Source organism: Nisaea sp. (genome assembly GCF_039990255.1).
In the GTDB taxonomy this organism is placed as follows: Bacteria; Pseudomonadota; Alphaproteobacteria; order Thalassobaculales; family Thalassobaculaceae; genus Nisaea.
Genome location: NZ_JBDXGG010000018.1, coordinates 113322 through 170261, shown reverse-complemented (window position 1 = coordinate 170261; position 56940 = coordinate 113322). Strand labels below are relative to the sequence as shown.

52 protein-coding genes (2 of these 52 running past the window's edge) are annotated in these 56940 nt (G+C 59.4%); 11 read left to right on the top strand and 41 right to left on the bottom strand.

Annotation, left to right across the window (positions count from 1 at the left end; translation table 11 throughout):
- The 4 genes in view from ABJ076_RS11035 to ABJ076_RS11020 are tightly spaced (at most 11 nt apart) and all read left to right on the top strand, a layout consistent with a single transcriptional unit that may run on beyond the window.
- Window positions 1-772, top strand: the 3' portion of a protein-coding gene (locus ABJ076_RS11035) for an ABC transporter substrate-binding protein (RefSeq protein ID WP_348202599.1). Its footprint begins 416 nt before the window's first position; only the last 772 of its 1188 coding nucleotides appear in the window; its start codon lies off the left edge, out of view; it ends in the stop codon at window positions 770-772.
- Window positions 765-1871 carry a siderophore-interacting protein gene (locus ABJ076_RS11030; RefSeq protein WP_348190094.1) on the top strand — a complete coding sequence of 369 codons (1107 nt, stop codon included), beginning with the start codon at window positions 765-767 and terminating at the stop codon, window positions 1869-1871. Before ABJ076_RS11035 ends, ABJ076_RS11030 begins: the two co-directional genes overlap by 8 nt.
- Before the next feature lie 11 nt (window positions 1872-1882).
- Window positions 1883-2974, top strand: a complete 1092-nt coding sequence (locus ABJ076_RS11025) for an iron ABC transporter permease (RefSeq protein ID WP_348190093.1) — start codon at window positions 1883-1885, stop codon at window positions 2972-2974.
- The gene (locus ABJ076_RS11020; protein ID WP_348190092.1) at window positions 2971-3756 is read left to right on the top strand and encodes an ABC transporter ATP-binding protein; all 786 of its coding nucleotides are present in this window, start codon (window positions 2971-2973) and stop codon (window positions 3754-3756) included. The genes ABJ076_RS11025 and ABJ076_RS11020 overlap by 4 nt, the downstream gene beginning before the upstream one ends.
- Window positions 3757-4261: 505 nt before the next feature.
- Here the strand turns inward: ABJ076_RS11020 and ABJ076_RS11015 are convergent.
- From ABJ076_RS11015 to ABJ076_RS11005, 3 genes are all read right to left on the bottom strand, one after another.
- Complete coding sequence (locus ABJ076_RS11015) at window positions 4262-4678, bottom strand: VOC family protein (RefSeq protein ID WP_348190090.1); 417 nt, start codon at window positions 4676-4678, stop codon at window positions 4262-4264.
- A 419-nt stretch (window positions 4679-5097) separates the two neighbouring features.
- Complete coding sequence (locus ABJ076_RS11010) at window positions 5098-5982, bottom strand: hypothetical protein (protein ID WP_348190088.1); 885 nt, start codon at window positions 5980-5982, stop codon at window positions 5098-5100.
- A gap of 547 nt (window positions 5983-6529) precedes the next feature.
- The gene (locus tag ABJ076_RS11005; RefSeq protein WP_348190086.1) at window positions 6530-7834 is read right to left on the bottom strand and encodes an NtaA/DmoA family FMN-dependent monooxygenase; all 1305 of its coding nucleotides are present in this window, start codon (window positions 7832-7834) and stop codon (window positions 6530-6532) included.
- Window positions 7835-8026: 192 nt separating this feature from the next.
- Between ABJ076_RS11005 and ABJ076_RS11000 the strand changes: the two genes are divergently transcribed.
- The 4 genes from ABJ076_RS11000 to ABJ076_RS10985 are packed head-to-tail and all read left to right on the top strand — an operon-like array spanning window position 8027 to window position 11857.
- Window positions 8027-8815: an ABC transporter ATP-binding protein gene (locus ABJ076_RS11000; RefSeq protein ID WP_348190084.1), complete on the top strand. Its 789-nt coding sequence runs from the start codon at window positions 8027-8029 to the stop codon at window positions 8813-8815.
- Complete coding sequence (locus tag ABJ076_RS10995; RefSeq protein ID WP_348190082.1) at window positions 8812-9825, top strand: iron ABC transporter permease; 1014 nt, start codon at window positions 8812-8814, stop codon at window positions 9823-9825. The genes ABJ076_RS11000 and ABJ076_RS10995 overlap by 4 nt, the downstream gene beginning before the upstream one ends.
- On the top strand, window positions 9822-10886 hold the full coding sequence (locus ABJ076_RS10990; protein WP_348190080.1) for an iron ABC transporter permease: 1065 nt from the start codon (window positions 9822-9824) through the stop codon (window positions 10884-10886). The genes ABJ076_RS10995 and ABJ076_RS10990 overlap by 4 nt, the downstream gene beginning before the upstream one ends.
- An 11-nt stretch (window positions 10887-10897) precedes the next feature.
- Window positions 10898-11857 carry an ABC transporter substrate-binding protein gene (locus tag ABJ076_RS10985; protein WP_348190078.1) on the top strand — a complete coding sequence of 320 codons (960 nt, stop codon included), beginning with the start codon at window positions 10898-10900 and terminating at the stop codon, window positions 11855-11857.
- A gap of 69 nt (window positions 11858-11926) precedes the next feature.
- On the opposite strand, the gene ABJ076_RS10980 is transcribed toward ABJ076_RS10985, so the two are convergent.
- The gene (locus tag ABJ076_RS10980; protein ID WP_348198862.1) at window positions 11927-13924 is read right to left on the bottom strand and encodes a TonB-dependent receptor; all 1998 of its coding nucleotides are present in this window, start codon (window positions 13922-13924) and stop codon (window positions 11927-11929) included.
- 392 nt (window positions 13925-14316) lie between these two features.
- Between ABJ076_RS10980 and ABJ076_RS10975 the strand changes: the two genes are divergently transcribed.
- Complete coding sequence (locus tag ABJ076_RS10975) at window positions 14317-15105, top strand: IclR family transcriptional regulator (protein ID WP_348190074.1); 789 nt, start codon at window positions 14317-14319, stop codon at window positions 15103-15105.
- Between the two features lie 282 nt (window positions 15106-15387).
- Here the strand turns inward: ABJ076_RS10975 and ABJ076_RS10970 are convergent, their stop codons facing one another.
- From ABJ076_RS10970 to ABJ076_RS10905, 14 genes are all read right to left on the bottom strand, one after another.
- Window positions 15388-16341, bottom strand: a complete 954-nt coding sequence (locus tag ABJ076_RS10970; RefSeq protein ID WP_348190072.1) for a FecR family protein — start codon at window positions 16339-16341, stop codon at window positions 15388-15390.
- Between the two features lie 68 nt (window positions 16342-16409).
- Window positions 16410-16964, bottom strand: a complete 555-nt coding sequence (locus tag ABJ076_RS10965; protein WP_348190070.1) for a sigma-70 family RNA polymerase sigma factor — start codon at window positions 16962-16964, stop codon at window positions 16410-16412.
- 245 nt (window positions 16965-17209) lie between these two features.
- Window positions 17210-18013 (bottom strand): ABC transporter ATP-binding protein, encoded by an 804-nt coding sequence (locus ABJ076_RS10960; protein WP_348190068.1) that lies wholly within the window; start codon window positions 18011-18013, stop codon window positions 17210-17212.
- Entirely contained in the window at window positions 18006-18989 is a 984-nt protein-coding gene (locus ABJ076_RS10955) for an iron ABC transporter permease (protein ID WP_348198864.1), read from the bottom strand. Before ABJ076_RS10955 ends, ABJ076_RS10960 begins: the two co-directional genes overlap by 8 nt.
- On the bottom strand, window positions 18986-20008 hold the full coding sequence (locus ABJ076_RS10950) for an iron ABC transporter permease (RefSeq protein ID WP_348190064.1): 1023 nt from the start codon (window positions 20006-20008) through the stop codon (window positions 18986-18988). The genes ABJ076_RS10955 and ABJ076_RS10950 overlap by 4 nt, the downstream gene beginning before the upstream one ends.
- Window positions 20005-20925 (bottom strand): iron-siderophore ABC transporter substrate-binding protein, encoded by a 921-nt coding sequence (locus ABJ076_RS10945; RefSeq protein WP_348198865.1) that lies wholly within the window; start codon window positions 20923-20925, stop codon window positions 20005-20007. The genes ABJ076_RS10950 and ABJ076_RS10945 overlap by 4 nt, the downstream gene beginning before the upstream one ends.
- 70 nt (window positions 20926-20995) lie before the next feature.
- Window positions 20996-23416, bottom strand: a complete 2421-nt coding sequence (locus tag ABJ076_RS10940; protein ID WP_348190060.1) for a TonB-dependent receptor — start codon at window positions 23414-23416, stop codon at window positions 20996-20998.
- 695 nt (window positions 23417-24111) lie between these two features.
- Window positions 24112-25095, bottom strand: a complete 984-nt coding sequence (locus ABJ076_RS10935) for a siderophore ABC transporter substrate-binding protein (RefSeq protein WP_348190058.1) — start codon at window positions 25093-25095, stop codon at window positions 24112-24114.
- Window positions 25092-25865, bottom strand: a complete 774-nt coding sequence (locus ABJ076_RS10930) for an ATP-binding cassette domain-containing protein (protein ID WP_348190056.1) — start codon at window positions 25863-25865, stop codon at window positions 25092-25094. Before ABJ076_RS10930 ends, ABJ076_RS10935 begins: the two co-directional genes overlap by 4 nt.
- Window positions 25862-26812 carry an iron chelate uptake ABC transporter family permease subunit gene (locus tag ABJ076_RS10925; protein ID WP_348176567.1) on the bottom strand — a complete coding sequence of 317 codons (951 nt, stop codon included), beginning with the start codon at window positions 26810-26812 and terminating at the stop codon, window positions 25862-25864. Before ABJ076_RS10925 ends, ABJ076_RS10930 begins: the two co-directional genes overlap by 4 nt.
- Window positions 26809-27783, bottom strand: coding sequence for an iron chelate uptake ABC transporter family permease subunit (locus tag ABJ076_RS10920; protein WP_348190054.1), 975 nt, complete (start codon window positions 27781-27783; stop codon window positions 26809-26811). The genes ABJ076_RS10925 and ABJ076_RS10920 overlap by 4 nt, the downstream gene beginning before the upstream one ends.
- Complete coding sequence (locus tag ABJ076_RS10915) at window positions 27780-29516, bottom strand: ABC transporter ATP-binding protein (RefSeq protein ID WP_348190052.1); 1737 nt, start codon at window positions 29514-29516, stop codon at window positions 27780-27782. The genes ABJ076_RS10920 and ABJ076_RS10915 overlap by 4 nt, the downstream gene beginning before the upstream one ends.
- The gene (locus tag ABJ076_RS10910; RefSeq protein ID WP_348190050.1) at window positions 29513-31285 is read right to left on the bottom strand and encodes an ABC transporter ATP-binding protein; all 1773 of its coding nucleotides are present in this window, start codon (window positions 31283-31285) and stop codon (window positions 29513-29515) included. Before ABJ076_RS10910 ends, ABJ076_RS10915 begins: the two co-directional genes overlap by 4 nt.
- Window positions 31286-31384: 99 nt before the next feature.
- Complete coding sequence (locus ABJ076_RS10905) at window positions 31385-33445, bottom strand: TonB-dependent receptor (RefSeq protein ID WP_348190048.1); 2061 nt, start codon at window positions 33443-33445, stop codon at window positions 31385-31387.
- 282 nt (window positions 33446-33727) lie between these two features.
- Here ABJ076_RS10905 and ABJ076_RS10900 point away from each other — a divergent pair, with 282 nt between their 5' ends.
- The gene (locus ABJ076_RS10900) at window positions 33728-34351 is read left to right on the top strand and encodes a TetR/AcrR family transcriptional regulator (protein WP_348190046.1); all 624 of its coding nucleotides are present in this window, start codon (window positions 33728-33730) and stop codon (window positions 34349-34351) included.
- 584 nt (window positions 34352-34935) lie between these two features.
- Here ABJ076_RS10900 and ABJ076_RS10895 read toward each other — a convergent pair.
- The 21 genes from ABJ076_RS10895 to ABJ076_RS10795 form a co-directional block, all read right to left on the bottom strand.
- The gene (locus ABJ076_RS10895) at window positions 34936-35505 is read right to left on the bottom strand and encodes a hypothetical protein (protein WP_348190044.1); all 570 of its coding nucleotides are present in this window, start codon (window positions 35503-35505) and stop codon (window positions 34936-34938) included.
- A complete protein-coding gene (locus tag ABJ076_RS10890; RefSeq protein WP_348190042.1) occupies window positions 35502-37085 on the bottom strand; it encodes a PepSY-associated TM helix domain-containing protein in 1584 nt (527 codons plus the stop codon). The genes ABJ076_RS10895 and ABJ076_RS10890 overlap by 4 nt, the downstream gene beginning before the upstream one ends.
- 3 nt (window positions 37086-37088) lie before the next feature.
- Window positions 37089-37430, bottom strand: a complete 342-nt coding sequence (locus ABJ076_RS10885) for a hypothetical protein (protein WP_348190041.1) — start codon at window positions 37428-37430, stop codon at window positions 37089-37091.
- A 129-nt stretch (window positions 37431-37559) separates the two neighbouring features.
- Window positions 37560-39941, bottom strand: coding sequence for a TonB-dependent receptor (locus ABJ076_RS10880; protein WP_348190039.1), 2382 nt, complete (start codon window positions 39939-39941; stop codon window positions 37560-37562).
- A gap of 91 nt (window positions 39942-40032) precedes the next feature.
- Entirely contained in the window at window positions 40033-40953 is a 921-nt protein-coding gene (locus ABJ076_RS10875; RefSeq protein ID WP_348190037.1) for a FecR domain-containing protein, read from the bottom strand.
- A gap of 53 nt (window positions 40954-41006) precedes the next feature.
- Window positions 41007-41513, bottom strand: coding sequence for a sigma-70 family RNA polymerase sigma factor (locus tag ABJ076_RS10870; protein ID WP_348190035.1), 507 nt, complete (start codon window positions 41511-41513; stop codon window positions 41007-41009).
- A 589-nt stretch (window positions 41514-42102) separates the two neighbouring features.
- Complete coding sequence (locus tag ABJ076_RS10865; RefSeq protein ID WP_348190033.1) at window positions 42103-42417, bottom strand: antibiotic biosynthesis monooxygenase; 315 nt, start codon at window positions 42415-42417, stop codon at window positions 42103-42105.
- 35 nt (window positions 42418-42452) lie between these two features.
- Window positions 42453-43253 carry a heme ABC transporter ATP-binding protein gene (locus ABJ076_RS10860; protein WP_348190031.1) on the bottom strand — a complete coding sequence of 267 codons (801 nt, stop codon included), beginning with the start codon at window positions 43251-43253 and terminating at the stop codon, window positions 42453-42455.
- A complete protein-coding gene (locus ABJ076_RS10855; protein ID WP_348190029.1) occupies window positions 43246-44310 on the bottom strand; it encodes an iron ABC transporter permease in 1065 nt (354 codons plus the stop codon). The genes ABJ076_RS10860 and ABJ076_RS10855 overlap by 8 nt, the downstream gene beginning before the upstream one ends.
- Before the next feature lie 3 nt (window positions 44311-44313).
- Window positions 44314-45162: an ABC transporter substrate-binding protein gene (locus tag ABJ076_RS10850; RefSeq protein ID WP_348190027.1), complete on the bottom strand. Its 849-nt coding sequence runs from the start codon at window positions 45160-45162 to the stop codon at window positions 44314-44316.
- Window positions 45159-46226, bottom strand: coding sequence for a ChuX/HutX family heme-like substrate-binding protein (locus tag ABJ076_RS10845; RefSeq protein WP_348190025.1), 1068 nt, complete (start codon window positions 46224-46226; stop codon window positions 45159-45161). The genes ABJ076_RS10850 and ABJ076_RS10845 overlap by 4 nt, the downstream gene beginning before the upstream one ends.
- 10 nt (window positions 46227-46236) lie before the next feature.
- Window positions 46237-48252 carry a TonB-dependent receptor gene (locus tag ABJ076_RS10840; protein ID WP_348190023.1) on the bottom strand — a complete coding sequence of 672 codons (2016 nt, stop codon included), beginning with the start codon at window positions 48250-48252 and terminating at the stop codon, window positions 46237-46239.
- A 98-nt stretch (window positions 48253-48350) separates the two neighbouring features.
- Window positions 48351-48542 (bottom strand): hemin uptake protein HemP, encoded by a 192-nt coding sequence (locus tag ABJ076_RS10835; RefSeq protein ID WP_348190021.1) that lies wholly within the window; start codon window positions 48540-48542, stop codon window positions 48351-48353.
- A gap of 158 nt (window positions 48543-48700) precedes the next feature.
- The gene (locus ABJ076_RS10830) at window positions 48701-49792 is read right to left on the bottom strand and encodes a TonB family protein (RefSeq protein ID WP_348190019.1); all 1092 of its coding nucleotides are present in this window, start codon (window positions 49790-49792) and stop codon (window positions 48701-48703) included.
- Window positions 49789-50190, bottom strand: a complete 402-nt coding sequence (locus tag ABJ076_RS10825; RefSeq protein WP_348190017.1) for a biopolymer transporter ExbD — start codon at window positions 50188-50190, stop codon at window positions 49789-49791. The genes ABJ076_RS10830 and ABJ076_RS10825 overlap by 4 nt, the downstream gene beginning before the upstream one ends.
- Before the next feature lie 5 nt (window positions 50191-50195).
- Window positions 50196-50603 (bottom strand): biopolymer transporter ExbD, encoded by a 408-nt coding sequence (locus tag ABJ076_RS10820; RefSeq protein WP_348190015.1) that lies wholly within the window; start codon window positions 50601-50603, stop codon window positions 50196-50198.
- Window positions 50604-50610: 7 nt separating this feature from the next.
- The gene (locus tag ABJ076_RS10815) at window positions 50611-51303 is read right to left on the bottom strand and encodes a MotA/TolQ/ExbB proton channel family protein (RefSeq protein ID WP_348190013.1); all 693 of its coding nucleotides are present in this window, start codon (window positions 51301-51303) and stop codon (window positions 50611-50613) included.
- Window positions 51304-51354: 51 nt separating this feature from the next.
- Window positions 51355-51798, bottom strand: a complete 444-nt coding sequence (locus ABJ076_RS10810; protein WP_348190011.1) for a hypothetical protein — start codon at window positions 51796-51798, stop codon at window positions 51355-51357.
- Window positions 51799-51951: 153 nt separating this feature from the next.
- The gene (locus ABJ076_RS10805; RefSeq protein WP_348190009.1) at window positions 51952-52515 is read right to left on the bottom strand and encodes a maleylpyruvate isomerase N-terminal domain-containing protein; all 564 of its coding nucleotides are present in this window, start codon (window positions 52513-52515) and stop codon (window positions 51952-51954) included.
- A 23-nt stretch (window positions 52516-52538) separates the two neighbouring features.
- A complete protein-coding gene (locus tag ABJ076_RS10800; RefSeq protein ID WP_348190008.1) occupies window positions 52539-53645 on the bottom strand; it encodes a cupin domain-containing protein in 1107 nt (368 codons plus the stop codon).
- Window positions 53646-53681: 36 nt separating this feature from the next.
- Window positions 53682-54866 (bottom strand): 3-hydroxybenzoate 6-monooxygenase, encoded by a 1185-nt coding sequence (locus ABJ076_RS10795; protein ID WP_348190006.1) that lies wholly within the window; start codon window positions 54864-54866, stop codon window positions 53682-53684.
- A gap of 139 nt (window positions 54867-55005) precedes the next feature.
- On the opposite strand from ABJ076_RS10795, the gene ABJ076_RS10790 reads away from it, so the two are divergent.
- Window positions 55006-55470: a MarR family transcriptional regulator gene (locus ABJ076_RS10790; RefSeq protein ID WP_348190004.1), complete on the top strand. Its 465-nt coding sequence runs from the start codon at window positions 55006-55008 to the stop codon at window positions 55468-55470.
- Between the two features lie 12 nt (window positions 55471-55482).
- On the opposite strand, the gene ABJ076_RS10785 is transcribed toward ABJ076_RS10790, so the two are convergent.
- Window positions 55483-56790: a TRAP transporter large permease subunit gene (locus tag ABJ076_RS10785; RefSeq protein ID WP_348190002.1), complete on the bottom strand. Its 1308-nt coding sequence runs from the start codon at window positions 56788-56790 to the stop codon at window positions 55483-55485.
- Window positions 56790-56940, bottom strand: partial view of a TRAP transporter small permease gene (locus ABJ076_RS10780; RefSeq protein WP_348190000.1) — the final stretch only. Its footprint extends 374 nt past the window's final position; the window shows 151 of its 525 coding nt (coding positions 375-525); the start codon falls outside the window, past its right edge; its stop codon occupies window positions 56790-56792. The genes ABJ076_RS10785 and ABJ076_RS10780 overlap by 1 nt, the downstream gene beginning before the upstream one ends.

Here is a 56940-nt window from a genome sequence, read left to right as displayed (position 1 = left end):
CGAGCCGGATCTGGATGAAGGTGTCCTCACCCGACGACTGACCGCGGCCGGAATTCCGGTCATCTTCAGCAATGCTGCCTCGAACCGCGCAAGCCCGGAGGATGTCGGGCAGAATCCGATCAAAACTCTCGGGCATGTCATGCGCATGTGGGGTGCAATTTTGAATCGGGAGGCGGAAGCGGCGGCTTTCACCGCATTCGTCGAACAGCGCCTCGCTTTCATTCGCCAGCGGCTCGACGGATTCTCGCCCCTCAAGACCTATCTCGAACTTCAGTCGACCTACGATGATTGCTGCTGGGCGGCGGGCACACGTATCTGGGGCGACCTTCTCGGGCTTGCCGGAGGGCGCAATCTCACAGCCGTTGATGCGCCGTGGTTTGCAAAACTCTCCATCGAGCAGCTCATCGTCGAGGCGCCGGAGGTCTACATGGCCTGCGGTGGCGCCTTCGCCAGCGACATCAGACCGGCAATTGGCCCGGGCCTGGCTCCGGGCATAGGCCGGGAGGGCCTGCACAGGCTTTGCCAGCGCACCGGCTTTCAGACCCTGCCTGCCGTCCGGGATGGCAGGGTGCATGGCATCTGGAGCGGGCTCGTCTCTATCCAGCCGCTCAACATCCTGTTTGTCGAGATCGCAGCAAAATGGCTGCATCCGGAGGTTTTCCGGGATCTGAAGCCTGAAGAAACGCTATCAGAAATCAACCGGCGTTTTCTGCCCCATCCCATCGATGCTCCCTGCTGGCTGAGCCTCCAAGAAAAGAGACACAATGGCTGACCTCAAGGCTGAAGCCGTTATTCCATTTGAGAATATCGGCTCCTATCTAGAGCAAATCCTCGCCTCCCTTGCCGCGCATAGCCTTATGCTGCGCCCTGATGGCGACGGCTATATCATCACCTCGTCCTTCGGCGGCACCGCATGGCTGCACGCGTCCGATACGGATCTGCGCCTGAAGGTCGAAGCGGAAAATCCAGCCTCCTTCAACCGGTTCAAGCACGCCCTGACCAGTCTGGTCGATTTCGTTGCCCGCGGCGAGAACCTCACCATCGACTGGCAGGGAGACAGTCCGGGCGCGGCACTTCCTCCAGACCTGCATACCCTCAACGTCCATACTGTCCGTGACGTTACGCCCTTCATACGCCGGATTGCCTTCGAGGGAAGCGGCCTTGGCGCCTTCGACGTGCCGGACCAGCTGCATTGCCGCCTGCTTTTCCCGCAGAAAGAAGCCGGCACCCCGGAATGGCCGCGCCTGGGCGATAACGGGCGCTTAATCTGGCCGGACGCCGGAACGCTCGCGAGCCGGATTTACACGATCCGCCGGATTGATCCCGTGGCAGATGTTCTTGAGGTGGACTTCTTCATGCATGGCGGAACCGGGCCGGGTGTCCAGTGGGCCGCTGGCGCCAGGAAAGGCGATGTCGCAGGCATATTGGGCCCCGCTGCGCATGGCCCGAAGCCGGCGGCCTGGTACCTTCTGGCAGGCGACGAGACAGGCCTACCCGGCATCGCCCGTATCCTTGAAGACCTGCCTGCCTCCGCCGAGGGTATCGCCCTCATAGAAACTTCCGATACAGGCGAGAAGCAGGATATCGACGGCCCTCCAGGCATCGAGATACGCTGGCTATACCGGGATGGCGCCGCACCGGGAAGCACCCGCCTGTTGGCCGACGCCGCGCGCGACATCGCTCTGCCTGTACCGTACGATGACATCTTCCTTTGGCTGGGCACGGAATACGCAACATTCAGGGAGCTTCGCCTCTATTGGCGCAAGGAACTAGGCGTTCCGGCGGCCCGCATGGTCACTTACTCACATTGGCGGCGCGGCATGAGCGAGGATGACATCGCCGAAGCCGGTGCCCAGGCCGTCACGGCCTGATAGTGAAAACCATGGAAAAACCTGCATCATCACCCGCCATGCATGAGGAAGGCAGCGACCACTCAGCGCGTGTCCGGCGCACTGGCCGGTATCTGGACATGGTCCGCCGCCGTCAGCTTCTCGTCATGGCACTGGGCAGCGTTCTCATCGTCTCCTTTCTGCTGGATATTGTCACCGGGCCGGCCGGTCTGAATGCCGAGCAATTGACCCGGGCGCTGTTCGGCTTTGACGGGGCAACCGACGCGGAGAAAATCATTCTCTGGCAGGTCCGGCTTCCCCAGGCCCTGACCGCGATCCTGGTCGGCGCCGCACTGGCGCTGGCTGGTGCCGAGATGCAGACGATCCTGGACAATCCCCTGGCCAGCCCCTTTACCCTTGGCGTCTCCTCCGCTGGCTCTTTCGGTGCCGCGCTCGCGGTGATCCTCGGCGCGGGGCTCCCCGGCCTGCCGCCGGTCTGGCTGGTTCCAGCCAACGCTTTTATCTTCGCTTTCGGATCGGTGCTGTTGCTGAACGCGCTGGCGTCACGGCAGGGAACAAGCCCCGACAGGTTGATCCTTTTCGGTATCGCTATCGTCTTTACGTTCAATGCGCTGGTGGCCCTTGTGCAGTTTCTGGCTTCGGAAAGGGCGCTGCAGCAATTCGTCTTCTGGACCATGGGATCGATCTCACGCACGGGCTGGACGGAAGTGACCTTGCTCGTGGTGGCGGTCGCGATCAGCTTTCCCGCAGCCTTCTCCGTGCGCTGGCAACTCACCGCTCTCCGGTTCGGCGAGGACAAGGCGCGAAGCTTTGGCGTTCCCGTCGCGCGGTTACGTTTCATGGCACTCCTCCGGGTCAGCCTGCTCGCGGCACTCTCTGTTGCCTTCGCCGGAACCATCGGCTTCATCGGCCTCGTCGCACCACACATCGCCCGGCTTTTTGTCGGCGAGGATCACCGCTTCTTCCTTCCGGCAAGCCTGCTTGTCGGCGCCGCTGTGATGTCGATCGCTTCCATCATCGGCAAAATGCTGGTCCCGGGCATGCTGCTGCCGATCGGGGTCGTCACCTCGCTGGTCGGCATCCCGGTCTTCCTGCTGCTCATCGCCCGGCAGAAGCCCTTATGAGCGATAAGACACTGACAATCAGCCATCTGTCCGCAGGCTATAAAAACCGGGAGATCATCCACGACCTCTCGCTGCCTCCACTGGAAGCGGGTACGATCACGGCAGTGATCGGACCGAACGGCGCTGGCAAAACCACTCTGCTCCGCGCCCTTGGAGGTCTGCTGCCTGGGCGAGGTGAAGTTCTCTACGGCGGACGCAATCTTCTGCTCTGCAAGCCGGCGGAACGCGCACACCTTGTCACTTATATGCCGCAAACCTTGCCCCAGGGTGTCGCCCTGACAGTGATCGAAGCCGTCATCACGGCCCTGCGCGCCGCGCCCGGAAACAATGTGGAAACCGAAGCAGGCCTGCACGCCCAAGCCGATGCGGCTCTGGAGCATCTCGGGATCGGTCAGCTCGCCCTTTCAGGAATTGACGAACTGTCGGGCGGGCAACGCCAGCTCGTCAGCCTTGCCCAGTCAATCGTCCGTCGCCCGAAAATCCTGCTGCTCGACGAGCCGACAAGCGCCCTCGACCCGCACCATCAGTTGAGCGTGATGGGCGCCGTCAGGGACCACGTCAGATCACGCGAGGCAATTGCCATCATCGTCCTCCACGACCTCAATCTGGCTCTGCAATGGGCGGACAATGCCATGCTGCTCAAAGACGGCATACTGATGGCCGCTGGCCGACCAAATGAGGCTGTCACAGCCAACTCTCTTGCCGATGCTTACGGTGTCGCCGCGCGTGTCGAGCATTGCTCGCAAGGGCGGCCTCACATTCTGTTCGACGGGCTGCTGTAACCTTCAGAAATGATAAGACTCGATCATAGTCTTTGAGGCTTGTTCTTCTTAGGAGATGAAGAATCGATCAAACAGGCGCCCCACCTCGCCTTTTTACACCAACTGTCCCGCGCTGACCTGAGCCCCGAGCTTCCTCAGGCGATTGATTCAGCCGTTGTGCAAATTGAAGTGCTCGCGACCGTCCGCTTTGGGGTCGCTGCCGGCCTAATGGGCCATCCGGCTCAGCTGGGTGGAGAGTGGTCGTTAGAATTTAGCTCTCGGCGGTAGTTTTACGTTCTGATCTTCCGAACTATGGTTTTAGTGCGTGCTGTTTTTTAATCATGCTGTTCTCCCTGAATCCAGCTCCTCGAATCGAGACTGGCGCCGCTCTCGCTTTCTTTTGGCCTCGCCCATTGGCACCTCCTTTCTCCTTCGTTGCTAGCACATACAGCTAACGCGCGGCGGTGTGCTGTATGGCGCGTTGGATGCTACAAAGAGACCGGCACTAGCGATTATCAGAGACAGCTCAATCGTCTCGTCCAGGTTCGTTCGGGTTGCTGGAAAACAACGCAATTTTGTTGCCTTGGGGATCGCGTAGGTAGCCAACATAAAAGTTTGGTCCGTATGCGTCCCGAAATCCGGGTTGCCCGTCGTCAACCCCACCTGCGACAAGTGCGGCGGCATGCAAGTCGCGCACCTGCTGTTGATTTTGCGCCTCAAACGCAATCATAGTCCCATTCCCAGCCGAGGCAGCCCCCCCATCGAAAGGTGACTTCACATAGAACTCGGGTGAGGCCGTTGATTGACCGGGTTCGACAAGCAGCGCATAGCTCAAGTCGCCGTGGTATTTCTCTAGCTGGTAACCGAGAGCGGGAAGAAATGCGGTGTAAAAAAGCTCTGCGCGTTCGATATCGTCAACACCAACTGTAACATATGCAATCATCCTTAGATCTTTCCGCTTGATCTCAAAAACGTCACCGTGCGCAATGTTACAAAGCGCAGCACTTCGCCACCTTGCGCTATTATCGACTAAGCCACATCTGGCAGGAGAAAAATCAAACGCGCTTCGTCTGAGTTAAGCCGTTCGCTATCATACCATTTCATCAAAACATCCTTCGAGATAATGCCGGGTGATTGGTGGAAAACTGATCTCACCATGAAATATGACAGGTTCATTGAGGTTCAGCTCTGGGATGATGGACCTGTCAGAGAGCGAATCCGGGGCCTCTGAGCGATAGCTTTGGGTCGTTTGTTTCCACTTGGCGCCAGCCGTCAGGACCGGAGCGCCGTGCCGCCGCTTCGAGCCCCATCGGTTCAATACTGCGACAAACGAATATCAGCTTCTCACAATACGCCGACCGGTTAGAAGCCGATGGTCTCGTCGCCCAGGCAGTATTCCATGCCGGCATTCTGAGAGTGGAGCAGGAACGCTTTGGCTTCTTTCGACCGAAGGTTCGGGTGGCTCATTGCGTCGGCAGAAACTTCTTGCCCCCTAGTTACGGGAGGGCAAGGGACGAACAGAACGTCAGGCCGGCAGCGATCAAGCAAGGCAGCATCAACACGCAGCCTGGCGAAAACCGATTTCGCCTCATCGTCCAGATCATCCGGCCAACAATCGGTGACGATAAGATCGGCGTCTTCTAGCGCGCGCGGGTCATCGCTGGTCATAACACGATCAGGCAGTGCATCAGGCGTGAAGCCGAATTCAGGGGGCGTCACATGAACGAGTTCGATAGGCAGCATCCCGGTGGCTTCGATCCAGGACTGGGCGATGTTGCCTCGCGGCCCAACCATCGCGACACGTAATCCGTCCCAGGAACCGCGTTCGTGAAGAACAAACGAGAGGTCCCCGAGTATTTCGCACGGATGATCATCGTTTGTGCGGAGGTTCACGACGGATGCTTCGACCGCTCCGGCGAACACGCGAAGGCTGCTGAGATGCGGTGTGCGTATACCGAGGAGGTCAAACCAGTTGTCCACATAGCCGGCCAAATCTTCGACCGTTTCTGGGCCTTCCAGCTTCGCATTGATAGGCACGCACGTTGCGCCCATCGCGGCTGCACCGAGAGAAAGAGCGGATGGATTGCGCCAACCGGGCAATTCCTCGATCAGCCCCACGCGTGTTCTGGCAAGCGTCTGCGGCATTGAACGTTCGCGCCAGCACTTTCCGAGTTCGACCGCCCTTGAAGCGATCGCCTCGAAATCAGCCGCACCCAGATCTGAAATGGTTAGCAGGTCTCTTTTCATCGCCTATGCGTAGCATCCGGCAACTTTCTTAGCGAGCGCGAGCGGAAAAGATGACCATCGGCAGCCGTAGCGAAAGTCCGATTTGTCCGCTTCGCCGACTTTACCGAGTGTCCTGGTTTACCAGTTGCCACGAATGTCGCCTTCGGCTGACTACACCGCAGCGAAATGGAATTGGGCGATCAACCGCTTTGGGTCGGCGGCGGCCAAATGAGCCATCCGGCTCAGTTGGGTTCTAAGAGGTCATTTACCCAAGTGGCATTCGTGCCGTAGCCAAGCTTCAACTCCGCTCACGCGCTTCTTTTCAGCTGGCGACGGGACCTTCATCAAGCCAGCTCTACCTTGCCTCGTTTTCTTTTGTCGTTGCGGGCAAGAACAGCTTTAGTGATCTGCCGCCATGCGCCGCGTAACACCAACGGATGAAGTTAATTCATTTACAGAAAGGTAAGGATGGGCTCGGCCAATACGAAACATGGTTGGCAAATTGGGCCGGCTCTGCTCTCCGCTTTGAGTAGACGATCTAGGGTCGACCGAACGATCAACACACTAATCATTCTTCCAGATGATCCATGAAGGTGTTGCCGGAATAGTCGGTGCGGAACAGTCCCGCCTCAGCCAGGCGGGGAACAACTTCGTCCAGGACCAGTCGCATGGATGCAACAGAACCGCCCGGAACCGCGATGAACCCATCGATCGCACCCGCGCTTTGCCACTTCGTAATCTCCGCAACGGCATCCTCGACCGTACCGACGATCTGCCAGTGCGCCGAGCCGATCACTTCTGGCCGGGTCAGTAAGTCCGCCACGGTCGGCTCCTCGCGCAGGATGAGGCGGCGCAGTAATTCTGCATGAGTCCGGCTACGCAGCTTTTCCGGCAGCGGCGGTAGGTCTTCGGCCGTGACTCGCCGCTGCGTCGGCCAGTCGCGCAGGTCGAGCCCGGTCATCGCCATGATCGAAGCGAATTTGCGAGCACTGTCCATGCGGGTGTGGGTTTCGTTGAAAAGCGAGACCGCCTCTTCACGGCTTTGCGCCAGATAGAGGCTGAGACCGGGCATCAGCCGGATATCGTCCGCTTTGCGCCCATGCCCTTCCGCGCGTCGGCGAAGGTCCTGGCGCAACTCGACCGCCGCCTCGATATCCGGCGTCGAGGCGAAGATCGCATCGGCCACCGAAGAAGCAAAATTACGCCCGTCCGGCGAGGCGCCAGCCTGGATGAGCGGGATTCGCGCATTCCCGAATGCGGGCAGGTTCAGTGGGCCCTTGACCCGCAGATGCGCGCCATCGTGATCGATCGGCTTGACCAGCGAGGAGTCGGCATATCGGCCGTCAGGTCTGTCCAGTTTCAGGGCCTCCGCCGGATAACTTTCCCAAAGTCGCCGCACGATTTCGGTAAACTCGGCCGCCCGTTCATAACGCTCCTGCGCGGATGGCATTTCAGCCAAGCCAAAATTCTCGTTTCCATCCAGCGCAGTGACAATATTCCAACCAACTCTCCCGCCGCTGATCCAGTTGAGCGACTGTAGCTGACGCGCCACCACATAGGGCGGCAAGAAGGTCGTGGAAACGGTCGTCAGCAGACCGATGCGGGAGGTTTCACGGGCGATAGAGGCAAGCTGGATTGTCGGATCAAGACTGCCGAAACCGGGGCCGTTCTCCAGGGCCTCCACATTCAGGAAAAGAGAGTCGGGCCGGAAGACGAAATCGAGCTTTGCCGCCTCTGATCTTTTGGCAATATCCAAAGCGTAATCACTGGAATAAACTTGCTCTATCTCGCTGTCCGAACGTCGCCAGGCATCCCCGCTGAGCCAGGTCGGAGCGAGGGACATCCCGATATGGAGCTTCTCTCTGACACTCATGGTGGCGACCTTTCGCGCGATTGATCGGTGACACGGGTAACGTTCCAGAATGCGGAATGGATAACGCATTGCTGACGGTATTACACTTCTTTATGACTTCTTTCCAAGCCCTTCACAGATGCAGGCCCGGAGCAGAAATTGACAATCGGAACAGCGTGCTTAATCGGTGCAGCAGCATGACGGAGCAGTGCTTTGCTTGAAGCAGTGAATATAACGGCGTCCTACGGCAACGCGCCGGTTCTGCACGGTCTTTCAGCCTCTTTCCCGGCCGGGCGGCTTACCGCGCTGATCGGGCCGAATGGCTGCGGAAAATCCACTTTCCTGAAGACCGTCATGGGCTTCGTGCCCCGGTCGAGCGGTTCGATCACGCTCGACGGCGTTCCCGTCGAAACGATGGGACGGCGCTCTCTGGCACGCCGTGTCGCTTACCTGCCGCAAGACAGCACCTGTCCGGATTATCTGGCACTCGGAGAGCTGATCGAGCTTGCCGGCTATGCACGCTATTCACTGCTCGGCGGCCCGACGGCGCGCGATCGGCAATTGTTCCGCGATGCACTGGAGATCGTCGGCCTCGCCGATCTGGTTCACCGCCCGGTCAGCGCGCTTTCGGGCGGCCAGCGCCAACGCGCCTGGATAGCCATGGTGCTGGCACAGGACGCCGAACTCATCCTGATGGACGAGCCGGTAAATCATCTCGACATGAAGTATCAATATGCAGTGCTGGACCTGATCCGAAACCTGACGACCCGGCATGGCAAAACCATCATCGCCGTGCTGCATGACCTGAACTTGACTACTGCTTTCGCTGACAATGTCGTGATGCTGCGCGACGGACTGGTTGAAGCGGCTGGAGCAGTCCAGGACACCATGACCCGGGCCAATGTCGAACGGGTATTCGATTTCAAAGCGGACATCTTCTCTCATCAGGGCCGTTTGGTCTGCCTTCCCTTCGGCTCTAACCATGCAGCGGCAGCAGGATGAGCCGGCGGCAGTTTTTCTGGGCGGGCGGCTTCTTCAGTCTATTGCTCAGCCTAGCGCTCAATCTTTCCGTAGGTGAGGGAACGATTGGTCCAGGCACGATTTTCGATGCGATCTTTCGCTTCGATGCAGAGGTTTATGAGCATTTCGTCGTGCTTTACCAGCGCGTACCGCGTGCCCTCATCGCGCTGCAGGTCGGCGCGACCATGGCCTGCGCCGGTGCGGTTCTGCAAGGTCTGACGCGGAATCCTCTGGCTGCACCGGCGACGCTCGGGATCAGCGCGGGAGCGACCGTGGCGGTGCTCATCGGGATCTATATTTTCGAGCAAGATGTGCAGGCCCAGGGAATATCGGCACTTGCCGGCGGCCTGTTGGGCTTTCTCTGCTGTCTCGCGGTGGCACGGATGGTCGCGCGCACACGCGATCCTCAGGGCCTGACGCTGATCCTTTCCGGCGCGCTCGTCTCGATGCTGCTGTTTGGGATCGCCAATGCCTTGCTCTTGTCCGACCCATTGCGGCGCACCGACCTGCTCGCCTGGGTCACAGGCAACATCAACCATTTCTACGCTGACCGCCTTGCCATGTTCTGGTGGGTCGGCGCGCTGGCGCTGCTTTTCCTTCTGGTTCTGGCGCGGCCGTTGACCCTGATCACTATCGGAACGGAAAAAGCAGCATCAGCGGGCGTCAACGTTCCTTTCGTCACCGGTGCGGCGTTGATCGCGGTCGCCTTCGCAGCCTCCTCTTCAGTGGCGATCTGCGGGCCGGTGGCCTTCATCGGGCTGGTTGTGCCACACATTATCCGCCCTTTCGTCGGCGGTGCCTTCGGCCTGATCCTGCCGGCCGCAGCGGTGACAGGGGCAGTTGTCTGCCTGCTTGCGGATCTCGTTGCGCGGGCGGCTTTTTCCCCCTACGTGCTCCATACCGGGTTGGTGACGGATCTGCTCGGTGGTGTGGTTTTCGTCATTATCGTAAAGCGCCGATATTTAACCGCCAGAACCCGGAGGCCAGCATGAAGAGAGGCCTCTCGAGTGGCGGCAGAAAAGTGCTGCGCTGGGACTCTGGGCTGGAGATCCGGCTCGACACCCTTTGGGCAGCCTTGCTTCTGGCCACGGTCGGGCTGGGCTTTTCCGGTCTAGCGATAAGCGTCGGTGCAACGCGGACCGGCCTCTTGGATTTCGTCGGACTGCTCTCCGGCGACACGCTGGATGAAAACCAGATTTTCGCGCTGCTCGACGTCCGGCTGCCGCGGCTCGTTCTCGGCTTCATGGCCGGCTGGTGTGTCGCGCTCACCGGCGCGATGCTGCAATCTCTGTCGCAAAACCCGCTCGCCGATCCGGGACTACTCGGACTCAGCCAGGGGGCCATGGTGACGATCCTCTTATTGCTGGTGCTCGCCCCGGAGGCGCCAATCAGCCTTGTCCCGCTCGCCGCGATCCTCGGCGGGCTCGGCGTGGCTGTCCTGCTGATCTGGCTCACCGGTGGCGGGCAATCCGACGGTCTGGCGATCCTGCTGATGGGCATCGCGGTCGAAACGGTGCTCTCCTCCGTCACCTCGATCATGATCCTCTATCTGCCGCCCGAGACATCTTTCGCCGTATCGGACTGGCTGGCCGGATCGTTGTTTCAGGCGAGCTGGGGCAACATCGCCGCGCTCGCTCCATGGGTCGCGCTCAGCCTGCCGGCAATCCTCCTGCTGGGGAGAGCACTCTCCTGTTACGACCTCGGTGCGGAAATGGCGATGTCGCTTGGCGAACCGGCAGCACGGTCTAAACCGTTGATTCTATTCACTTCCGTGCTGCTGACGTCCGCAGCCGTGACCGCCGTCGGACCGCTCGCTTTTCTCGGCGTGATGGCGCCCCATCTGGCAAATGCCCTGACCCCGACCACAGGACGGGCGCGCCTTGTCCTCTCCGGTCTGACCGGCGGCGTCCTGGTTATCGGTGCCGATGCCCTGACACGTGGTTTCGCCGGAGATATTGCCATTCCAATTGGGCTGGCTCTGACCTTGCTCGGCGTTCCGCTCTTCATCATTTCCATGCGGCTGAGAGCCGCCTTTGCCCCGCAGCGCAATTGAGAGAAAACACCATGAAGCGAATGTTCCTCCTGCTTTTGGCTCTGCTTGCAATCCATCCGGCGATTGCCGCTGAGCGCAACGTCACGGACGACACGGGACGCAGCCTCCAGATACCGACGGCCCCGGAGCGGATAATCGTTCTCCATGAACCCTTGCTTGGTGTGCCGATTGCTGATCTGGGGCTCGCTCCAGTCGGAAGTTACGGCCGGTCCGACGATGGCGGAACCCAAATGTCGGCGGATTTCTATAGGCTCGTACTCGGTGACAGGGCCCCTGAGCAGATGCCGAAGGGTATTGGTGCCCTCGGGAACATGGATATCGAAAAAATGCGGGCTCTCGCGCCGGACCTGATCATCGGCACCGAGCATGATCGTGAAAAAGCCGCACTGCTCTCATCAATCGCGCCGGTCTACCTGCAAAACAGCAGCACGGGACGCGTCCGAGGATTCAACGCGGAAGAAGCACTCGCCAAGCTGCTTGGCCGCGAAGAGATTTTCGCAGAACGAAAGGCGGACTATCTCACGCGGGTCGATCAGGTCCGCACCACCCTGCCGACGGACCCGCGCCAACAGACGTATCTGGTGATCTTTCTCTCTGACCAGATCAATGCGGTGGGTGAAATGGCGGGCATGGTCCAAGCGCTTGAGGATCTCGGCTATAATCGCCTCTCCGTCGAACGCGACAGCCAGATCTCCGGGTTCGGCGCGACATTGCTGATCCCGCTCAGTGCCGAAACCTTCGGGCGGCTCGATCCTGATCTTCTGGTGGTAATGAATACATTCGGCAAGCCAGCGCGGGACGAAACCGCGATCCGCCAGTCCCTCGACCGGATCGTGCCAGGCTGGCAACACTTCCTGAAACCGGCCCGCGAAGGCCGTATGATGTTCGTGGACTCTGCGCAGGTCACTACGCCGACAGTGGCAAGCGCTCTTCACATGCTCGACGCGATCGAGACCTGGGCGAAGCAGTAACCATCGGCCGAAACAGAAAAGGCTGCGTGCAATCGAGCACGCAGCCTTAATTCTAATCGGTTGCTGATATCAGAAAGTACCCTTGAATCCGATCCCGAAGACCCGCGGCTCCACCATATTGGCGACGATGCCTCCAACCGAACGATCATCATAGAGAGAGCTCTCTGCCCGCTCATCAAAGACGTTGTTAGCGAAGGCATAGAGCTGCAAATACTCACGCGGTGCGTATGACAGCTTCACGTCGGCGATAGTATAGTTATCGACCTCGTAGTTCTGGTCATTCTCGTCCGTCGAATAGTAACCGTCTGTATGCCGCACATCACCGCTCAGCCGGATTTCCGAGGTGATGTCCCAGTCCGCGCCTAAGTTGACCATATAGGCTGGCGCCCGCCCGAACTCATTGCCGGTGTAGTCGACACCGTCGACGCTAGAGAAAGAACCGATCTCCGATTTCATCAGGCCGATCCCGCCCCGCAGGCGTAAATCGTCACGCACGAGATAATCCATTGCCAACTCAAGGCCATAGGATTCTGCGCTCTCCGCATTGACGACGATACTGCCGTAGAGGACACCGTCAAGATAGTCCGGCATCAGTCTCTGCGAGTCCTTATAGTCACTGTAGAACAGGTTCCCCGACAAACCCAGACGGCCGTCCAGAAGCCGTGTCCGACCGAACAACTCGTAATTCCAGACAGTTTCTTCTTCAAAATTGACGTAGTCACGTGACGTGAAGCTCAGATTGATGCCACCCGGATTGTATCCTCGGCTGACCATGGCACCGACCGTACTCGTCGGAGTCAGATCATAGGCAAGTGAGGCCCGCGGGAGCAGGGCGTCGAAGGTCTTGTCATAATCGAGCGCGCCGGAGGCATAGCTCGATGTGCCGCTCCGTTCGATGGAGTCACGCTGGTATCGCAACCCGCCACTCACGGTCCAACGATCCGTCAGACGATATGTCATCTCGGAATAAAGGCCGAGATGGTTTTTCTCGTCATCGAACTCTGACGTGCCTCGGATGAATAGGATGTCTTCCGATGTCGTGCGGGCAAGATACAGTCCGGCGACACCGCTAAATGTGGCACCAGAATCGCCCCAGGTAAGCCGCGTCTCATTAGACGCGTTCTGTTGGTCGACTTCCGCCGAGCCATTCGTCACCGGCTCAGTCACGCGATCAACATGCATGTCCGAGTACTGCGACTGGTTATAGATCTTGTAGCCATTCTCGAAGTCATAATCGATATCGAGTGTGCCGGTGTTCGTGTTCTGCTCCCAGCTCGGCATCGACAGTGTTGCGTTGTCAAGATCGTCAAAGGGAGGGCTCGCCGTCTCGTATGTAGGACTATTGTTGTAGATCCGCGCGTAGGTAAACTTCGCAGACAGGCCTTCGACATTCTCCGGGACCAGCAAGACCTTGCCACGAAGATTGAAGGACTCCAGATCCTGGTCAGTACTGCCTTTGGCGAAGTTCGGATTAGTGTAATCGATGAAGGTATCACGCCCGAAATAGTCGACAGCGAGACGCGCGGCGAGTTGATCTTCCACAAGCGGGCCCGATACCGCCAGTGAAGCACGGGTGCGATTGTTGCTTCCGTACTCCGCCTGATACGCGCCTTCGGGCACGAAGGTCGGATCTTTGGTGTTCACAATGATCGCACCGGCAATTGCGTTCGCGCCCTGTGATGTCGTCTGCGGACCTCGAAAAACCTCAATGGTTTCAGCATCCCAGATCGACGTGGCTCCGAAGACATATTCGTAAAAATTCATATAGTGGCCGTCGAGATTGATCGTCGCGCGGGGGATCGTGCCGGCGAAGAACGCCGTGGAGCCGAAATTGGGTCCCTGTGTATCTTGACCACGTATCACCGGTGCTCCGATCGTATCGGTATAGATCAGGTTCGGCACGCTCTTGAGCACATCCGTGACAGTCACTGCGGAACTCTTTTCAGCGAGATCCGCTTCCGAAAACACCACCACCGAGCTCGCAGTATCTTCGAGGCTCCGTTCGACTTTCTCGCCGGTCACCACGATCCGGGGCAGTGTGACCGCCTGCTCCGGTTTGTCAGACACCTGTTGCGCGCCGGCCGGCATCGCACACGCAAAGGGTACAAGAGTGAGGCTGCCGAGCAACCACTTCAACGAACGTGTTTTCATTTCCTCATCGCCCTACGATAATGATAATCATTATCGTATTGCATACCGCATGTCAGAATGCATCCCATAATTTGGGATGATTTTTGTTCTATTTCACGCTGTATCATTTTCGCAACGTGAGTGCACCGGGCGGCAATCAGACCGGGTTGAAACTTGATTGCAGACCAACCGTTGACTAGGTTTGACCGCTAATGTGCTGTCGGGAATGGAGGCACATTGCAAATCGGGACGATGGTGGTGACACTGCAGTGCGCGCACCCGATCCTTGACCTTTTTTATTGCCGGGAGACGGGTGTCCTCACCCAGCCATGCCCCAGACATCCGAAAGCAGCGCGTTACCGGCCAACGGAAAGAGACCTGGAACCATCCAGTCCGTTTCCATCGCCGTCGGTTTCCTGAAAACATTGGCCAATGCCGAGGAGCCGCTTGCACTGGCGGAACTCGCACGCCGAACGAATGCCGGCCGCTCCACAGCGCACCGCTATATGCAAAGCCTGGTGAAGGAGGGACTGGCCACCCAGGACCCGGCCAGCGGCTTCTATGATCTGGGCCCGACCGCCCTCAGTGTCGGGATTGCCGCACTGAAACGGACGGACGCGGTGGAAATTGCCGCCCGGCATATGAAGGACCTGGCGGGGCGTGTCGCGGCCAGCGCCGGCGTCGCCATCTGGACCGAACGCGGGCCAACCCTGGTTCGCTGGTACCGCAGTGCATATTTCTCGATCAGCTCCGTCGGCCTTGGCGACATCCTGCCGGTGGACAATTCCGCCTGCGGCCATGTCTTTCAGGCCTTTCTGCCGGCCAGCCAGATCGAGGTAGCGAGACGCCTGCAACCCCGCGCCTTCCGGGGTAAACCGCCATCGGAACAGACACTGGACCAGATCCGCACGACGTTCCGATCCAAATTCACCAGCCATCTCCTGCCAGAAATCACCGGCCAGGCAGTTCCGGTTTTCGATGCACAGCAGGAGATTGCCTGCGCGATGACCACGGTGACAAATCTCGGACAGATCAGTAACCCCAAGGATGCGGAAGCCCTCTTCGAGACCGCCAGAGAGGTGGCTAGAGAGACCGGTGGATTTACATTACGCGGTTAGATTTGAAGTGCTCCCCGTTTAGAGGCCGCCCGTCTTGGTGATTTTCGATGAGCCGATCGCGGAGACTAAGTGCTCGCGCTGTCCAGTCCCCGTAAGAAGCGCGTCGAGGGATTCGTCTAGCAGGTGCAGAATGCGGTGCGGCTCCAATTCTTTACAATCGGCGCGTGATCTGCAGCATAGATAGAACGTCGGCTTTGGGTCGCAGGGTGCGAAAAAGACCATCGTGCCTGTCAGGTATCGAAGCACCGCTCGCGACACGGATCATCAATGCATGAGCGGGTTTCAGTAAAGAACGATCAGCGGACCGGCCTTGATGGATTTGACACCGAGTGCCTGCTCCAGGAAATTCAAAGCCGCATCGGTTTCCGAAACGACGAGGGTCCCGCTCACCTTCCGGTCTCCAAGGGATCTGTCGGCGAAGAGAACGTGGCCATAAAAACGCCGCTCTATTTCTTCGGCCACTTGGGCAAGATCCGCATTGTCGACCACGAGCTGTCCTCGGCGCCATGCGAGCACGGACGCAGGATCGACCTTCGAGATCCCGCCGAAGCGGCCGCTCGCGCTTTGACTTACCAACTCGCCCTCATCGAGGCGAATACGAAGCCCTGGGTCCGATGGCGTTTCCAGCATGACGGCATTATGCAGCACCGCAATGGAGGTCGCTTTCTTGCCCTTGCGAATATCGAAGGCCGTTCCCAACGCAGTTACCCGTACATCTCCCACCTCCACAGTGAAGGGACGGCCCGGGTCGCGCGCCACGTCGAAATGGGCCTGCCCGCGCAGCAGTCGAAGCGTACGGCGGGAATCGGAATAATCGTAGACGATGGCCGAGGAGGCGTTGAGCAGAACCTTCGAGCCGTCCTCAAGCGCGATTTCCCGAACCTCGCCCGGGCCCGAAATTGCATCGGCCTCGAAATAAACCCGCCCGTCGAAGAACGTGAAGAGAAAGGCACAAAGAGCAAGCAGGCCCACGATACCGGCAGCCTTCCGGCCGTGCCGTGCCGGCACGGCGCGGAAAGTTTCCAGCGCCGGGTCCGACTTGATGGCAAGAGATGCCTCCCCCATAACCCGTTCGGCCGCCTCATACGCCGCGCGGTTTTCGGGTGCTTGATCCAGCCACGTCACGAATGCCTGTCTATCGTCCGCTGTCCCGGCGCCGGACCGGTTCCTGAGGAGCCAGTCTGCGACTTCGAGATGGCGCTTCCGCTCGGTGCGAGTAAGCCGCCTTTTCTGCATATCATCTCCCGGAGGGATCGTTGCCTCATCCATTAGACGAACGAGCCTCTCAATTAGAGACTTCTGTATTATTGCATCTGCAAGAGCCGGTCGAGGCAATGGGCGAAAGCCCGTCTCAGATGCCGGTCTACCATATTGCGCGAGATTCCCAGCTTGCGGGCAATCTCCTCCGGCGGCATGTCGTCGAGCCGGTGGAGGACGAAAACCACGCGCCGTCGTGGCGGCAGCTCGCCGATGGCATCGCGCAACACAGCGATGCGGGCCTTGATCTCAAGCCCTCTGTCGGGCGCGAGGGCCGCCGTAGCCGGGAGCTCCGTCACCTCCTCTCCCATGCTGGAGAAAATCGTCGCCTCAAAAGCCTCCCGGCGATAACGGTCGATGCCCAGATTTACAGCAGCGCGACACAGAAAGGCCTTGATCGACCTCTTGTCGCGCAGCACTTCCGGGTTTTCCGCGAGTTTGACATAGAGATCGTGAACGATGTCCAGCGCGCCGGTCCGCGCCGGGCTTCTCCGCCCTACGGCCTTCGCTATGTCGGCGTAATAGGCCTCGATCGCGGAGTTCAGCAGATCGCCGTCATCCAGACCGTGGAAATCATCTATTGAGCTGGAAATTGAAGGCATGGCGGTGACATCGTCCAGACGCATTCGTGAAGGACAGAAACATGGCCGCCAGAACCGGAAACCTGTTTGAGCGGTTTCCTTGAAAGTCCTTTGCTGCCCGTCGTCTGTTTTCTGATGAACTCTCGATCGGACGCATATCCACTCCTGAAAATATAACTACATTAATCGAGTATGCGTCGCAATCTCAATACGGGGCCATCGGTCGTCATCGCTGCGTTTTCCGGCGCGATGAAAAACCTCGCCCTCTATACAGACGCCGGAACGCACATCGGCGTGCCCGTCTCCGGATCCGGCACGATGCGCGAACGCACGTTGAAGACCTGCTCGATGTTCGGCGCGGTGACGATTTCTGCCGGGCTCCCCTCTGCGTAAATCCGGCCGTTCGCCATCATAATGACGCGATCGGCATATCTCGCCGCCTGATTGAGATCGTGCAGAACCGCAATGACCGTCTTTCCGCGTTCGAGAACGAGCCGTCGCATCAGATCCATAACCTCGATCTGATGGGCCAGATCGAGATAGGTCGTCGGCTCATCGAGAAGCAGGATCTCGGTCTCCTGTGCCAGGGTCATTGCGATCCAGGCGCGCTGCCTTTGCCCTCCCGAGAGCCGGTCGACGCGACTGTCGCGGTGCTCCGACATGCCAGTCAGCCCGAGCGCCGCCTCGGAGGCCGTCTCGTCCCCAGCCGACCAGCGCCCGAACAATGTACGATGGGGATAGCGTCCCTGGCGTACCAGATCGATCACCGTCAACCCATCGGGAGCAACTGCCCCCTGCGCGAGGATGCCGATCCTCTTTGCCAGGTCCTTCAATGGATAGGCCGTCACCGAACGCCCCGCGAGCAAGACCTGCCCCGAACGGGGCCGTAACATGCCTGCCAATGCGCGCAGCAAGGTCGACTTGCCGCATCCGTTTGGCCCGATCAGCGCTGTGAAGGCGCCCGCCGGTATTGCGCAATCGAGATCGCGTATGACCGTATTGGCGCCATAACCCAGCGTCATCTTGCGAGTGCTGAGGATTTCTTCAGGCATTTCGTCAACCTCAGGCATCGCGCCAGCTCCAGAGCAGATAGGCGAAAAATGGCACCCCGACCAGCGCCGTGACGATGCCGACGGGAAGCTCGGCCGGCGCTAGCATGACCCGGCCGACGAGATCTGCGGCGACCACCAGTACAGCGCCCATCAGGGCGGATATAGGCAGAAGGCGCGCATGTCCGGGACCGATCAGACGGCGGGCTACATGCGGGGCCACCAGACCAACGAATCCGATCAACCCCGCCGCCGCGACCGCCGCACCGGAGACGAGCGTGCATAAAAGGATCATAAGGGCACGCATCGGATCCACCGGCTGCCCAAGGCCGCGTGCAACAAGATCCCCGAACCGGGTAAGATCGAGTTCGCGCCAGACCAGCATGATGACGAGGCAAGGGACTGCGAGCCAGAAGGTAAGCCGCCGCACATCTTCCCAATGGGCGTGATGCAGACTTCCCGCCATCCAGATCATGGCGCGCTGCACATCGTCCGCGTTGCCGAAGTTCGCGAGGCAGGCAGAGCCGGCACCGGCCAGCGCGTTCAGGCCGACGCCGATCAGGATGATCCGCAACGAGGTCGTTCCGTCTTTCCAGGCAATCCCAAATATCGCCGCCGCCATCGCCAGGGCACCGAGGAATCCGGCCAGGGGCTGCAGGGAGACAGAGGCGTTCTCGACGAACGCCGCAAGGGCCATGACCGCGAGCGCCGCGCCGGCATTGATCCCGAGAATGCCAGGTTCAGCAAGCGGATTGCGCAATATCGCCTGGGCGACCGTGCCCGCGACTGCAAGGGCCGCGCCGACCAGTGCCGCGAGGATCAACCTTGGCATCCGGAAGTCGAAAAGGATCATCTCCACTCCGGTCGGCAAAGCTTCCGGCGCGCCTGCAAGCACCGTCAGGATGTCATCCGGCGAGATGCGGTACTCACCGCTCGTCAGGCTGAGAAGGCCAAGCGCCGCCAGACCAATGCATAATCCGGCACTGATGCGGATCATGCCAGGGCCTGGGCCCGAACGCGGACCAGCCAGAGGAAGAAGGGAGCGCCGAGCAGCGCGACGACAATGCCGACGGGCAGGTCCGCGCCTTTGAGCATGATGCGCGCCCCGGCATCCGCCGCGACGACAAGCAGCGCTCCCCCGGTTATGCAGAACGGAATGATCCAGCGATAATCCGTCCCGTTGAGGACGCGGACAATGTGCGGGACGACGAGGCCGACGAACCCAACTGGCCCGGCCAACGCTACGGCTCCGCCCGCGAGCAGGATTACGATAACCAAGGAGAGGCCAAGCCAAAGCGCCGGGTTCTGGCCCACGCCGCGAGCAGCGTCTGGCCCGAGGCTCAATGTCGTTATCTGCCTCCGGGCGAGAAGCGCCAGCGCGAGGCCTGCGAGCATGAAAGGCAGCACAGCCTCGACCTGCGCCATGGAGCGATTGACGAGTGAGCCGGCAGTCCATTGGCGCACCGCGTCGAGGGTTGCCCCGTCAAAAATCAGGACAGCCACGGTCAGAGCCATCAAGAAGGTCGTCAGGATTGCGCCAGCCAGCACGAGCCGGATCCGGACATTACCGCCGCGCCCTGACGTGCCGAGTAGATAGACGGCGATGGCTGTTGCGCCGGCCCCAGCGAAAGCAAACAAAACATGGCCCGCGCTTGAGCTCACCCCGAACAGCGAAAGCGCCACCACCACGGCCAAGGCGGCACCAGCATTGACGCCAAGCAGATCGGGAGAAGCCAGCGGATTGGCGGTCACGGCCTGCATGATCGCTCCTGCCGCGGCAAGAGCTCCGCCCGCAAGTAACCCGGCCAGAACCCGCGGCAACCGAACATTCATGATCACCAAATGTTCCCATGAGCCGTCGAAGTGGGTGAACGCCCGCAGCACTTCCGCGACGGGGATGCCTGTCGTCCCCTGTCCAACGCTCCAGATCGAGACAGCGAGCAGCAGGAGCGAGAGCGTGACGAGCGCGCAGACGCGACCCGTCTCTCTGCCGAAATGCCAACGCGCCGGGCTCATCGCGCCATCGGGATAAAGCTCTCGATCGCATCGAGAACGCGGTGTGCCGAGGCGATCCCGTGAAAGCCCATCCATGTGGCCCGGTCAACCCGATAGGCCTTTCCGGCCTTTACTGCCGTCAAGGCCTGCCAGAGCGGGTTCGCCAACGTAATCGTTTCGAGAGCATCATCCTTGGTAGGATCGAGACCCGCAAAAACGACATAGAGCAGGATGTCACCATCAAGCGCGCCAAGCTCTTCCCAGTCGGGACGCTTGACGATGGCGTCTCCCGCGGCGGTCTCGTAGGGCGTCCGGGTCACCCCGGCCTCCCGCAGGACAGCGTAGGGGGCATAGGCGGCCGGGCTGTCGAGATAGACACGGAACCCCATCGGCGCCACACGCACGACAGACACCTCTCGCTTCGAGACCCGCTTGCGGATCGCGGCGGCCCGGTGCTCGTAAATCTCGATTGCCTGTTCGGCTTTGATCGACTTGCCGGTTATCTCGGCCAAGAGCCGATAATAGTTTTTCCAGTCCATGTGATCGATCAAGAGCGTCGGGGCGATCCGCGCCACCTGCTGATGGATCTTGGCGTGGATATAGGAGGCGCCGATGATCAGATCCGGCCGCAGGGCGACGATGCGCTCCAGGCTGGGTTGAAACGGATGCCCGAGATCCGCGACACCCGCCTGCTCGGCCTCGGCGCGCATATCCGTCTCCTGAATACCTACTAGCGGCGTTCCGACGACCGGCACGCCGAGTTCGTAGAGAATCCCGAATGTCAGAAGCGGGTCGAGCACGACGATCCTCTTCGGCGCCTCCGGCACGCAAACCGGCGGCCCCAGGATCTCGCGCGAAATCAGTCGCCCGTCGCAGGCGGCATCTGCACTAGCCGAGCAAAATGCCCCTGCAATCAAGAAAAAGAGACCAAAGACCATCCGGCCTCCGCCCGCAAAGGCGAAGGCCGGCATTGCAGCCCGCATTCTGGAAGTCGCGCAAGCCATCCGCTCAGAATTTGACCTTTGCGTTGAGGCCGAAGGAGAGCCGCGGTCCGATCTGCGCATAAACCGGCGCCGCATCGCGGTCGATGAAGGTGTAGTAGCGCTCATCAAGCAGGTTCTCCGCGAAGGCATTGATTTCCCAATTGTCCTTCTTGAAGCCGGCTTGGGCGTTCACGATGAAGCGGGCATCGATATCGTCCGTCGGCGAAATCCCGAAATCCGCGAGATAGCCCGATGTGTATTTCGCATCGCCACCGACATAAAAGCCGTTCTCGAATTCATACCGGCTGCCAAAGCCGATGGTCCATTCCGGCGCCTCCGGGAACGGCTCTCCCGAGAGGTCCCCGTAACTTGCGTGATTGAACTCCTCGAACTCGGTATTGAGGTAACCGATGGCAGCGAAGACCGATAATTGCTCATCCACCTGGAAGGTCGGCTCCAACTCAAAGCCCCAGGCCTGGGATGAGGCCGCGTTTGTGGTCTCGCGATAGGTCTGGTCGTTCGGGTCCGGCCGGATCTCGACCTGCTGATCCTCATATTTGGTGAGGAACAGGTTGGCGTTCACCGAAAGCCGATTGTCCAGGAAACGCCCTTTGTAGAACAGCTCGAAATTGCGCGCGCTTTCGGGGCCGTAGTATTCCGCCTTCCGGCTTAGATTGTTCACGTAGAAACCGCCGGTGCGGAAGCCTTCGGAATATGTGGCACCCGCGACATGCCCCGGCGCCAGATCTTTCGAGAGACCTAGTTTCGGCACCGCGTTGATCTCGTCGAAAACGGCACTGTTCTCCGAGGCCACGGGCGTGCCGCCATAGGGGTAGGTGTCCAGATCTGTCTGCACGGTCTTCTCGCGGAGATAATCGAGGCGTCCGCCAAGGGTGGCTTTCCAGGTGGGGTAAAATTCGTAGGTTACCTCACCGAAGGCGGCTACATTGGTCGTCTTGCGGTTGAAGGTCTGCGCCAGCTCAAGATAGGGGTCGAGGGCCGCGTCAAAGACCGAGTCGAATTCCTGGAAGCTGCCGAACACCCCGGCGACACCGCTCCAACGATCCTGGTCGTAGTTAAGGCGGAATTCCTGGCTCAGCAGCGTGTCGTCGACGGTGCCGGCAAGACCGTTCACCGAGCCCGCCGTGCCCACATCGACGGACCTCCTTTTGGTCTCGCCGTAATTCAGCCCCGTCTGAGACGTTACCATCAGCGTGTCAGACAGTGCATGGGTCAGCTCGAGACCGGTGTTGTGGACCTTGATCTCGCGGAATTCCGCATAGGTCGGGAACTGATATCCATCGCCGCGCTCGTCATCAAGGGTGTAGTCCGAGCCCTCCCAGACCAGGCGCTCATTCGGTCGGTCAGCGGAATAGGAATAGCTCAGCAGGGCGCGCGTGTCGGGCAGGTGCTTGGGCTCGACAAGCACTTTGGCGCGCAAATTGCGGCTGATCTCTTTCCGGAATTTGTCGTAATTCGCGTAGTCCTGATAGGTTGGGTAGGTGACGCTCGTGTCTCCCTCCTCCAGACTGCCGCTGAAACGGAACGCAACCTGATCCTCGACCAGCGGCGCGTTGCCCATGAAGCCGACGCCGGACAGGCTTTCGTTGCCGAGCAGCCCGGAAATCCAGCCTTCCGGCGCCATCACCGGATCCTTGGTCTTGATATAGACCGCACCGGCGGTCGCAGCGCGGCCGCTCAGGGTCGATTGCGGTCCACGATAGATCTCGACCTGCTCGGCATCGATTAGATTCCGGGCACCGAAGCGGGCGCTGTAGCGGGCCTGGAGAATGCCATCAATATAGACCGACCCCATTGGCGCGCCGGCCGGAACGAAGCCTTCCGTGTTCATGCCGCGAATGAGGAAGCCGGAATTGACAAAGGCGCCGTCCATCACGTTCGCCAGCCGTCGGAAGGATTCCTGCAGATAGCGTATCTGTCCGCCCTCGATCTCCTCGGCGGTCACGACCCCGACGCTGGCGGAGACGTCCTCAAGGGTCGTCGTGGTACGAGCGCCATAGACTTTGATCGGCCCCAGCGCTGCGACTTCGGCCTGCTCCGCGTCAGCACCATCGGCGAAAGAGCCTTCCCGTCCGAGTACCACCTGCCGCGCATCGGCGAAACGGGCACTCAACCCAGAACCTGCGAGGAGGATGTCGAGCGCTTCCGCCGGGGTGAATGCCCCTTCGACCCCTTCGGTCTGCTTGCCGGCGGTCATCGCGGCGTCGAACAGGATCTGAAGCCCCCCTTGCGCGGCGAGCCGGTTCAATGCTTCGGTGAGCGATCCTGGCGGAATAGAAAGGCTCTGTCGCTCCTCCGCCGCGTCCCCGCTGCTTTGCGCCGCGGCCGGAGCCTGCCAGTTGCAGGCAATGAAGAGGCTCGCGAGAAGCGAAAGAGACACGCGTCCCCAGCGCGATCGCCACATAGTTCCGGTTCGATTATCCATCAGGTCCCCCATCCCATTGGCACTCCTCAGCGCCATCCCCAATCGGTCTGAACGAGCAACCAACGCCCACTCACTGAAGTGACGAACGAGGGACGCAATCAGGGACTCGTGAGAGACAATTTTTTTAGCGCAGTGAGTTGCTCTTCAACTCGCTTTCAGTAAGCGAAGCGCAGGAACCGAGTTGCTGCAACGGATCGACAAATACGGATCGTCCGCCACTTGGCCCAACATCCGGGCTGTGAAATTCAGAATGACGATGGAAGCATCAAAGGCGTGCGACTGCTTGGCGAGAGGTTGGAATTCGAAGACAGCTGGTGAGACGCGCTGGTGCGCGAATACGATGAAGAATGCGGGCCCTCAATAATTCAGGTCGTTGGCACATCGGTAATTCTGGAAAATATCTTTACCCATCACGGCGCCGTCAGACATGAGGTCGCATTTGTGTCCAACATTACTTTCCAGGATGACGCTCTAAGGCAGGATGGCCAGGTTTCTTGTGGACCGTGAATTCGAAAATTATGTCTCTCACATGCAAACCCGCGGCCGGTTACCTTCAGAAACAGGCTATTTATTTCTGAAAGCGGAACGCTTTCATCAAACTCTCCAATGAACATGCAACGGGCCATCACTCGAAAACTCCGATACATCTTTGTCGAAATCTTCGGGAAGAGATCATCCGGATAAGTACCGCTGGACTATCTCACGACAGGTTTCTGATAGGCCGCGAGAACTTCAGCGACGATGATTTCAAGCGGTGTGATGCTCGCGGCGGTGACGTACCAGGCATCGGGATCGACAAAGACCACCCTGTCGCTCTTCCAGGCTTTCGTCTCTTTCAACAACGGGTTTTCTATTTCCGCCGCCGTCAGTACAGGTTGGCGCCGCATGACGGAGGTCCGGTCGATGATGAAGATAATATCGGGATCAGCCGCCTGAATGAACTCGCTGGTCACAGGCTGGCCGTGCAACCCGGTCTCCTGCGCTTCATTAGCTGGCTTCACGCCGAGCGCGTGAAACACAAATCCATAGCGCGAGCCTGCGCCGAAAGAGCTGAACGCTCCATTATTGTGCATGATGACGAGCGCGCGTTCCGGGCGGCTCTGAGCGATATTTCTGAGCTCCTCAATCCGGGCGTCGAGCCCGGCGACCTTCTGTGCCGCAACCTCTTCCTTGCCGAAAATCCGCCCCAGCGTCATCGCATGTTTCTTGACGGTCTCGATGTGATCGCTGCCGCTCTGTCGATAATCGATGTCGTAATGCAGCACGGGAGAAAACGCCGTGATCTCTTCGTAATGTTTCGCCTGCAAGGCAGTCATCAAAACGAGATCCGGCTTCAGGCCATAGATGCGCTCGACATTCGGCTTCACGATAGCCCCGACATCCGCGACATCGGGATCCTCGCCATATGCCGAGAGGAAATGAGGGACGAAATCCTTCGGCAACCCCACCACCGGCACGCCGAGCTGATCGAGGAAATCCAACTCGTTCATATCGAGTGCCACCACTCTTTCAGGACGGTCCTGCAGAACCGTCACTCCGAGGGCGTGCGGGATCTCGATTGTCTCGAAACTGTCCGGAGCCGCCTGGGCCTCCACAACAGTCGTCCCGGAAGCCGCGATCAGGAAGAGTCCCGTCAACGCAGCAAATGTGTGACCGAACTTGGCTTTACCTATCATCATACACCTTCACTCATGTTGAAGTAATTGCACACGCGACCGCTCGCGGTAGGGAGGATTTCCAGGTTGATGTCGTAGAGTGCCCGCAGGCGATCCTCGGTCACGACGTCCGCGACCGGGCCCGCTGCATGGACCTTCCCCGCCTTGAGAGCCAGGATGCGATCCGAGTAATTCGCCGCGAAATTTATGTCATGTATGACCACGACCACAGTCCGGCCGAATTCGACGCACAGCGCGCGAAGGGTCTGCATGATCTCGACCGCGTGCCGCATATCGAGATTGTTCAGCGGCTCATCCAGCAACAGATAATCGGTGTCTTGCGCGATGGTCATGGCCAAGAAGGCCGTTTGCCGCTGGCCGCCGCTCAGCTCGTCGATATAGGCCTTCCGAAGGGGTCCCAGGGACGTTACCTCCAGAGCCCGATCAATCGCGGCGTGATCCGCCAGCGTCAATGCACCCCGGCTATGGGGAAAACGGCCGAAGCCGACAAGCTCCTCGACAGTCAGACGGAGATTGAAATCCGGCGCCTGGCGCAGGGTTGCAACCTGTTTGACATACTCTTCGACCGGTATGCCTGCAACAGGATCTCCATTCAACGAGACGCTGCCGCTGGTCGGCGGCAGCAATCGCGCCATCATCATCAGAAGCGTCGACTTCCCGGCGCCGTTGGGGCCTATGAGCGAGGTCATAGAGCCTCGGGGAAAATGCGCCGTGACCCCCGAAACGACGGATCGCCCGGCATAGGATTTGTGCAGATTCTCAACGTCGATCATAGGTCGGTCCGGGGGCGCGCGACCAGCACCAGGAACCAGGCCCCGCAGGCGAGATTTACCAGAATACCGATTGTCGTCTTGTAGTTGAAAACATGCTCGACCATGAGCTGGGCGACCATGAACATGACCGCTGCAACCACGCTGCCAAGGGGCAGAAGGACCCGGTGCCGAAAATTCCCCGCAAGCAGATAGGCCGTGTTGGCGACGAAGATCCCCATGAAGGCTGTCGGGCCGAGCAAGCTGGTAGAGACCGCGACAAGGATTGCGATAAGCGCCAGCAAGAACCGCACATGGCGTTGATAGTCGACACCGAGCGAGGTCGCCTGCTCCCGTCCGAGCGCGATCACGTCGAGATATGGGAGGGTTTTCCACACCAGAACGCAAACCGCTCCGGTAAAGACCGCCGAGAATGCCAGTCTCATCGGTGAAATTCCTTCAAAGGACGCTAGCGCGAAGCCTTGAAAAATCGCGAATTCACCGGGGCTGATCTTGAGCTGGATAAAGTGGGTGAAAGTGCCGATCACCATGGTGAGCAAAAGACCGACAAGGAGCGGAAAATAAATGTCCCGGTGCGCATGGCCGAGAATCCAGCGATGCAGCAAGAAGGAATAGCCCAACATGAACAGGATCGAGACCGCATAGTTTCCGATCTCCCCGAGCAGATGCAGGCTGGCGGTCCCGATAAACAGAAGCAGCAGGGACTGGAGCAGCAGATAGACGGACTCATATCCCATCACGGCCGGTGTCAGGATCCGGTTTCCGGCAATTGTCTGGAACATGATCGAGGACACGGCGACGGCAATCCCGCCGACCATCATGGCTGCAAGTTTGGCCAGTCTTCTGGGAATGATATAGGCCGTATCGAAGTCCGAACCTGCCAGAACGTAGAAAACTGCCAGCAGCGGAAACGCCACCAACAGGAGCAACCGCATAGACCGGCCCGTCATCGATGTTTCCAGATGATGAGAGCCAGGAACATCGTCCCTCCTATTCCGCCGACCGTTAGGCCGATGGGGACTTCGAACGGATAGATGATCAGCCGGCCCAGAATATCGCAGGCAACCAGCAGCGTTGCCCCCCCCATGGCGACCACGGGCAGGGTCCGGCGCAGATTGTCGCCAAGCCAAAGCGCGACGAGGTTGGGCACGACAAGGCCGACAAACGGCACCGCCCCGATCGTGATAACCGTTACCGCCACTGTGATGGAAACAAGGAACAGGCTCAGGGTGAGCATGGCCGGATAGCTCAGGCCCAGGCTGGTCGCCATGTCCTGTCCCATTCCGAGCAAGGTGAACTGACGGGCATAAAGGTAAGTCACCAGAACGACCGGCAGGATCACGTAAATGATCTCGTAATTCCCTTGGATGACCTTCGAAAAATCACCCAGCAACCAACCTTGCATGCTTTGCGCGATGTTGTTTGCGTAGGCATAGGATTCAGCCAGCGCGCCGAGCACGCTGCCATACATAAGGCCGATCACCGGTATGAGGATCGTATTCCGCAGTCTGATCCGGCGGACAATGGCGACATAGATCAGACTTGCGATGAAACAGCATGTCATCGCGAAGGCCGTCCGGATAAGCGCCCCGGCAGACGGCACCAGGACGACACCTGCGAGGACCCCGAGCTTGGCTGCGTCGAGTCCGCCGGTTGTCGCCGGTTCGGCGAAGCGGTTGCGCAGGACCTGCTGCAAAATCAACCCGCAACAGGACAATCCGACGCCAGTGAGAATCAGCGCCGCCAGCCGTGGCAGACGGCTCGCCGACAATGTGAGCCACCCCGTCCCCGAAAAAGACAAAAGCTGGTCAACATCCAGCGGGTTCGCACCGATTGCCAGCGAGGTGCCGCACAATAGGACCAGACAAAGCGGCAGCCCGGCACGCTGCGCGAATGAGGAGAAATGGCCCCGCACACTCATGCGGCCGACCCGATACGCCATCCTCTGGCCGCACGCCGCTGCTGCAGGAAACGGGCGTAGACACCGTCGCGCGCCGCCAGGTCGGCATGCGTTCCTTGCTCCGCGATGCGGCCATCTTCCAGCACCAGGATCTCGTCGGCCATCTGTATCGTGGAAAGCTGATGCGCGATAACGATCACCGTGCATCGGCCGCGCAATCGTTCAAGCGTCGCCGAAACAACGGCCTGATTTTCGGCGTCAAGGGCAGCCGTTGCTTCGTCGACCAACAGGATCGGAGCGTCTTTCAGCAGCGCACGCGCAATGGCAACCCGCTGACGCTCCCCACCCGAAAGCCGAACGCCGCCTTCACCAACGGACGTTTCATACCCGTCCGGCAGGCGTGTCACGATTTCGTCGACGCCGGCAAGCTTGCCCGCGTCTTCCAGCTCCGCCTCGGAGGCGTCCGCTCTGCCCAGCCTGATGTTCTCGGCGATGGTTCCTTCAAAAAGATATGTATCCTGAAAGATATGGCTGACCTGGTCGGCCATAACCGGGCCGGACACATCACGCACATCGACGCCGCCGACGGAAACGGCACCACCCTCGACGTCCAGGAAGCGGGCGATCAGGCGCAGAATAGTGCTCTTGCCGGAGCCGGACGCGCCCACAAGGGCGACGAACGATCCGGGCGCTGCATGCAGGCTGACCCCGCGCAGGACTTCCTGTTGATCCGGTCCGTAGCGAAACCGGACATCGGTTAGATCAATAGAACCGTCGCGTGGAATTTTCGTTGTTATCGGCTGTGGCATCGGAGCGGTCGACAGGACGTCCTTGACGGCATCAAGCTGATTACGGGCGGCCCGGATTGAGTCTCCATAGCCCGCCACGTCGAGCAGGGGCTCCACGAACCGGGTGACCAGGAACAGGGCCACGATCATCGCTATCGCGGCGTCCACGCTCAATCCGGTTGCGAATTGTTGTGTTCCAAACAAAAGCAAGGCGGCAAAAACTGTCTGTACGAGCCAGACATTCAGGACAACAGAAATCATGGAAATGGAGATGAGCTTACGCTTGTCCCGTTCCTGCCGGTCGAAAGCCTCGTCGAGGGCGGTAGAGACACTACCAGTCGCCCCGAACGCCCTCAAAACTGACTGTGCTTGTGCGAACTCGACCAGGCGAAGACCGGTATGCGCGGCACTGCGGTGATACTCCCTGTCAGCCATCCGTCCCAATCGGGCAGCGAGCAGAAACACAAGCGCGAAAACCGGCAGCGCAGCCAGCGCGATTGCCCCCATCCGCCAATCCAGGGTGAGCAACGCGCAAGCAACAACCACAGGGACAACAACACCGCTGAAAACAGGCGTGAAGACATGGGCCGGGAGTTGCGCGATCTCCATCATCCCATGTGTGATCATGTGGCTCAGCCGTCCGGTGTTCTCCGGCGTGAACCACCCTATCGGCAACTGCGCCACATGCTCGCCAACGCGCTGGCGTGTGCCGCGTAACACTGCGATACCGACATCAATGCCGGCTTTCTCAACTTGCCGACGGAACAGCCAGCTGACGATCACGCACAGGCAAAAGAAAGCGAGCCAGGGTATGGCGTTCGCATCGCCTTTGAACAGAATGGCCAGTAGCGGCACAAGGACACTGATAGAAAGACCGCTCATCACACCGTAGCCGACTGCCATCAAGAGGTAGCGGCGGAAAACAGGGGCGTCCGGGCCGAGAATAGTCAGGATCGATCCGATCATCGGCCGGCCCCCCTTTGCGCTGCCGGAGCGTCATAGCAACCGGCATCCCAGAGCCTTGCATAACGGCCTTCGCCGGCGAGCAGACTCTCATGCGTCCCCTGCTCGCAGATCCGTCCCCTGTCCAATACGATGATGTGGTCCGCGTGCATTATGGAATCCAGCCGGTGCGCGATAACCATCAGGCTCTTCTGCCGCACCAGATGAGACAGCGCGTCCTGTATCAGTGCCTCGCTCTCGGCATCAGCTGCGGACGTTGCCTCGTCCAGGACGAGAACCGGCGCATCCAGCAAAATCGCGCGCGCAATGCAAAGACGTTGCTCCTCCCCGTCGGAAAACACGGCATCTCGTCCAATGACCGAGTCATATCCTCTCGGCAAGACCGCAATGCGGTCATGAATATTGGCCGCCCGGGCCGCAGCTTCGATCTGTTCTCTCCCGACCGCCGGACGCCCCAGGCCGATATTCTCGTGAATACTGGCGTGGAAGGTCCGCACGTCCTGCGACACGAAGCCGATATGACGATAGAGATCCGACGTGCCGATACGGCGCAGATCGGCACCGCCCAGCGTTATCCGTCCATCCTCCGGATCGAAGAAACGCAAAAGCAGCCGCGCAATTGTGGATTTTCCGGCACCGGATGCTCCAACAATTGCCAGCATCTTGCCGGGCGCAAGCACAAAGCTGACGCCGGACAGGGTCTGATCCGCACCGTCATAGGCGTAGGAGACGTTCTCGAACCGGATTTCGGAATCTCGTGGGCGTTCTTGTTGCTCTTCTCTTGGCTGGGAAAGCACAGGCGTATCCATAAGGGCCCGGACTCGGCCTGCCGCGCCGGTCGCCTGCGCAACGCCGTGGGCAAGGAAGCTCAGGAGCATCAAAGGCGCAGAGATACATGGCGCCACCAGTGCGAAGGGCAGGACATCCAGCGGTTCGATCAATTTCAAATGAATAAACAAAGCGCCGAAAACCAGGACGACAGAAAGCACGCTCACCGGTGCGATCAGGGCGTTGGCATTTGCCATCGGCGCCACTAGCGGTCGGGTGAAGCTCAGAAAGCCCTTGAGAAAAGCATCGACCGCACGTGCATAGGCCTGGTGTGGCTTGCCCGCAGAGCCGAAGGCCTTGACCACGTGAATGCCGTCGACGAATTCCACGACAGCCTTGTTGATCCCTTGTTGCCCTTCCGCGAAGTCCCTCATCCGATCAGCGCTGATCGATTTCTTTGCCATGCCGAAAAGCAGGTGGAAAAGCGGAAAGGGAAGCAGCGATATCGTCGCCATTTTCCAGTCGATAGAAAACAGATACGCCCCGGATACGGCAATCGCACCGATACAACGGGCGCGCGTGGTGTAGAAATGCGCCGTCAACTCATGCAGCGCATCCATATCGTCCAGCAAAGCTTGCTTGACCTCGCCTGAAGCGCGATCCGTGAACCAGCCGAGCGGAACCCGGGTCAATCTGGTCGCAAGTGCCCGGCGCAATTTCGTGGTGACCCTGTCATCGGCAACATGCGCCAGCCACTCCCCCACCGTGATAAGGACAAGGCCGAGTGCGAGGCAAGCCACCCCGGCCAAAGCAGCGCTCCAGAGCATGTCGCTTTTTGCGGCATCCGCCAGAATGCGCTGTGCATTCCAGGCAATCAGCGCCAGCGGAACGAGGGTCAGCGCCTGCCCCGCACCCGCCGACAGGGCCGCGATACCAAGCGTCCTTCTGACTGGGTGTAACAACGTCTTGATCGGGTCGGCATGCGCGAGGCTCGGCCTGGACATTAGTGCAGCTCATAAATGTGTCGGTGTTTAGCGCGGGGAGCCGAAGATCCCGGGGGACCCCCGGCTCCCTGTTTTGCCGTCAGAACAGGAACAGGCTGATCAGAATCGGAGCTTCAGGGCCAGGCCGACCTCACGCGGTTCTGCCATGTAGGCGGAGACCCCTCCACTTGTCCGATCAGTGTATTTCTGCGTCGCCACCCGATTGTCGAAAATGTTGTTCGCATAGGCGAGCAGTTCCACATTCTCCGTCGGCATGTAGGTCACCCGGGCATCGGCGATGGTGTAGGCTTCGACCCGAAGACTTGCGTCATTGGTGTCGTTCGAGAAGTAGCTGTCGGTGTGACGGACCGAGGCGCTGAGCCGGACTTCCGATGTGACGTCCCAATCGGCTCCGACATTGAACATATATCCCGGCGCCTTGGCGAATTCGTTGCCGACGAATTCTGATCCACGATAGTCACTGAACTGGCTGATTTCCGTCTGAAGAAGCCCTGCTCCACCATGAATGTTGATCGCATCAGTGACGTTGTAGCTCGCACCGAGCTCCAGCCCGTAGGTTTCCGCTTTATCCGCATTGATGATGACCGAACCGAACGGAATGCCGTCGAGATAATCGGTTACGGATCGCTGGGCGTTTTCATATTCCGTGTAGAACAGGTTACCTGTCAGGAACAATCTGTTCCCCAGAAAACCAGCACGGGTAAACAGCTCGTAGTTCCAGGCCGTTTCCTCCTCGAATGTGTAGTATTCTCCGCCACGAATGTTGACGCCCGTACCGCCCGGCACATACCCCCGGCTGATCAACGCTCCGACGGTCACATTGCTCGAAAGGTCATAGGCCAGAGAGATCCGGGGCAGGACGGCACTGAAGGCCTTGCCGTAATCGTGATAGGCGCCGGAGACGTAGCTGTTGACCCCTTCATGTCCGATCCAGTCATATTGGTACCGAAGCCCTCCTGTGAGTGCCCAGCGGTCCGCAAACCGCCATGTCAGCTCACCGAACGGGCTGGCACTGTGATGGGTCAGATCGGCATCTGCCGAACCCAGGGCATTGTCCAGGCGGTTGTTGGTCAGGTCATAGGAATAATAGAGCCCGGCAACGCCGCTCAAAGATGAGCTTTCGGTACCGAAATTCACACGGGTCTCATTTGCGACAGTGCTGTTGTCCCTGTTCGCAGATCCGGCGAAAGGTGCTGAAAATCTGTAGTCGTAGACTCCGACGGAATACTGGATCTTGTTGGTGACCGTAACGTCATCGGCAAAATCGTAGGTGACGTCAAAAATGCCGACATTGTTTCTTGATGTCTGATTGTCCTGATACCCTTCGGCGTTATTGAGGTCATCATAGGGCTCGGAAGCCGCCTCGTACCGCGGGCGATTCACATCTGTGTGCGAGTAGGTCAGCTTCGCTTCAAGACCGGGAATGTCCTCCGGCTGCCAAAGCAGCTTCATACGGGTGTTCAGATTTTGCCAGTCGAAGTCAAAGTCACGCGCCGAGAAATCCGGATTCGTATAGTCGATGAACGTGTCCCGGCCGCTGTAATCGATCGCGACCCGTGCCGCAAAATCGTTTGAAAGCGCGCCGGATGCCATCAAGGACGCGCGTTTTTTGTTGCGAGAACCATAAAGCGCCTGAGCCGCGTATTCCGTGGCGAAACTCGGGTCCTTTGTATTGACGATGATTGCGCCCGCAATGCTGTTCGCACCCTGACTTGTTGTCTGTGGGCCCCGGTAAACTTCAACTGAATCGACATCCCAGGTTCCGGCAGCGCCGAAATCCAGTTCTGCCGCGTTAAGATATCGCCCGTCGACATTAATGGTCACACGCGGGATGGGTTTTGCCAGATATGCGCCGCCGAAATTGATCGGCCCTTTGGCATCCACACCGCGAACAATCGGCGCATCGGTGTTGCTGGTGTAGAAAACATTCGGCGTGTTCTTGAGCAAGTCGGGAACCGTCATCGCGGAGGGCGCGTCTGCGATGTCGTCCTCGGAAATCACAGTGACGGAACTGGCTGTCTCTTTCAGCGTCCGCTCCACCTTCTCACCAGTTACGATGATATGCGGCAACGCTACCGTGCCCGCATCTTTGTCGAGACCCTGAGCGGATGCCGATAGCGCGCTGAGCGGTAGAAGAGCAGCTACGCTGACGGCGAGCATCCAGCTTCGTTTGGACGCTGGGAAATTCCCTTTCCGTCCGGATGATCCTGTCAAACTCATAAACAGACGGAAATCTGGTCGAACGTTCATCGCTTATCCCCATGGCGATTTAGTTTCATATATATAAACTAATTGCTATTTAACATGATATGCATCGTCAACACTAAAAAAGTCGAGCAGTCGATCATGTTGATTTTGTGTCGAAATTCGCGACGCAGGTATATGCTGGCACTAAGGCGCAATCGATGCGGCCGCATCGGAAAGAACGCCAACGGAGAGAATATGTGTGAACAAAAACCTAAACGGGGACGGCCCCCGAAGATCTCAAGAAAACGTATCGCCGAGGCCGGGATTGAAGTCGGCTTGCCGAAAATCACGTTTGTCGGCGTCGCATCTCAGCTCGGCGTCAGCCATATGGCGCTTTACAAACATATCTCCGGCCTCGAGATGCTGAAGCAACTGGTTGCCGAAGAAATATTTCTGAGCTGGTCACTCCCCGAGGCGCGGGACGGAGAAAGCCTGGAGGCTTTTCTGATGACGTTCAGTGCCTCTTTGTGGTCACTGGTCGCGGAAAATCCCGGTATTGCGCCGTACTTGCTGCGTGAGGATATGATCACACCGGCAATGGTGGAGAAAATAAACACCCATCAGCTCAAGACTGCGGAGACCTGTAATATCGACTTCGAACAATCACGCTGGCTCTTGTTCACAGTCGCCTACCATACTGTCGCGGTGGCCGACACCGTTCTTCCTGTCCAGAATGATGAGGCCGGACGGCAACAGGACATTGCCCGAAAAGAAGAACAAAGAATCGATGATGAATATTATCTCGGTGTACGCGCGCTTATTATCGGCGCCCTGTCATTAATAAGTGGTGTTGATAAAAGGGACCCCAATTTTTTGTGATGCATGATTCAAAATTGCTTTTGAAGAGTCGTTTTGGATAGAGGCGATATGGCGGATGATGACTGAAAATTGATCGGCGACTTGCTTCCCGCAACGCGGCTGACGAAGGTCATGGTTTTACAATGGCTGTGCGGGACCGGGGATGGTCACCGCTCGTCACGCGGCGACCATCAACGCAGACGCACCATCTTCTTGCGGGCGCCTGTTTCATCAATGAATAGCAAGTGCTCCGGATCAAGACATCACCTTGAATCAGATCCGACGCTCTCTGCCCCCCAGAGAGTCCGATAGAAAGAAAAGTGCTCAAAATTGGGTACGTTCCAGTGCGGATCCGAACTGTGTTACATTTACGTGTCCAATCAAATCGAATTGCCGTTCCCGTGCTTTGCTCAATCATCCGCTTCAGGGAAGTTGCAGCAGGCGTTTAACGAGTGTCCATTTTGGGGCGCACAAGGTCGATCTAGAGCGCTGTCCGGATCAACTTTCCCAGTCGCCCGCTACCAAGCCATATACCATCAGATCACAGCGGCAGTGACTCGCGCACCATCCAGGCCTCGCGCGACACGGATGCTCTAATCCACCCGCTAAGGACGGTCGCCGGAAGAGGTCATCTGGCGCCACGTCGCCCCGCTCGCGTCATGGAAATCAACAGCACTGGGGGCTTCCCGGACGGGTGACGTCTCGCTAAGTTTTAGCTCAAGTTCAGCGACACGCAATTCCAGGTTGGCCACTCGCTGCGCTGCGTCAGCATCGTTCGTTAGCCGCAGCTTGGTATGCCATTCCCGCTTTTCATGAAGTAGCCGAGGCCAGATTACCCCGGCCATCCATTCTCGGAGCTGAAGCTTCTTTGTACGGGCCACGAAGGAACTCCATTTCATGCCCGCCCAGCGGTAGAATTGCGGTGACTGGGCAACCAACAGCCACGACACCAAAGGCGCTCCACCGATCCACATCATGAAAGCCGTCCACTGATCGAAGACCAGAAACACCACTCCGGGAAGATAGATCAGGGTCCAGGCTTCGGCACGCCGCGGACGCCCCTCCCGAGGCGGCTCGGAGAAAGCCCGACGACGCTTGGGATCGTGGTACGCAAGATGTGCTGCCGCCAACGCGCTTATGGCGATTGCCGCCAGAGTAAGGATCACAGTCATCATTCCGCAGCCTCGGATTCTCTTGGCGCCGATGGGGCCTCACTGGCTGGTCGGCATGTCATGTAGAGCAGCCCTGCGCCGGCCAGGAGAAGCGAAAAATCAAGCACAATGACGGCGGTGTTCTGAGTGCTCAAAAGCCGTATCCAGCCGTCACCGCTGATCAGGAACCGGACCATCGGAAGAGCGAAGAGCATGCCGCCAAGAACCATCCTGCATAGACGGCGCAGCCGGTCAGCGTCATCAATCCACCATGCGGTGGCCAGACAGGCGGCGGAGGAGGCCAGGAAGCCGGTTGGCGTCCAGAAACCCGTTCCTTGCAACGGTAGGGATACAAAGAAGGCGAGAGTGGCACCGCATATCGCGATTGGCAGACCATACACCGTCGCCAGCACCAGTCGGCCGACCCTCTGCCATGTGAGGTCATCGGCGCGGCGTTTCAGCCAGAGCTGCAGGCCGGTGACCGTCACATAGGCCATGGCCAAGCCAAGACCGAACCAGATCATCCGGGAGAGAAAGCCCGCGAAAGTACCGAAATGCAGGGCCGACATAACGCCGAAGACTGTGTCTCCTGCGGACGGTACGGCGCCGAGAGTCGGCGGACTGCCCAGGAATTTCCCCGTCGTCCCGTCGAACAAGTGATGGAACGGCCGAAATCCACCCTCCACCGGCTCATGGAAGACCGAGATACGAGCATCGACCCGCCCGAAATGCTCGATTGATATAAAGGTCGTCCGGGTGCCGGCCAGTGCCGACGACTGGCGCAGCACACCATCCAGACTGACCAATAGCTCCGGTCGCGGATCTTCCGCCTCCGGCGCCCCGATCACCGCCTCGACCATGGCCGCCTGATCGCCACCGAAGGCAACGGCCGCGACGACCGGCAAACCGAGCGATGTGGCGAAGCTGAAGAATGCCCCCGTGAAGGCCAGGATAATCGCGAACAGGAGTCCCCAGCTACCGGCGAGGATATGCCGGTCGCGGGCCCGTAGCAGTCTGCTCGAAAGCCTTGGAGCCAGAAACAGGTCACGGATGAGATGACGGTGCAACAGGAAGCCGGAGATCGCCGCGGCCAGCATCACGAAGCCAAGCAACCCAGTGAGGTACAGCCCCCAAGGGTGGGGCACGTGAAGGGTGATATGGAGATCGACGAAGAAGCGTGCCAGCGCGTCGGCCGCGTCGGCGGTAGGTAACTCCGACCTGAAGCCTTCCTGCCATGAGATCACTTCATGGGTGTCGGTATCGAGGGCGACCATCACTCCCTTATCTTCAAGGCGGCCCGCTGCGTTCTTTGCGTGGGTATGGAAAAAGAACCAGAGATCTCCGGAATGGTCGTAGGAGATCGAGATCTCTTCCTTGTATTCGTCTGGAACATCCGCCGCTGCCTTGGTTGTCGCCACGCCGACCCACCGGGCAAGCGGGTCGTGATGATCGGAACCGCTATTCGCCCAGTTGCCGATCTCGGCAGCGAAGACCGCGAGAGCGCCTGTCAGCACAACCACATAGAGCAGCAGCCCGAGAATGGCGCCAGACCAGCCGTGGATGGCAAACAGTCGTTTGGTCTGTTCAGTGGAAATGATTGCCACGGCTTACCCCAATACGCCGGTCGCAGCCAACACCGCCATGAGGCCTGTGACAGCGATCAATGCGGTGATGACGGAGGTTGCACGGATGAGATCCCGCTCCAGGCAGGCATAGAAGAAGACCGCTGCCCAGATCCCGGGAAACATCAGGATCGGAAAGACCAGATGATCGATTTCAGCCGCCCCATGCGGGAGCCAGAGCGGCAGGACCGCCATGATCGCCGCCGAGGCCACGAAAGCGCCCGGACAGCACAGGATCCAGCGCACGGCTCTCGGATGCCGGGTCAACCACGCCCGCGGCCCAGCCTCGCCCGCCAATGTGTCGCCCTTCTCACTGCCCTCAGTCATCACAGAGACCGATCAATTGTCAAAATGCGTACCCTCCTTAGAGAGGAGGCATGCCTGCTCTAGACATGCCCCCACCCAAAGCGCTGGATTTCACTTCCTTGCCCGATCGAATACCGGGCAAACAGCTCCCTAAAACTGCATGCGCAGTACGGCGCCGATGGTGCGACCATCGCCGATAGAAGCGGAGGTGCCGCTTGAGCTGATGCTCGTTATGTAGTCCTCGTCCAACAGGTTCCGCACGAAGAGCTGCGCTCGGAAGTTATCGATTTCGTAGCCGATCGAAGCATTCGCCAGGAAGCGCCCGTCTATTTCCTGTTGGTCGGTGTTGTTGATGTCGCCGTTCGAGAAATATGAACTGGTGTAGTTCATGTCGGCGGTCACGAAATAACCCTGTTGATGGCGGTAGACGCCACCGAAGGCCGCAGTGACGTTCGGCGCTTCGGGAAATTCATTACCCGCGCAATTGCCACCGGAAGATGCGCATACATCACCTTGCAAATCATTGATCTCGGTCTTCAACAGGCCAAGGGAGCCGAACAGCGTCAATCCGTTACCATGGTTGTAACGTCCTTCAATTTCGGTGCCATAGGAATAGGAATCGCCGACATTGAATGTGTTCGTGAGCGGGGCGAAATCCGGATTTACGACGACGATCTGCTGGTCGGTGTAGTCATTATAGAAAACGTTGGTGCCGACGCTCAGTCCGTTCAGAGTGGAATCGTAGCGATAGGACAGCTCATAGGTCCATGCGTTTTCCGGGTCGACGTCGTTTTGCAGGTCTGTGCCGACAATGCTCTCCGTGAACCCCTGGCGATAGCCGCGTGACGCGACCGCCGAAACTGTGTTCTCGGTGTTGATCTCGTAGGAGAGTCCGATCTTCGGCAACCATACGTCAAATGTCGCGTCGATGTCGTATGCCGTCGTCCCGGACAGGGCGGAATAGAAGTCTGACTGACTTCGAACATGGTCACGCTGGTAGCGCAATCCGCCCAGCAAGGATATCGGCCCATAGATGTTGTATTTGAGGTCGGAGTAGAGTGCCATGCTCTCGGTTTCGGACCGGCTGGAGCCAGACTGGAACGGCGAAAGCACACCGGTCGGCCCTGAGCCTAAATATGCGCCAAGATCGATCTGAATGTCCGAATCGTTCTCCTGGACAAAGTTCCCGTAGAAGGCTCCGATCACCCCAGAGAGGCCGGAGCCGTCCTCGTCGTTGATCTCGATGCCGATATCCTGGGTAAAGTCTTTCCCGTCGCGGAGGCCATCCCGCAGGTATATCGGCGACCCCGGAGCGCTGAAAATATTGAGATCGGTGTCGATGAATGAAGAAATCGACCGAACGATCAGCGTGTCCGTCAGGAAATAGGACAGATCGGCGATATAGTTGTTAACGTCGATATCGCGTCCTTCAGACGAGAGGCCCGATCCCTCGAAGACCCTGTCGGAGAACGGTTCCGAAACGAATGCCGTCGCGGTCTGGTCATGCGCGTGATTTATGGTGAACAGCGCGCGCAGGTCGGGAAGGGCCGCGGGTTCGATCAGCGTCTTTGCCCGTAAGTTATAATATTCGTCTTCCCCGAAAGGCTCGTTCAATGGGTCGACGATCCTGATGTCCTTCTCTTCCCTCTGCACGTCGCCGCTGAGGCGGATCGCGACCTGATCCTCGACGATGGGCGCGGACACCATGACACTGCCGCCCGTGGTATTCGGGTCGCCGAAGTTAAACTGCGCCGCGCTTTCGTGGTAATAGGTCGGGTCCTTCGATTTCAGCACGACCGCTCCGGCAAGCGCCGCCCGTCCATACAGGCCGGATTGCGGGCCGCGCAGCACTTCGATCTGTTCGAGGTCCCAGGTGCTGCGACCGCCGCGACGCAGACCTTCAGAGTTCTGCGTCGCGCCATCGATGATAAGTGAAACCAGTGTCGCCGGATTTGAAATGTCGCTGATGCCATCCGCGTTCAGGCCGCGAATCTGGAAGGTGTCGCTCCCGCCGTCTGTATTCACCCGCCTGACGTTAGCCATCGTGTTGAAGCTGTCGAAGGTGTCGGTGATCATTAAATCCTGGACCTGCTCCGACGTCACGATGCCGACGCTCGTCGGGGTGTCGCGTAGCGAGCGTTCAATCTTGTTGCCAGTCACAACAATGGGTTTGATCGTGATCGGAGCGTTATTCGCCTGCTGGCGCGCAAGGACCACGTCGCCCGAAGGCGAAAGCGAATAGCTGAGCCCTGTGCCAGCCAGCATAGCATCGAGCGCCTGAGCGGGCGTCAGCGTGCCGTCCACAGGCCGGCTCGAGACGCCGGAGATGATGTCGGCGGGAGCCACGATGCGCACGCCGGTCTGCGTATTGAACACAACAATTGCGTCCGTCAGCGGCTGAGCCAGAACCGCAATCGGCGCCGGATTGGCGTCGAGCGTCCCTTGGGCGGCGGTTAAGGTAGCCGAAAACGCGAGCGCCGATGCAAACCCGAACGCCGCTACGTGGCGAAGCTTGAAGTCAAATACCGTCATAAAATTGTCCCCCGGCGCGTCGCGCCATTTCTGCCCTCTTACATCTCAAACGGATGGGGAGTGCCGTTTCCAAGGGGCGGTAGGGAAATTTTCAGTCAGGCGTCTGAAGGTCGAACAGGCTGCCGTCCGGCGACACGACGGCAAGGAAGGGCGCCGCCGTCACAGCGCCACCGTGCAGACTGGCGGCCAGTCGAAGTGTCGCGATGGGATCGGCAAGGGAGAACACACCGCTGACACGAGCCGCGGCGAGGTTTCTGTCCGTGATCACGATTCGGCCGCGAAACCGTCGGTCAAGCGTCGCCGCAAGGTCGGACAGCGGGGTATTCTTCGTAATGGCTTGATTTCCGCGCCAGGCAGCGATCGTCGCGGGGACGATGTCCGTGCGTACAACCCGACCTTCGGGAAGAATATGAATTTTTTCGCCTGCCGAAAGCATGAAGCGCTGGCCATCACGGGTCGCTTCAACCTGTCCCTTGGCCACGGCGACGCTGACACCGTTGCTGCGCTCGACCACGAAGGCGGTTCCGATCGCCCGTGCTGTCAGCCCGTCCGCTTCGACCAGGAACGGGCGGGCGTCCTGAACTGTCTCGAAATACGCAGCGCCTTCAAGCAAGACGAGCGTACGCCGATTGGCGTCGAACTGCTCATCGATTGCCGAGCTTGCGTCGAGATAGAGGAGGTCGCCGCTCGTCGCCGTGAAATGCCGCGGTGCAGAAGCTTCCGTGCTGTAGTCTGACCGATGCCAGAGCATGGCCTCCGGCCCTAGAAGGACGCCAGCGAGAAGCGCGACGGCCAGAACCAGGACAGCGGGAACGCCGCGCTGCCTGTGCCGTGGCGCGGGATGTGCGGCTGCCCAGGTTCTCGCGACGCTGGCATAGGCGCTGCGCTCAGCATCACCTCGCGCCAGAAACGCTGCGCATGCTTCCTGCTCCGCAGCCCCGTCCGGGCATTCCTCAAGATCGAGAAATATGTCGACGGCCTGCTGGCGCAGCCGCTCACGTTCATTATCCATCTCTCATGAATATCGCAATCTCGACGCGAGGTGAACGGTGATCAAGCCCACTTTTACGTCTCATGGTCCGCCAGTCTGCGATCCAGGTGCAGCAGTGCGTTCCGCACCAATTGATGCGCGCGTTGGTTTGACACGCCGAGCCGCGCGCCGACTTCCTCGAACGACAGGCCGTGGACGCGCCGCAACTCGAAGGCCTGTCTTGTTCTGTCCGGCAGCTCGGCGAGCGCCGCATCGGCACGCCTGAGACCTTCGCGCGCGAGGTGTATCCGCTCCGGATCGGGTGCTGTGGCCGTATTGATTAGGCCAGATTCGACGAAGTCGCGCTCCAGCTTCGTCCGACGTCGCCAATCGAACGCAAGATTGCGCACGATCCGGCGCACGATCAAAAATGCTTGAGTAGGATCGTAACTCTTAGAAGCCCATCGGATCCAGCTCTCCTGAACGAGGTCCTCGGCCGTCGCCGAACATCCGACAATAGCCTCGGCTGTGGCCAGCAGCTCGCCACGCCGATTGCGGTATAGCCATTGGCTTTCATCGTCGCTTGGCGGCTGGAGCGCCATCAATCCGCCTCCACTTAAAATTTATCGAGCTGATTACAAAGAAACCGATAAGTCACCGTAATGCGACTGCGATCCATTCGCAACAAATGGTGCCGCTTATATTCGGAAGCACCGGAGAGATTAGGGGGCCACGCTGCGTGAAGCGGTTAGGCTGTACCTCTACATTCCTACTGCGCCTAGTGTCGATTGGCACGTAAGGAGCAAGATGAACATCTTGCGTGCGCGGGCACGACTGACATTCCCCATGATACACGTCTTTGTTCTTTCCATCGGGCCAGTCAACGTCAGAATCCTTGCCGACCGCTGCTCCCGTAACCCGGGAACGAAGTTCGTCTTGTTGATTGACCATAAATGTACTCCGTCAGGCCAAACGTCATTGAGTCGGGGTTACCAGTCGTTATGGTCTGTTTTGCCTGACTCTCAGGGAGGATAAACTGCTGGCACGACAACGAAAACTCCCCTCTGCTCGAGATTACGAACGACCGCTTTTGGTTGCTTGCCGTCTGACAGCATTCAATCCCCTCGAACAAAAGCGCCGGCCCCATCCGGGACCGGCGCTCAATGTATCTCAAACCTTAAGCAGATCAGCTCAGAGCTTCTGCACCGTCTCGAAACCCTCGAACTGCGGGTGGCCCTGATAGAGCGGTTTCCGGTCGGCATTGCCTGCGTTGGCGTGGGCCTTGCGGAAATGCTCGGATTTGGTCCAGGCGACGAAGGCGTCGTGGTCCTTCCAGAGCGTGTGCGAGGCATAGAGGGTGTGGTCTTCGGCCTCGGCGCCCTTGAGCAGGCGGAACTCGACGAAGCCCGGTACCTGGTCAAGCTGGGAATCCCGTGTCTCCCAGACGGTCTCGAAATCCGCTTCCGAGCCCTTGGTGACCTTGAAACGGTTCATGGCGATATACATTTGGTCTCTCCTTGGTTTATTTCGTTTTTGGGTTTCTAAAGCTCCAGCCCGGCATGTGCGTCGGGGCTGTAAACCGGGAGGATGCGCGGCGTGTTCCCGCCCGCATGTTCCACGGTAATCTCGGTTTCATAGATGGCACTCAGCCGGTCTGCAGTGAAGACCTCGGCCCCCGCACCATCCGCGACAATACGTCCGTCCTGCATCAGCGCCACCCGGTCGGCGAAGGCCGCGGCGAGGTTCAGATCATGCAGCACCACCAGCACCCCCGCCCCCTCGCGGGCCGCCCGCCGGGCAATGCGCATGGTGGTGATCTGGTGGGCGATGTCGAGGCTCGATGTAGGCTCGTCCAGCATCAGGTAACCCGTGTCGCGGTTGTCCACGGCTTCGAGCTGTACCAGCACCCGCGCCAGATGCGCCCGATGCCGCTGGCCGCCGGACAGGATTTGGCAGTTGTCTCCAACCCGGTCGGCGAGGCCGACGGCATGCAGTTTCCTTTCGATCAGCACGCGCGCCCGCTCCGGCGGCACATCGCGCGGGATGGAGAGGGACAGCAGCTCACCGACACTGAACCCGGCTGAGAGCGACGGGGATTGCTCGAGCACAGCGCGGCGGCGTGCCAGCTCTGTCGGCGGCAGGCCAGTGATGATTGCGCCCTCGATGAAGACCTGCCCCCCCTCGGGCTGGAAGTCCCCGGCCATGGCTGCGAGCAGGGTCGACTTGCCGGCCCCGTTCGGGCCGCACAGAGCAACCAGTTCGCCAGAGCGCACCCTCAGGCTTACATCACGGAGAACAGTCGTCTTGCCGAAAGTCACGGTAATTCCCTGGGCTTCAAGCATTGCCGCCTCCCCTGTTCATCCGGCGCATCAGCAGCCAGAGAAAGAACGGCCCGCCGATCATGCTGGTAGCAAGCCCGATGGGTGGCTCTGTCGGCGGTATGGCGAGCCTGACCATTAGGTCGGCACCGAGAATAAGGCCGCCCCCGATCAGGGCCGCTGCCGGAAGTACATGACGATGGGCCGGGCCAACAATCAGCCGGGCCATGTGCGGTGCGACAAGGCCGATGAAGCCGATCGGCCCAGCCGCTGCCGTTACGGCGCCGACCGAAAGCGCGGTCAGCAGCGCGATGCGGCGCTTTTCCCGCTCGATGTCGACACCGGCATGAAACGCCGCCCGCTCACCGAGCTGGAACAGGTCGAGTGTTCGCCCCATACGGACCAGAAGCAAACCGGACAGCACGGCAACCACCGATGTCACCGTCACCGTCATCCAGTTACCCGACGCGATGGAGCCCATCGACCAGAAGGTCAGGTCCCGCAATTGCTGATCGTTGCTGATAAAGACCATGGCGCCGATCAATGCCCCGGCGATGGCATTCACGGCGACTCCTGCAAGGATCAGTACGGCGATATTGGTGCCGCCCCCGCGTCTGGAAAAGGAGAAGACAAACCCGGTCACGGCAATGCTGCCCGCAAAAGCGCCGAGCGGCAGGGCATAGGGCCGCACGAAGGCAGGCAAATCGCCGACAAAATAATTACCGAGAACGATCACCGCCACAGCGCCAACCGCAGCGCCTGCCGTAACACCGATCAGGCCAGGATCGGCAAGTGGATTGCGCAGCACGCCCTGCAACGCGCAACCGGACAGCGCAAGCCCAATGCCGACAGCAAGGCCCAGCACCATCCGGGGCAGCCGGATCTGCAGAAGAATGGCCGTCGGTCCGCGCTCTCCCTCACCGATCAGAACAGAGACCAGATCGGACGGGCCGAGCCGCACAGGGCCAAGCGTGACTTCGGCAAAGGCCATGAGCACAACAATCGCCAAAAGAACGCCAAAAAGCGGCCGACGCCCTAATACGCCAGCCGCCCGCCGTGGCAGAGCCGTCGTGACAGTCACCCGTCAGCCGCCCTTCTGCTGCAATGCCGTCGCCAAGTCCCGAACCGCCTGGGGCAAGCGGGGGCCAAAACTGAACAGCAGGATGCCTTCCATGGCAACGTAGCGCCGGTTCTCGCCAGCCGGGGTCAGTTGGAACTCCGGACGGGAAAGGATAACATCGACGCTCCCCAGGCGGTCGACCGTCTGGCTCATCATCAACAATACGTCGGGCGCTGCGGTGATGATCGCTTCCTGCGACATGGGTTTGTAGCCGTCGAAACTGTCGGCGGCGTTCACGCCACCCGCCAGCGCGATGACAGAGTCCGCAGACGTTCCACGACCGCCGACAAGCGGTGCGCCATCCGCTGTATTCAGGACGAAAATGACGCGCGGATTCTCCTTGCTGGCGCTCGCGATTTCAAGCGAGGCCTTCATCTGCAGTTCGAGCTTTTGCGCAAGCGCCTCGGCCTTCTCCGGCATTCCAAGGATATTGCCGACGAACCGGATTTTCTCCTGCACTCCGGGCACGGAATCACCTTGCGGTGCCAGTTCGACCTGCAGACCTGCGGCCCTGAGCTGCGCGACCGCGGGCGGCGGACCGGCATCATGCGCGGCGATCAGAACGTCGGGCTGCAACGAGAGAATTCCCTCGGCAGCCAGATTGCGGATATAGCCGATTTGCGCTTTCTCAGCCATTTCAGGCGGGAAATTCGAGGTGCTGTCGACACCAACCACACGGTCTCCAGCACCCAGCGCATTGATAATCTCAGTGATGTCCCCTCCGGCGGAGACGATACGCTGCGGCCCCTCCGCACGAGCATCCCCTGACGCGAGAAGAACAGCAGAAAGCAGTAACGCTGCAATATACCTCATGCCGCCACTCCTTCGATATATCCGTTGATCAGTGAAAGCCAGGCTTCCGGCTCGTCGGCGCCCTCTTCCCGCACCGGAAAGAACTGGCATATCACCGTGCCGTCGGCCGCGAAACAGTCGAGCGAGGTGATGTTGTGGCCTTTCTCCGTCGAGGCCTTGGAAACCGCATAGCAACTATCGATCGCTTCGTCTTTCAGATGCAGATTGAAGCGCGGATCAAGGATGTTCAGCCAGCCAGCCACACGCTTGATTCGTTGCACCGGTCCGGAATGAACCTGGATGCCGCCGGGACCGCGCACGAAGCACATGATCGGCAGGCCGCTTGCCGCGACATCGTTCAACATATTCTCGACGGCACTGACCGGGACCGAATTGGCGAAGTCGCTCCCCACCAGCCGCAATGCCTGACGACGGCCGATGCCAAGTTCTGCCAGCATCCGATTAAACTGATGCCCGTTGCCGAGCTTGCTCCAGCGTGACCGCAAGTCCTGCACATCGATGCTTTCGTCCGGGGCGTCCGCCTTAACGACGTCCGGCTCCTCGAACTGCAGCACCTCCGGCGTCAGGTTCGTGAAATCGCGGGCCAGCGACACAAATCTGTCCATGTCGGTTCCACCAACCGCATAAATCTTGATGGCGGCAGCGCCCGATTTGTCGAAAAATTGCAACGAGTGGCGGTTGATCTTCGGGGACTCGTCGATGACGTAGAAGCCAGTCTTCCATTGCGCCAGGAACATCCGGAGATCGATTTCCTTACCAAAGGCCGAGCCCATATGGGTGTTGAACCGCATGTTCTCGAATGTTCCGGTCTTCTCGTGCACGCAATGATCGTTGCGTGTGAGGACCATGACGTCGCCGACTTCGGGCATGCGCTCGATAAGGCCGGCGACGTCCATGTCAGAGACCGACAATCGGCGGACACTACCGTCGCGCTCTCTCGCCTCCAGAAGGGCAGCCTCGGGAACACCGAGTTCCTCGGCGGCGGCCCGCGCACGGATAGATCCCTGCTCTTCCTTCATGCGATTGAGTTCAATCAGCAATTCTTCCGCCGATCTGGTCGTCATTTTCGTCTCCTTAGAATTGACGCGCGAGCGTGATACGGAAGGTCCGGCCGGCGGCGTTGTCGCCGGACAGATGCTCGCGATAGTTCTGATCGAGAAGGTTCTCGACGCCAAAACGGAATTCGGAGTCCTGGAACAGGCCTTCATCCGGTTTCCAGCTGGCAAAGAGGTTGTGCACCGTGTAGCCGGAGGTCGGCAGCGTTGTGCCAGAGACCTTGTCCTGGCCCGCAGCCATGACACCGCGCCAACCGAAATCGACGTTGTATTCCGGCAACCGGCCACCAAGGGTCAGGACGAGTTCGTCCGCCGGGATGGAATTGAGGTCGGTATCGTCTTCCTTGTTCTCACCCCGTATCGCGGTGTAGGCGGCGCGGGAGAAGAAATAGGTGGACTGATAGGATGCCTCGAACTCAACACCAACGATTTCCGCCTCGCCTACGTTGAAGTAAGTGGAGCTGGTGTTTGCGCGCTCAATCAAATCTTTGACATCGTTATGAAAGAGTGTCGCCTTTGCGGTAAGGGCATCGTTCTCGAGAGCGACATTCCGGAAGGATGCGGCGACACCACCCTCAACGTTGAAGGACTTTTCCGGATCGAGATTGAGGTTGCCGCTTGTCGCGTCAAATACCTCATCAAGGACTGGCATACGCTCGGTGTAGGACAAGGAGCCGAAAACACCCCAGTTCGGCGTCATCTGGTAGTGGGCCGCGAGTTTCGGCGAGAAAGCCGTGTTCTCGACGCCAGCGCCCTGGCTGAGACTATCGGCTGGCGTAAGCTCGGTGTAATCGACGCGCACGCCGGGGATCAGGGTCAGTTTGTCCCAAAGGACAAGCTCGTTCTGAACATAGGCTCCGTATTGGGCGCTTTCGCCACCTGGATGGAACGTTATGCTGCCAGACGGGTTCGTGCTGGTGACCGGCTGATCCGCTGTCCGGGTCTGGAACGCGTAGCTGACACCGGTGATGAGGTAGTTCTCATAATTGTCACCAGAGAATGCCGCTGTGTTTTCGGCCCGTGCCTGCCAAGTCTCATAGGCGTAGAACGTGTCCTGGAAAAGTGCGGAAGGATTGATGTCTTTGAGTGTGGAATTGTACTGATCGACTTCGGTATTTGAGTAAGAGCCAAAGACTTCCAGATCGATCAAAGGGTTGCCGGAGGGTTGGTAATTATAGCTCAGCACACCGGTCTGATCCTTAACCTCGCGGTCAATGTTACCGAACTGGACTGATGTGTTGGTCTGCGCGTAATTGTCGTTCTTATCCTCGGTCATCCATTGCTGGAAGGACGCACGGAGCTTGTGCTCCATATCGGGGCCAAACTGATAGGTGCCTTTGAGCAACCCGGAAGGTGCCTCGAAATCGGAGCCGGTCACGGCATTGCCGTCTCCGTCCTCATATTCTCCAGCGCGCCGATAGTTGAAAGCGCCAAGCAAATCGAGGCCCTCCACAGGCCGCGCGGCCGCAATACTGGACGTCAGAAATCCGGACTCGTTGCTCTGAAACTCGAATTTCTGGCGAAAACCGTATTTGTCATCGCCTTTCAGATAATCCGCTGCATCCTTGGTAGTTACGTCAATGACGCCACCGAGCGCACCAGCACCATAAAGCGTCGAGGATGCTGGTCCACGCAGCACTTCAATGCCTTTGAAAAGCTCTGGATCGGCAAAGAACGATCCCATCCGGTACTGTTCATGGAACTTCGTGGCCCCGTCGACCCGAACAATCAGCCGGTTCTCATCCGACGATCCAAGCGCCCCGATCCCCCGGATGTTGAAGCTTTCACCGAGCACGCGCTCCGATCCGATCGCCTTGACACCGGGCAGATCCGTCAACACATCACCGATCGTAGTCGGCTGCGCTGCCTCAAGATCTTCCTGGTTCACGACGGACACGGACTGGGGTGTCTCAATGGCCACTTTTTCTTTACCCGCCGAAATCACGATACGGTCAAGTTGAGTGGTCTCGCCGGCATGTGCGGACGACGCCACAACGGTGGCGATTGACGCCGCCGCAGCAATTGCTAAACGCATTCGAAAGCCTCTTCATCAGGTCGCTGGTGTTAGCTGCCTAGCGAAGGGCTGGGTGGCTACTATCTGTCTAAGCCGGAGAAACCCTCCGGCGGGTCAATTCACTTCGTGAGGATCAACTTGTTATTGTTGGTCACACGCAGCCTGTATTCGGAACCGTTGAACAGCAGGAATACCTCCCGCTCATCCCCCATCAGATCACTGACGAGAATGCGGTTCCTCTCATTTGAAGTGGTCGAGTCCGCACCGGTCGACATTGCAATATCCGGCTCATCCGAGGGTATCCCCGCCAACAACTCGGCTCCTCCTTGGCAATTTCACGAACGCAAAGCGGCCCCCCCGCCAGACGTTATGAGCTGTCATAAACGATGCCCCCCGCGAATACAAATGCAAATCATTCGCATTAGTAAAAACATTTATGGGCGAGACTTTACTGATCAGCCGCGATTATCTAACGAAGGTTATATTCAATGGAGGTTGTGAAATCGAAGGTCGCCCCGACAATTTCAGGCGGCATCGGCGGCATCGGGTCAGCGCGCTTCAGGAGATCCAGAAGCGCTGCGTCTAGAACCTTTCTTCCAGAACTCTTTACGATCGAGCGCTTCATGATGCTGCCAGAGCGATCTATCTGGAAGCTGAACGCGACCGTGCCTTCATAGCGCCGCAGCCGTGCTGCCCGCGGATATTTTTTGTGCCGCTCAAGCCAGCTCTGAATTGTTGCGAAATAAGATTTGCGTGCCCCAGCCGTAGCCCCCCCACCGGAGGATGCCTGGGTCTGGCCGGGACCTGCAGAAAGATTTGGCGCCGAGGACGCGACATCGAATGCACCGCTCCCCTTCTTCTCCTGCGCTTTCTGCACTTTATCAGCCAGCACAGCGTCCGCGTTCCGCGGCTTCGGCGGCGCGGCCTCGACCGGCTTCACCTCCGCAACTTCAGTCTCAACAGGTTTCACCGGCTCGGCCGGACGCGGCGGCGCGGCTGTCTTGACCGGCTTCGGCGGAGGCGCTGGGCGCGTTAACGGCAACGGCGGAGGTTGAACCGCAGATGTAACTGTTTCCACCGGCGTAACCTCGGCAACCTCTGCGACAACCATTTCCTGCGGAACTGGTTCTGCCACGGACTCGTCGGTTTCGACCGGCTCAGCTTCAACAGATTCGGCTTCAATCGTCTCGACAGGCGCGGCGTCAACAGCCTCAGCGGGCTTCACCACGGTTTCAACCGGAGCGGCATCCGCCAGGTCTGTCACCGGCGTTTCCGGCGGCGGGACCTCAGTAATCTGCTCCGGCATCGTTTCCACGGCCTCACTGTCCGGAGCACCACTCGCTTCGGCTGCCGAAATATTGTCAGCCACAGTCTGCGCCGTGACCCCGCCGGCATCCCCCATCATCACGACAAGACCGCCTGCACCGGTATCCGCACTGCTGGTCGCAGGCGTCTCAAAGACCACAAAGGGCAGAATAGCCATGCCATGCAGCGCAAGCGCGGCGGCGAAACCGACAATCATGGATGGGGCGGTACCGCGCCGTTCGACGATCGCGTTCATGACGCCCCCGTCGCCAGCAAACCAAGTTCCTTGAGACCTACCGCCCGAAGCTCTTCGATCAGGGCAATAACCATCGCCGCATCGCTTTGAGCGTCCGCTTTCAACTTCAGGCGTCCGTCCGGATGTTGCGCGAAGTAATCCCTCAGATGCCCGACGACATCGTCCCGCTCAAGAATCTTATCTTCGAAGGATATCCGCCCATCCGCGGAGACCAGCAGGATCGCCGTAGTGTCATCCGGTTGACCCGAGTTCGCGGTTTCTGGCGGCGTGATCTCAAGGAGTTCGGCCTTTTCGAGGGCACCCGCCAGCATGAAGAATATCAGCAACAGGAAAACGACGTTGATCAGCGGCAGAACATTCTCCACCGCTGATTTTTTCTTGGGTTTAACAAGCCGCATCGCCCCTAGCGCTCCGCCCTGCTCGCAAGTGTCACGTCGGTTAGGCCGCTCTCAGCCGCCATATCCACAGTCTTGACCACGGCCTGAACCGGTACGCCCGTCTCTGCCTCAATGACAACGCGGGGTTTAGTCTCGCGCCCGGCCAGTGTTTTCAGACGATCAGCGAGATCGATGCGACTCATCCGCTCTCCGGAAACCAGGTAATCCCCGTCGGCCCGCAGCTTCACCAGCACGGAACCCTCTGATGCGGCACCAGCCACATTCCCGAGTTTGGCGGTTTTCAGACCAATAGCCCGCCAGTCGAGGAAACTCGAGGCCAGCATGAAGAAGATAAGAAGAATAAAAACAACGTCGATCAGCGGCGTGAGACTGATCTCTGCCGTGGGGCGGCGGCGCCCAGCACTGAGCCGCATGATGGCCTCACTCCGCGCCTTGAAGCGCGCCTTCCGGGATGGTCTCTGCCGCAACCCTACGACGGACAGGCACCGGAGCGGCTGTGAAGACCTGCGTCGCGGCGTCTTCCATCGCCCGGCCCGCACGCTCGACAATGCCATCAACCAGTTGATGTGCTGCCGTCGCCGGAATAGCGACCACCAAACCGGCAGCCGTGGTCAGCAGCGCCACCCAGATACCGCCGGAAAGGATTGAGGGATCAACCTTGCTGCCCGCGGTCTCGAGCGCCTTGAACGCGTCGATCATACCGATGACCGTGCCGAGGAGACCAATCAACGGGCTCAGCATGGCAATAGATGAAAGCAACCGCAGGCCAGAGGAGAGCCGGTCCGTGAACAGTCCAGCGACCCGTTCCACTTCTTCCCGCGCCTCGGCTTCAGAAATATCGCGGTTCTGCCGCAACTGCATGGCATAGCGGGCAATCGCAGCAGCCGGATGCGAGCCATCTTCGAGCACATCAATCGCCGCTTTTCCATGGCCGGAACGCCACATCGCCAGAGCCTCGTCCCGCTCCCGGCCATTCCAGAGGCGCAGCATCAGGAACTGCACCATCTTGGAGACAAAAACGGTCGTCGCCACCACGGACATGACCGCAAGCAGATACATGATCGGTCCGCCCGCATCCATGAAGCCCATGATTTCTTCGATCGCTGCCGTCATTAGTTTTCTCCTGCCGCCATCTCGGCAAATTCCGTCACTGGGGCGATCGGGTTATTGCGTAAAGGGCACTGCTGCCCGCGTTGCCGTCTGCAGATTGTCCGCGCAGAGCCCCGGCGCGACTGCCGCGCTCCCGCCTTCGCACGTTCTCACGCCATTCATCAGAACGCGGCCGACATTTCCGCAGTTAATTTCCTTGAGATCGAACAGCTTCACCCGTGTGTGTTCAGTATGTATCGGCCCCATATCGGCGATGACGCGCCGCACGACGATTCCGTCCGTATCGAACGCGACAAAATCGAGCTTCATTGTCTCAAGGTTCGTCCCAGTGGTGTTTTTCACGACCCATGTGGTGCGGCAGTCACCGCCCACGCTCTCGACCTTGTTCAACTCGAGAAGCAGATGCTTTTTCGCCACATCCGTCGCGAGTGCGGGTACGGAAATCGCCCCGAGCGCAAACGCGAAGAGTCCCGTTTTGAAAAGACGCGCCAATCCCATGAGCCTACCTTCACGGATGAAATATTATTGCGAGTCATTCGCATTACTGACTTGAGAATTAGGTACAGGAACGACATGACCATTGCAACCACTGTCGTAGTGCTTTTAGTTAACAACTGAAGACGATTTTAACCCTAATTCGGTTCTGCCCACCTACGAGGTGCGTAACTGCGGCGGAAGATCCCAAACCGCCCCGCCGTTTCCAAGTTCGAACGCGCTGTGCCAGATTTCTCGCGCCCGCAACAAAGGCAGCTCCCGCAATCTGATGGCGCTCCCGTCGAGCGTCTTGACAATGGCATCCCATTGCGCATCTTCCAGATCGCGCCACACCACATTCAGATGCACGGCGGAGTGGGTGTAAAGATGGCGCAACGCCTGGGCCGGGAGCGTCGCTCCAAGGTCGATCTCAGCATCGCGTTCCTCAGCAGAGGCGTGCATCGGCGTCTCAACACCAGTCCGTCCCCAGTCCGCAAGCCGGGTCAATGCCCGCGCGTGATAACCGATATAAGCGACCACATGCCGACGGCTCCAGCCGGACGCCAGCGACGGCGCGTCGAGATCACTGTCCGCCAACTCATTCAGCTTGCGCGCGAAATAGGCCGTTCCACGGCGCGCGAGGATGAGGTCCTCCGCCGGCGCCATTGGAGCGTCATATCGTGCACCGCTGCCGAGCCGGGCTCGCAATGCGGCGCGTTCCTCATCAAGAGAGTAGCGCATAGCCTTTCCAGTCCCGATGCCCGTCAGTCTTGGACGCCTTCAATTTTGGTACGGGCGAAATTCAGCCGTTCCATGATCGGGGCATCGGAGAAGCGGAACAGGTCAAAACGGGTTTCGCCCTGCAGGGACCACTGAACCCAGGACGGCACGACGAACATGTCGCCCTTCTCCAGCTTATGTTCCTCACCGTTCAGCACCACCGCGCCGGAACCTTCAAAGACCTGAAAGACGGAAGAGCCGACCTCGCGCCGGGGCCGCGTTTCGGTCCCTTCACGCAAGCGGTGGAACTGGGTGCGGATGGTCGGCATCACGTCCCCGCCCGTGGTCGGATTGACGTAGCGGATGGCGGCATGGCCCGGCTCGACCGTCGCTGGCTGGCCCTCGTCCTCCAGCAGCAGTTGCTCGGTCAGGGCGCGGTCGGTGAATTCCCAGCGATAGGCTCCGATCGGCGTGCTTACCGTATCCTGCAAGCCAGAGAGCGGACGCAGGCCGGGATGGCACCAGAGCCGCTCGCCCTGTGAGAAATCAGGCGTCGCGTAATCCGTCACAGTATCCGAGCCGAACTCGAAGAAGCCGACATCATTGTGCTGTGAGAACGGAATATCCAAACCGTCGATCCAGGTCATCGGCTTGTCCGTGACATTGTGATGGCCGTGGAAATGCCATCCTGGCGTCATCAGCAAGTCGCCCCGGCTCATCCGCACCGGATCGCCGTTCACCACCGTCCAGACGCCCTCACCCTCGACCACAAAGCGGAAGGCGTTCTGGGCATGACGGTGTTCAGGCGCGGTTTCCTTCGGGCCGAGATACTGGATCGCGGCCCACAGCGTCGGGCTGACATAGGCATTGCCTCCGAGCCCCGGATTGGCGAGGCCGATGGCCCGGCGCTCCCCGCCCCGTCCGACCGGCACCAGCTCACCCGATTTCTCCGCCAGCGGCAGCAGCTTCGACCATTTCCAGACATGCGGCACGGCCTTGGGCTTCGGGTGCATCGGCATCAGATCGCCGAGCTGAGTCCAGAGCGGCATCAGATGCTCGTCCTCAAACCCCTTGTAGAGCGCGCGCAGCTCCGGGCTGTCGTCAGGCTGCATGGCATGCGCGACGTTCGAATGATCCTGTTCTGCGCTCATCTCTTCCTCCTCAGTTCATGTCGCGGCCAATGCCGCTCAGTTCTGCAATCCGTTCGAGCCGTACAGCCAGTGCAGGCGGTCGTACCATTCGGCGGGCGACCGGCTGGACAGCACCTGATTGCGCGCCGCTGCCAGCGCCCCGTCCGGGTGATAGACGTAATCGCCGATCAAGCGGCTGCCGACCTGCACCCGCGCTGTGCGGGCGATACGCTGCTGCTGATAGCTTTCCAGCACCGTTTCGATACCGCCGTCCTGCCGCTTCATAGTCTCCGCAAGACAGACCGCGTCTTCCATCGCCATGCAGGCGCCTTGTGCGAAATATTGCAGCATCGGGTGCGCCGCATCGCCGAGCAGGGCAACCCGGCCATCGACCCAATTGTCCACCGGGTCCCGATCGCACAGCACCCAGAGCTTCCAGTTGTCACCATGCTCGATGATCTGCCGGGCGCGCGGGTGGATATGCTCGAACCCTTGCGCGACTTCTTCCTTCGAAACCGGACGGCCGGAAATTGCCTCCTGCAGATCGCGGTGATAGGTCACCACCAGATTGAAGACCTTCCAGCCCTTCAGCGGGTAATGGACAATATGGCATTTCGGACCGGCCCAGAGTGTCGCCGCGTTCCAGCGCAGATCCTCCGGCATCTGCTCGGTCGGAATGACGGAGCGGTAAGTGGTGTGGCCAGAAATGCGCGGCGCCCCGTCGCCGACGAGCTGAGACCGCACAGGTGAATGCAGGCCCTCGGCGCCGATCAGCGCGCTGCCGACAAGCGGATCGCGGCCATCCAGCAACAGCGTGACGCTGTTTCCATCCTGTTCGTATCCGGTCGCCTTGTGGCTGGTCCTGAGCTCCACCAGCGGACTTGCAACGCAATAATCCAGCAGCGCCTTGTGCAGGTCTGCCCGGTGGACCACGGCATAGGGATTGCCCATGTGGCGGCGGAAATCCTCGCCCAGCGGCACCTGCGCGATCTCCTCGGCGGTCTGCGCGTCCATCAGGCGGAGCGCGTCGATATAGACCGCCTGCGCCCGGGCCTCGTCGCCGATGCCGAGATAATCGAAGGAATGAAAGCCGTTCGGGCCGATCTGGATACCGGCGCCGATCTCGCCCAGCTCCGCCGCCTGCTCAAGCACCAGCGAAGGGAAGCCGTTCTGCGCAAGCCCGGCAGCAGCAGCAAGGCCGCCAATACCGCCTCCGGCGATGAGTATGGGTCGATCCGCCATCTATCCTCCCTGCCCGGGCCGTCTTGCTGCGGCCGATACCGTAAAAGGCATTCTTCAGCCGCCAACAGAATACCTGTTGCATCGAAAGGTCAAGTTGATAAGCATACTTACTATATTACAGGCGACAGCCGGAGTTATGATGGCACTTCCGATCCACAGCATGGCTGGACACCTGATCCGGCGGCTGAACCAGATTTCGGTGTCGGTGTTTCAAGACAGTCTGAAGGCGAGCGGATATCACCTGACGCCGGTGCAATATGCCTGCCTCGCCACGCTGGAGCAGAAGCCCGGTATCGATCAGGCAACGCTCGCCGGGCTGATCGCCTATGACCGGGCCACCATCGGCACGGTTCTTGACAAGCTGGAGGCAAAAGGGCTGGTGATCCGCAGGACCAACCCGCGCGACCGGCGCGCCCGGGAAATGCATCTGACAGACGCGGGCCGTGATCTTTACCGGTCGGTGACCCCGCTGGTGCAGGACATCCAGACACTCATGACCGAAGGACTGGAGCCTGAAGAGCGTGCGGAATTCCTGCGCCTTGCAGCAAAACTCGCCAGTTCCAGAAACGCGTTAAGCCGCGCCCCCCTGATCGAGCCGGAGTGATCCCGTCTTCGGTCAGTTCTTCCGGATCATGTACTCGACCGGCCAGGTCACCAGCTCCGGCACCAGGGCGATGATCAGGATACCGAGCAACATCAGAAAAAAGAACGGCATCGAGGCCCTTGTCACCTGAATGAGGTCACGCCCCGTCATGCCCTGCAACACGAACAGGTTGAAGCCGACCGGCGGGGTGATCTGAGCCATTTCGACCACGATAACCGTGAAGATACCGAACCAGATCAAGTCAATCCCGGCGCTCTCCACCATCGGCAGGACCACAGCGGCCGTCAGCACCATCATGGAAACACCGTCGAGGAAACAACCGAGGAAGATATAGAGCACAGTCAGCAGCACCAGCAACATTCCCGGCGACAAATTCCAAGCATCTACATAGCTCGCCAGTACGCGCGGGACGCCGGTGAAGCCCATGGCAATTGAAAGGAATGCCGCCCCCGCGAGAATGAAAGCAATCATGCAGGATGTGCGGACAGCGCCCATCAAACTGTCCATGAAGGACGTCCAGTTCAGCGACCTCGACCACCAGGCTAACCCCAACGCACCGAGCACACCGATGGTCGCCGCTTCAGTCGGCGTGGCGAAACCGCCATAAATGGAGCCGATCACGCAGAAAATCAGCAGCACCACTGGGAACAGCAAGCGGGATGCCTTCACCTTTTGAAGGAATGTAAGACGTTCTTCCTGCGGTGGGGCGAGTTCCGGGTTCAAGAGCGCGCGGATCGCGACATAGGCCATGAAAATCGAAATGATCAGGATGCCCGGCACCACACCGGCAATGAACATCCGTGAGATCGACTGCTGAGCGATAACGCCATAGACGATCAGCATGATCGAAGGCGGAATCAGCAGGCCGAGCGTTCCTGATCCGGCGAGCGTGCCTATGGACAGTTTCTCGTCATAGCCGCGCTTCTTCAGCTCCGGGATGCTCATCCGGCCGACCGTGGCGCAAGTGACCGCGCTGGAGCCGGCAACCGCCGCCATAACGCCGCAACCGACAATGTTGACGTGCAGCAATCCGCCCGGCAACCGGGCGAGCCAGGGCGCGAGGCCGTTGAACATGTCCGATGAGAGCCGTGTCCGGAACAGGATCTCTCCCATCCAGACGAACAGAGGCAATGCGGTCAACGCCCAGTTCCAGCTCGCATCCCAGACCGTGCTGGCAAGCAGAGAGCCCGCTGGTGCGGGAGAGAAGAATTCCAGCGCGAAGAACCCAACAGCCAGCAGCGCCGGCGCGACCCATATCCCGGATGCCAACAGGCCAAGCATCAGGATGAAAAGAATGGCAGAGATCATTCCGGCATCCATCAGTCGTCATCCCCCGAAAACAGAGCGGTTGCGTTTTTGACATAGCTCGGCGTCTGGCCGCGCAGAATGCCGATGAATTCATCAACGAGTGCGATTGTCAGGATCAGCGAGCCGAGCGCCATGGCCGAGCGCGGTATCCAGAACGGTATG

What these genes read in the sequence shown, in the direction of transcription:
- ABJ076_RS10965 (WP_348190070.1), bottom strand. Translation starts at nt 16,964, where the DNA reads ATGCCTTCAATTTCCAGCTCAATAGATGATTTCCACGGTCTGGATGAC.
- ABJ076_RS10940 (WP_348190060.1), bottom strand. Translation starts at nt 23,416, where the DNA reads ATGGATAATCGAACCGGAACTATGTGGCGATCGCGCTGGGGACGCGTG.
- ABJ076_RS10905 (WP_348190048.1), bottom strand. Translation starts at nt 33,445, where the DNA reads ATGCTCGCCGTCAGCGTAGCTGCTCTTCTACCGCTCAGCGCGCTATCG.
- ABJ076_RS10950 (WP_348190064.1), bottom strand. Translation starts at nt 20,008, where the DNA reads ATGAGCCCGGCGCGTTGGCATTTCGGCAGAGAGACGGGTCGCGTCTGC.
- ABJ076_RS10935 (WP_348190058.1), bottom strand. Translation starts at nt 25,095, where the DNA reads ATGATGATAGGTAAAGCCAAGTTCGGTCACACATTTGCTGCGTTGACG.
- ABJ076_RS10880 (WP_348190039.1), bottom strand. Translation starts at nt 39,941, where the DNA reads ATGACGGTATTTGACTTCAAGCTTCGCCACGTAGCGGCGTTCGGGTTT.
- ABJ076_RS10850 (WP_348190027.1), bottom strand. Translation starts at nt 45,162, where the DNA reads ATGAGGTATATTGCAGCGTTACTGCTTTCTGCTGTTCTTCTCGCGTCA.
- ABJ076_RS10915 (WP_348190052.1), bottom strand. Translation starts at nt 29,516, where the DNA reads ATGATCGGATCGATCCTGACTATTCTCGGCCCGGACGCCCCTGTTTTC.
- ABJ076_RS10995 (WP_348190082.1), top strand. Translation starts at nt 8,812, where the DNA reads ATGAGCCGGCGGCAGTTTTTCTGGGCGGGCGGCTTCTTCAGTCTATTG.
- ABJ076_RS10970 (WP_348190072.1), bottom strand. Translation starts at nt 16,341, where the DNA reads ATGCAGAAAAGGCGGCTTACTCGCACCGAGCGGAAGCGCCATCTCGAA.
- ABJ076_RS10900 (WP_348190046.1), top strand. Translation starts at nt 33,728, where the DNA reads ATGTGTGAACAAAAACCTAAACGGGGACGGCCCCCGAAGATCTCAAGA.
- ABJ076_RS10975 (WP_348190074.1), top strand. Translation starts at nt 14,317, where the DNA reads ATGCCCCAGACATCCGAAAGCAGCGCGTTACCGGCCAACGGAAAGAGA.
- ABJ076_RS10810 (WP_348190011.1), bottom strand. Translation starts at nt 51,798, where the DNA reads ATGGGATTGGCGCGTCTTTTCAAAACGGGACTCTTCGCGTTTGCGCTC.
- ABJ076_RS10815 (WP_348190013.1), bottom strand. Translation starts at nt 51,303, where the DNA reads ATGACGGCAGCGATCGAAGAAATCATGGGCTTCATGGATGCGGGCGGA.
- ABJ076_RS10990 (WP_348190080.1), top strand. Translation starts at nt 9,822, where the DNA reads ATGAAGAGAGGCCTCTCGAGTGGCGGCAGAAAAGTGCTGCGCTGGGAC.
- ABJ076_RS11010 (WP_348190088.1), bottom strand. Translation starts at nt 5,982, where the DNA reads ATGAAAAGAGACCTGCTAACCATTTCAGATCTGGGTGCGGCTGATTTC.
- ABJ076_RS10955 (WP_348198864.1), bottom strand. Translation starts at nt 18,989, where the DNA reads ATGATCCGCATCAGTGCCGGATTATGCATTGGTCTGGCGGCGCTTGGC.
- ABJ076_RS10800 (WP_348190008.1), bottom strand. Translation starts at nt 53,645, where the DNA reads ATGAGCGCAGAACAGGATCATTCGAACGTCGCGCATGCCATGCAGCCT.
- ABJ076_RS10830 (WP_348190019.1), bottom strand. Translation starts at nt 49,792, where the DNA reads ATGAACGCGATCGTCGAACGGCGCGGTACCGCCCCATCCATGATTGTC.
- ABJ076_RS10825 (WP_348190017.1), bottom strand. Translation starts at nt 50,190, where the DNA reads ATGCGGCTTGTTAAACCCAAGAAAAAATCAGCGGTGGAGAATGTTCTG.
- ABJ076_RS11030 (WP_348190094.1), top strand. Translation starts at nt 765, where the DNA reads ATGGCTGACCTCAAGGCTGAAGCCGTTATTCCATTTGAGAATATCGGC.
- ABJ076_RS11005 (WP_348190086.1), bottom strand. Translation starts at nt 7,834, where the DNA reads ATGAGTGTCAGAGAGAAGCTCCATATCGGGATGTCCCTCGCTCCGACC.
- ABJ076_RS10865 (WP_348190033.1), bottom strand. Translation starts at nt 42,417, where the DNA reads ATGTATATCGCCATGAACCGTTTCAAGGTCACCAAGGGCTCGGAAGCG.
- ABJ076_RS10820 (WP_348190015.1), bottom strand. Translation starts at nt 50,603, where the DNA reads ATGCGGCTCAGTGCTGGGCGCCGCCGCCCCACGGCAGAGATCAGTCTC.
- ABJ076_RS10795 (WP_348190006.1), bottom strand. Translation starts at nt 54,866, where the DNA reads ATGGCGGATCGACCCATACTCATCGCCGGAGGCGGTATTGGCGGCCTT.
- ABJ076_RS10895 (WP_348190044.1), bottom strand. Translation starts at nt 35,505, where the DNA reads ATGATGACTGTGATCCTTACTCTGGCGGCAATCGCCATAAGCGCGTTG.
- ABJ076_RS10805 (WP_348190009.1), bottom strand. Translation starts at nt 52,515, where the DNA reads ATGCGCTACTCTCTTGATGAGGAACGCGCCGCATTGCGAGCCCGGCTC.
- ABJ076_RS11015 (WP_348190090.1), bottom strand. Translation starts at nt 4,678, where the DNA reads ATGATTGCATATGTTACAGTTGGTGTTGACGATATCGAACGCGCAGAG.
- ABJ076_RS10875 (WP_348190037.1), bottom strand. Translation starts at nt 40,953, where the DNA reads ATGGATAATGAACGTGAGCGGCTGCGCCAGCAGGCCGTCGACATATTT.
- ABJ076_RS10790 (WP_348190004.1), top strand. Translation starts at nt 55,006, where the DNA reads ATGGCACTTCCGATCCACAGCATGGCTGGACACCTGATCCGGCGGCTG.
- ABJ076_RS10945 (WP_348198865.1), bottom strand. Translation starts at nt 20,925, where the DNA reads ATGGTCTTTGGTCTCTTTTTCTTGATTGCAGGGGCATTTTGCTCGGCT.
- ABJ076_RS10785 (WP_348190002.1), bottom strand. Translation starts at nt 56,790, where the DNA reads ATGGATGCCGGAATGATCTCTGCCATTCTTTTCATCCTGATGCTTGGC.
- ABJ076_RS10840 (WP_348190023.1), bottom strand. Translation starts at nt 48,252, where the DNA reads ATGCGTTTAGCAATTGCTGCGGCGGCGTCAATCGCCACCGTTGTGGCG.
- ABJ076_RS10870 (WP_348190035.1), bottom strand. Translation starts at nt 41,513, where the DNA reads ATGGCGCTCCAGCCGCCAAGCGACGATGAAAGCCAATGGCTATACCGC.
- ABJ076_RS10910 (WP_348190050.1), bottom strand. Translation starts at nt 31,285, where the DNA reads ATGTCCAGGCCGAGCCTCGCGCATGCCGACCCGATCAAGACGTTGTTA.
- ABJ076_RS10930 (WP_348190056.1), bottom strand. Translation starts at nt 25,865, where the DNA reads ATGATCGACGTTGAGAATCTGCACAAATCCTATGCCGGGCGATCCGTC.
- ABJ076_RS10925 (WP_348176567.1), bottom strand. Translation starts at nt 26,812, where the DNA reads ATGACGGGCCGGTCTATGCGGTTGCTCCTGTTGGTGGCGTTTCCGCTG.
- ABJ076_RS10845 (WP_348190025.1), bottom strand. Translation starts at nt 46,226, where the DNA reads ATGACGACCAGATCGGCGGAAGAATTGCTGATTGAACTCAATCGCATG.
- ABJ076_RS11020 (WP_348190092.1), top strand. Translation starts at nt 2,971, where the DNA reads ATGAGCGATAAGACACTGACAATCAGCCATCTGTCCGCAGGCTATAAA.
- ABJ076_RS10960 (WP_348190068.1), bottom strand. Translation starts at nt 18,013, where the DNA reads ATGCCTGAGGTTGACGAAATGCCTGAAGAAATCCTCAGCACTCGCAAG.
- ABJ076_RS10885 (WP_348190041.1), bottom strand. Translation starts at nt 37,430, where the DNA reads ATGACTGAGGGCAGTGAGAAGGGCGACACATTGGCGGGCGAGGCTGGG.
- ABJ076_RS10860 (WP_348190031.1), bottom strand. Translation starts at nt 43,253, where the DNA reads ATGCTTGAAGCCCAGGGAATTACCGTGACTTTCGGCAAGACGACTGTT.
- ABJ076_RS11025 (WP_348190093.1), top strand. Translation starts at nt 1,883, where the DNA reads ATGGAAAAACCTGCATCATCACCCGCCATGCATGAGGAAGGCAGCGAC.
- ABJ076_RS10985 (WP_348190078.1), top strand. Translation starts at nt 10,898, where the DNA reads ATGAAGCGAATGTTCCTCCTGCTTTTGGCTCTGCTTGCAATCCATCCG.
- ABJ076_RS10920 (WP_348190054.1), bottom strand. Translation starts at nt 27,783, where the DNA reads ATGAGTGTGCGGGGCCATTTCTCCTCATTCGCGCAGCGTGCCGGGCTG.